Below are 57,671 nucleotides of genomic sequence, written 5' to 3'. Positions count from 1 at the left end.
TCTTTTGGAAGGCAATTGTGTTATTATCCTGTTGATCTCATCCTGGAAACCCATATCCAGCATCCGGTCTGCTTCATCCAGCACCAAAAACTCTAAGCCTTTTATGGATACATAACCCATATTAAGGTGGGCTATGAAGCGTCCCGGGGTACAAACAATAATGTCGGCGCCCATCTGCAGCGCTTTTTTCTCACCAACAAAATTCTGTGCATCGCTGCCGCCGTATACAGCCAGGGAACTGATAGAGGTAAAATAAGCAAGTCCTTCTAAGTGCTGTGAAATTTGTATAGCCAGCTCCCGGGTTGGCACAATTACCAGTGCACGTACCTGGCCGTTGGTATCTTCCTCCAGCAGGCGATGGATAATGGGTAACAAAAATGCGGCTGTTTTGCCGGTGCCGGTTTGTGCTGAAGCTATAATATCTTTTCCCGCCAGTATGGGAGGGATAACCTGTTGTTGCACCGGGGTAGCTGTTTCATAGTTGGAAGCTTCAATTCCTTCAAGCAGAGCAGGGTGAAAATTAAATTCTGTAAAACGCAAATGATATAAGTATTTTATGTTATTTCAATAAATTGGAGTTCCTTAGCGGGAACACGTAAAGATAATTGAAAATTACCAGTGCACCTTATGAGGGGTTATGTAAAACCTGCATTTTATTTTCAAAGGAGTATAAATAATTATTGTCTGCTTTTTGATTGGTAAGGTCCAAATACATCTTTTACCGGCATATCTTCCCTGCTGTCGTCAAGTATAATTACATAATATTCTTTGCCGCCCGGTAAAACCCTCACTACTATATGCCCCTGCAAACTTTTGTAGGAGTGATCAATCAGTGTACCTATTACGTATTTATTCGCATCGAGCATATTAGTAGTAAACAGGTCCCTGGGGCCTTCGTATAAATAAGGCGTGGTTAAGCGACGCAACACTTCCTCGCCGGGATGATCGGAAGACCAGGATTGCTGGATCCATACCCTGGGTTTAAAAGTTTTAATTTGAAATTCATTTACCGCATCGCGGTTACCGTGATGGTCTAATGTGGCAATATCTACTTCTCCCACTGCTTTAGCAACAGGTGTCTCCACATCTTTCCACCATTCATCGCCATAAGATACGATGCCGCCACAATCGCCACCGGTATAATAGGTAAATGGTCCGTAATGCAATGTCAATACCAGGCTCAGCCCGTTCTCACTGGGCCAGCTACGTGGGTTAGTGATATCAATGGCCGGGAAAAATGGAACTGCAGTACTATCCTTTCCTGTCCATATCAGCCCGTTTGCTTTTACATTCTGTACATAAAAAGTTGGATATTGCCGGGCATGATATTTCATATGTACCTGGTTGCGGCTACCGGCCTTAAACTGTGCTGCCTTCATTCCTTTTTGTTGTTGTGCAGCAATAAAATCAAAGTAATTCTGCATTGTTTTACCAAAATTAATTTCGCCGCTAAACTTATCCATATTTCTTTTTATGTTATAGGGATAATCATAATCAGGATAACCCCTGTCTAACAAACAACGTATAGGAATAAGTTCGCCAACGCCTGTTATGCCGCTCAGGCTGTATTTTCCGGTTGCCGACAGTTTCGCGCCAGGATACCAGCTACCAAAATGATCATCATGAAAGTGAGAGATAGCGGCATAGTCAATTACCACTTTATCTTTTAACGGCGATACTTTTTTGATATATTCCGCAATCCATTCATACGCTCTTTTGCTGTAATTAGGGCGCATGGCTGCATTGCGGGGCGTAAAAGCGCGGCTGCCGGTTGGGTTCATTTCTCCGGCGTCAAATAGCAGGGTTGTGCCATCGGGGAAAATATAAAATGCGGCATCACCCCAACCCGTATTAATATGATGCAGATCGAGATAGCCTTCTTTCCAGGCAGGCAGGGGCTGGCCAGGGATGGCAATTTGTGCAGATACAGGAAGCTGCGTACTGTTTAATATAACCAGGAGTGCGGTAAGCCGAAGCATTTTATGTACAGGCATAGGTTGAATTTGTATAATATCGAAAATACAATTATGATATGCTATTTGCAAAAGTTAAAAGAAGAATTAAAAATGATATGACTGCTTTGTCGTTTAAACTGGTTGATGCAAATCTCAGAATCACTATGATTTATGTAATATTGTCCTGTTAAACCAGTTAATTTGCTGATGCCTGCTACCAGAACTTTATTAGTCGCACTTTGTATGCTGATATCTTCTATGCTGCCGGCACAACAAAGATATGCTGTTGTTTCCGGCAAGGTGGTAGATGCAGATGAAAGGCCATTAACCAAAGTAACCATCACCATTTTGGGCAAACAAAGTGGAACAGCAACTTCCGATTCCGGTACATTCGCCATAAAAGTACCAGCCGAAAAAGCCACAGCGCTTGTATTTTCTTTCACCGGCTTCCATACCGTTCAGCGTAATTTTTATCTCAGTGAAAATGAACAGGAGAAAGTGGTCATTCGTATGGAAAGCAGTTCAAAAGTATTGGAGGAAGTTATCGTAAAAGATGAAAGGGAGCGAACAGAAACCGGGCTTATACCCATTAATCCCAAACATGCGCTCACCATTCCATCCGCTACCGGCGGTGTAGAAAGCCTGATAAAGATATTTGTTGGCAGCAATAATGAGCTCACATCACAATATACAGTACGTGGTGGCAATTACGATGAGAACCTTGTTTATATCAACGACTTTGAAATCTTTCGCCCTTACCTGGTGCGCAGCGGGCAGCAGGAAGGTTTGAGTTTTATTAATCCCGAGCTTACAGGCGGTATTAGCTTTTACAATGGGGGTTTCCAGGCAAAGTATGGCGACAAAATGAGCAGTGTCCTCGATGTTCAGTATAAAAAACCCAAAGCCTTTGCAGGTTCGGCATATATTGGTTTGTTAGAACAGGGTTTTCATGTGGAAGGGGCTACCAAAAATGAAAAGTTCAGCTACTTAATCGGGATACGCAACAGATCTAATAGAAATCTCCTGAGTAGCCAGGAAACAAAGGGCAATTATATTCCTTCCTCGTCCGATATCCAGGCTTTGTTTACTTACCGCTTAAACAGCAAATGGCAATTAGAGCTGCTGGGTAATTTGTCCCGAACAAAATTCACGCTTATCCCCGAAGAAGCAAAACTTACGTCATCCGTTCTTTCGCCTTTATTCAGCGCTAACCTGGGGCTTGATATTTATTTTGAAGGAAGCGAGCAGGACCGGTATTTGACGAATATGATTGGTGTAAGTGCATTGCAGCAGGTAAATAAAAAATTGAAATTAAAATGGATGCTGAGCAGGTTCGAAAACAATGAGCAGGAAGCATATGATATTACAGGCGCTTATTTATTTGGAGAAAGGAGCTTTGACAAATCGCAGCCCGATTTTGGATCAATAGTTAATCCATTAGGCGCAGGAATATTTATAAATCATGCCAGGAATAAATTAAATATCGAAAACTGGAATATATCTCATAAAGGCGGATGGGATAATGAAAAACATTTCATTCAATGGGGTATAAGCGCGGAGAAAACAATAATCTCTGACCGGTTAAGCGAATGGGAAGCACAGGATTCCGCAGGCTATAATCTTCCATATCAACCCGGCCAACTGCAGTTGTATAAAGTAAGGAAGTCGGCAACTGATCTTGATATCAATAAACTGTCTGGCTATGTGCAGGACAATATATTATTCGGCAGTGCATCTCATATTACTGTGCAGGGAGGAATACGGTTTAACTATAATTCTTTAAATAATGAATTATTACTGTCGCCGCGTGCCCAAATGTCGTGGATGCCTGATGCCGATAAAGACTGGGTTTTGAAACTTGCTGCAGGTGCTTATGATCAGCCTCCCTTTTACCGGGAACTGAGAAGATACGATGGCTCAGTTAATACAGCGGTAAAAGCACAGCGAAGCTGGCAGGTGGTAGCAGGCGCCGATCATAATTTCAAACTGTGGGAGCGGCCTTCCCGGATAACTTTAGAAGCATATTATAAGCATTTGCGAAATGTTGATCCTTATGATATAGATAATGTGCGCATCCGCTATTTTGGCGATAACAGTGCCAAAGCGTATGCAATGGGTATGGAGATGCGCCTGTTTAGCGAACTGGTAAAGGATGCCGAAAGCTGGGTTAGTATAGGATTAATGCGGACTATGGAAAAGATAAACGATTTCCATTATTACCGTTACAAAAACGCAAACGGTGAATTTATTACCGCTCAAACAGAAGACCAGGTTATTGCCGACAGCGTTCGTTTTGATAAAGGGTGGATGCGCCGCCCTACCGACAGGCTGCTTACATTTGGTATGTTCTTCCAGGATTATTTAAGTACCAACAAAAATTTTAAAGTGCATTTGAATATGATTTACGGAACCAATATGCCCTATAATATTCCCGGTAGCATACGTTACCGGAACGGTGTAATCATTGATCCGTATATGCGTGTTGATATAGGTTTTAGCGCTTTGTTACTGAGCAGCGATAAAAGCAATCGCAGAAGCCATAATCCTTTTCGAAAATTCGACAATATATGGGCAAGCCTCGAAGTATTTAACCTCCTCGACCGCGACAATACAATTTCTTACATGCTTATCAAAGATTTTTCTAATACTGTATATACTGTTCCCAACCGGTTAACTCCCCGCTTATTAAATTTTAAGATACTGGCAAGATTTTAGATAAGTATTCACATTTGTGTATAAGTAATTTTGTATTTAATAGACGGCGAATCCTTACATTTGATTTCAATGGATAAGGTAGTCTGAATGACTATTTGTGAACAATAAACCGAATTGAATTGACAGAAACAATCATTAACCTGGAAACCGTTAACCCTATCGAATTTTTTGGTGTTAACAATGGCAAACTTGATCTTCTTAAAAAGAAATTTCCGCTTTTAAAAATCCTCAGCCGTGGTACTCAAATTAAGCTGAGCGGCGCTCCTGAGCAAATTGAATCAGCAAAGGAAAAGATCGTATTGCTTATTCAATACCTGGAACGCAACGGACACGTAAGTGAAAATTATTTTGAGCAGATATTGGGTGGCGATGATGCAGAGACCGTAGATAATTTTGTGGAGCGCAACAGCAATGATATATTGGTGTTTGGTCCTAATGGTAAAAGTGTGAGGGCCAGGACGCCCAATCAAAAACGCATGGTAACGGCAGTCGAAAAAAATGACATTGTGTTTGCTATCGGCCCGGCAGGAACTGGTAAAACATATACCGCTGTTGCATTGGCGGTACGGGCGTTAAAAAATAAATCGGTAAAGAAGATCATTCTTACCCGGCCGGCTGTTGAAGCAGGAGAGAGCCTTGGTTTTTTACCCGGCGATCTGAAGGAAAAAATAGATCCTTATCTCCGTCCCTTATATGATGCGCTGGATGATATGATACCTGCTGATAAACTGGGTTATTATATGAGCACCCGTGTAATTGAAATAGCACCGCTGGCCTATATGCGCGGACGTACATTGGATAATGCTTTTATAATACTGGATGAAGCGCAGAATGCCACTGATCTGCAGATCAAAATGTTTTTAACACGTATAGGGGCCAATGCCAAAGCTATCATAAACGGCGATATTACCCAGGTTGATCTTCCCAAACATCAACGGAGCGGACTGGAAAAAGCCACCCGCATATTAAAGAATATTGACGGTATTACGCATATTGAGCTGGATGAAGATGATGTGGTACGTCATCGTTTGGTTAAGGCCATTATCAAAGCATACGACCGGGATCATGAACGATTACAAAATTTGAATAAGGAAGGAAACGGGTAAGATTATAATCCGGTCCTGTGCGACCATTAATCGTCCCGCACATTCTATCCTTATTCTACAAAATCAATCGTGCTGTCCGGAAGCAACGGAAACTGCTGATCAAAATATTTATTCAGCACCACCCTGAAAGTATTTACATTGCTTATGCTGTCGTATAAATGATCATAGTTTTTATCCGGGAAATAAAGGGACGAATAATTACTAAAGCGGTAGGCTTTCGGAGACCCATCATAAAGTGCCAATGCCGCTCCGTGGTCGCTCTGCAAAATAATTACGGGTTGATTGCTGTTTTGCAATAATCGCTTAACGAGTGAAACCATGACTTTCCGGCCATATGCCGTATACTCACTGAATCTTTTTTTATCATGAAATATTTCAGAGCTGTATACACTGTCTTTGTAAGGCACTCCGGCAGAATTGTAAATATATGGGAAGTGTGGAATGTAAACATGCCCGTATATAAACCTGGGTTTTTTACCGGCTACAGCGGAAAGCTTATTTAATGAATCAATAATTATATCATTAAAGCTTAAGGCACGCTTCTTAAGCGAACTTTTCTGGCTTCCCGGAGAAACAACAGTTGAGTCATTGGTTTGTGCAGTATAAAAGTTCCATCTTATATCTCTTTTATAACTTTCCCACAGGGTGTTATAGAGAATAACGGTTTTGCTCCCGGAATTGTTGAAGTAACATTTTTGTATTGAAGGATGATCTGTAAAATCAAATATAGACAAGTTGTAAAAATCATATCCTGCGGCTTTCACATATTGAATAACAGGGGAGATTTCAACACTGCTTGCCGCTTTATAATAAATAGCTGACAACGCCGCGGCAGTGTCTTTCAACCATGTGAGATATTGCATACTGAATGTGGCAGCCATAGAAAAAGCCGTTTCATTGTAATTGCTTTTTGAATGTTTCGCCAAAAAAAATCCTTTTTTTTCAAGCAATGTATCCAATTCAGCATTATCACTTTTTAAAACATCCCTGATATAGGCCGAGGATGGATAGCCGTCAAAAACAATGTACCAGATATCAGGAGATGGATGTTGGGTTCCCTTACCAGTTGAATCGCTTTTGTGTATATCAAATTTTTGTATAATGTTCCTTCTCTCAAGCGCTGTTTCTGTCCACAGCTTTGCTATTCCCCACAGTGTTATTAAAAGATAAAGAGAAAAAAGCGTATTCAGATATAATGTGACTTTGGACAGTTGCCGGGCTTTTGATAATTTATACAACAAATAAGACAGAACAATTGCCAAAAAAGGAACATAAAACCGGTAATGTGTAAGTGCTTCGAGTACAGGTATACCGGAAAAGGATTGCTGGATGTTTTTGAAATAAAGATAGGTAACCGATAATACTGTAGTAATTGCGGCCGCTTTTAACGCATTTTTTAAAAAATAAAACAGGATAAAAAAAAAGGCAACAATGATCAGCATTAGTATAAGAAAGATGATCAGCGCGGTATCCATATCAATTAATCCGCTGTAATTAAGGTAAACCCCCAGAATAAACAATACAGGAAGCAGAAAGCTATGAAAAGGTATAGTTTTTAACAAGCTGATAATAGTCCGAACAATTTTAAAACGCACGTAAAATGTTTTAAAGTATTTATTTTAGTTTTTCTTTTTCATTAAAAACAGAAGCCTCTCCGTATCACCAACCCTCACTTTGTGAAGGACTTCAAAAAAGAAACTAAACGTATCTTCAAATGCTTTTACCGTATAATATGGAAAAATATCTTTCCTGTGCAGAATCATTCGCTTTACTTTCTCATCTTCCTTAGGCACAAATTCAATAATGAGGTATTCAGTTAAGCTACTTAATGTTTCCGCAACCTGCTGCAATGGTACATTTTTCCCTATCACAAGGTGATGGATTATTGCCAGGGCCAATACCATACCTACCCCGCACCGGCTTAAAAAAGAAATTCTTTCTTCATTGCGCCAGCCTGTTGATGGCGTTGGCTGGCAGATGTCGATCAGCAGGGGTAATATGTTGGTATTGCCTGTTTGTTTGCAATGCTTATATAAGCTGTCAATGCAATCCGTATCCGAATCTATAGCTATAACTGTTTCGGCATGTGTTGCGGCAGCTTTCGCAAACAGTCCGGTGTTTGTTCCGGTATCCAGTAAGGTTTTTACAGGAATTTCTTTTAGCCAGGCCGTTACAATGGATAGTTTGTCATTTACATATTTTTCATCCAATACCGTTTCATCATAATAATGATTCCAGGTTGTTTTTACCTTTTTTAGTTGCATGCCTGAAACAAAGGATGACAGGTTATTGACAATATTTAACAATTTTGTACGCGAAAATGCAGGTTGGGTTGCTGAAGTACGATTTGATTTTTGAGCTATCCTGTTTTGCAAAAAAATATGCAGGAAAACATTAAAATTAAACCGGCTGCGCAAAGGAAGCCATTTTGATGCAAGCGACAGGGGAATGCCATCCGGATAAACCTGTAATAACTTCAGCATTTCCGGCGAACGATAAACACACAATAACAAAGGAACTATAAAAGATTCGGTAAACTGGCGATAGGCTATCCAGGGCTGGGCAACATCATACTTTTCAAAAGACAGGGTGTCAATAAAGACAGGTCTGCCATTTTTAAATTGAATATTAAAAGGCGTGGCGTCTTTTAATATCATACCATGTTGTATCGCTTCCTTTAAAATGTTTAAGGTAAGTAATGCGGCATCCTTTAACTGGCCAAAACACCACTCGTACGGCCAGGAAGGGAAGCGTATTTGTTCGGGCAGTAACGTGCAATGCCATTCAGGAGACTGGTTTAAATCTTCATCCAGTTCAATATGGGGAATAAGTTTTTTTTCTTTAACCAACCGGTCATACAGGCCTGATTCCTTTAAAAGTATATAGTCATGCTTAAAGCACTGGTTCACCTGCCTGTAATATTTTCCTTCATACAAAAAAACAAACCCCGAAGGATCCCTGTAGGAGGCCGGGTGCTTTTGTATCTTATCCATTCTTTTCTTCGTCTTTGGATGGTGTTTCTTTCTTACCCCCGAAGAAGGATTTAAAGGTAGCCCAGATCGTTTTAAAATAAAAGGCAATGCCCAGTATACCGGCAATGATCATCTGCACTAAGTAACTTCCGCTACCAGGGTCAATATATGCTGTTATATTCATTGCTCCAGATTTTGCATTTTAAAAGTAGCTCAACTTTGTTTTAGGCGTTAACGTAAGCAATGTTTCATACATTAGCCTAATGGTGTTTTCGATATCTTCTTTGTGCAACATTTCCACTGTAGTATGCATATACCGCAATGGTATGGAAATAAGTACCGAGGGGCAGCCATCATTGGCATAGGCAAATGATTCAGTATCCGTGCCTGTGCTCCTGCTTACTGTGCGTAACTGTACAGGTATTTTTTTATCCTCCGCTACTTTTTGCACCACATCTAATAATTTGTTGTGAACAGCGGGGCCAAAAGCCAGGGATGGGCCTTTTCCGCAAGCTATATCGCCTTCAATCATTTTATTGATCATAGGCGTAGTGGTGTCGTGAGTTACATCCGTAATAATGGCCACATCGGGCTTTATTCTGCGGGCTATCATTTCGGCTCCTCTTAATCCTATTTCTTCCTGTACGGCGTTTACAATATATAAACCGAAAGGTACCTTTTTTTTATTTTCTTTCAGCAGGCGGGCCACTTCGGCAATCATAAAACCACCGATGCGGTTATCCATAGCCCTGCCAATATAATAATCATAGGCCAGTTCATCAAAACCCTCTTCATAGGTGGCTACAGAACCAATGTGAACGCCTAAAGCATCCACTTCTTTTTTGCTTCTCGCTCCGCAATCCAAAAAGAGATTATCCACTTTGGGTTGTGTTTCTTTCTCACCTCCACCCATACGGGTATGTATAGCCGGCCAGCCAAACACCGCTTTTACAGGGCCTTTTTTGCCATGAATGATAACTCTTTTGCCAGGGGCAATCTGGTGATCCACACCGCCATTGCGTTTCAGGTAGATCAGTCCGTCACCGGTAATATAATTTACAAACCAACTGATTTCATCTGCATGGGCTTCTATCACTACTTTAAATTTCTCATCCGGGTTTATTACACCCACTGCCGTTCCATAAGGGTCAACAAAATGATTATCAATATAAGGTTTGATGTAGTTGAGCCATAATTTCTGCCCGCTGCTTTCAAAGCCGGTTGGCGAGGCATTATTAAGGTAATTTTTAAGAAAAAGAAGGGAACTGCTGTTTACTATAGATTTTTGCTTTGCCTTTGTATTTTTTGCCATTTTAAATTGAATTGGCGCAAAAATAGTTAAATCCTGAACAACAGGGTTAAAAGCGAAGAAAACATCATTAATCCATCCAGTATAAAATAGTACAGGTAATCGTTAAAATGTTTCCGGGCATAATTATATAAGCCCAGCACAATGCCTCCGGGTATTAATAATAGGGTAATGGTAAAAATAGAAAATGATTGTTGATATAATGCAATTGTGCTGATTACAAACAATGCCAGTGCCGCCAGGAATATCAGTAATATATTTTTTTCGCTCATCCAGGTGATCATGCTTTTAACACCCTGCGCCCGGTCTGCCTCTCTGTCGCGGTAGTCGAATAAAATGCAGATAGCATATATCAGAGAGAAACGGCTGATACAAAAAAGAGTCTGTGCCGTTGTCCAGGGCGTATCGGCTATTAATATTGGTAATGCCGTTGTAACATACATCCACACAAAGGTGAGAAAGAGCGTTTTGCCAACTGCTATTTTGGAAAGGAGCGAAAAATATTTATGTGGAATTTTAGGGGCGCTATATAAAAAAGTGGCCAAAACGCCAATGCTTAGTGGCAGCCAGTGTTCAATTAATTGCAGGGCAAGAATTGCAGAAGCGATGAGCATAACAATATAAATGCTCAATAACAAACGGCGGTGGGTATCATTCCAGGCGATGCGTGGAGAAGCAGAAGCCACAAAAGGGGTGAGATACCAGTGAAAGTTATAACTGCATAAGGTGGCGCAAAATACAAACAGGTAAAATGTGCGGGTATTATATTGAAGTTCAAAAAAATGATTCGTTTGTGTGACCATGAGTACAGCACAAAGCGATATATATACGTTCGTATTGATGAAAAGATCAAATACTGAAACCCCTATTCCTTTTTTTGAACTCAAAACGATTTTTCAATAGTGATGGGAGGTGCAGTTATGGTATCGCTCACATTGCCGGCTTTATCTTTAAACCAAAATTTGTAGATAGCCTGTTCAGTGGTATCGGCAGGACTACAGGCAATACGTGCAAGATACTGATCCTGTATAGTTATTATAATTTCTCCTTTTTGGTTGTTTGTCGGTGGTACATCAGCCGGTATGGTAAAACTAAGACTGTCTAAATAGCTGGGTACCCTGTTGCCATCAGCACAGGGAGAGGAGGAGGATATTTTTTCTAAAAACAATGGCACACCGGCTATATCACCTTCTGCATCAGTATACTCAATGGTAAACTGAACTGCATAATCACCCAAAGGAATATAATTACCACTCACTTCCTTTAGCGTAAGGCTCGGTTTCTCGCTAAACTTATCTTTGCTGCACGAAGCAGTAATAAATATTAAAAAGAGTATTGTAAGCCTTATTTTCATATTAATGAATTCATTAAAACAAATGTAAATATTCCCTTTGAATAAACGCTCAACATATAACGACATAGCCACACGAATATTTGATTTTAACATTTCTGGCTTTAACAGTCTGGCTATTGAAATATTTCGGTTCCAGCATGAAAACAACAGCATTTACCGGCAATTTGCTGATGCATTAAGGGTGGACGCAGAACACGTAAAAACACTGGAACAAATTCCTTTTTTGCCGGTAAATTTCTTTAAAACCCATCATATTCAATCCACCTCATTTGAGCCCCAGGTGATTTTTGAAAGCAGCGGAACTACCCAAACCGTCAATAGCAAGCATTATGTAAAAGATGTTTCTTTATACACACAAAGTTTTTTAAAAGGGTTTGAGCAGTTTTATGGTGATCCGGAAAGTTATTGTATTATTGGTTTATTGCCTTCCTACCTGGAGCGCCGTCATTCATCGCTGGTTATGATGGTGGATGAACTGATCAGGCAAAGCAAACATAATAAAAGTGGCTTTTATTTAAATGAATATGATCAGTTAGCAGGTATTTTACAAGAGCTTGAAAGAGATGAGCAAAAGACCCTGCTGGTCGGTGTAACATTTGCCCTGCTCGATTTTGCGGAAGAATATCCCATTCCTTTGAAGCATACTATTGTAATGGAAACCGGTGGTATGAAAGGCCGCAAAACAGAAATGACCCGGCAGGAAGTGCATGCTTTTTTAAAAGAAGCTTTTCAGTTGCCGTATATCCATTCGGAGTATGGAATGACCGAACTATTGTCGCAGGCCTATTCAAAAAAAGACGGCATATTTCATTGCCCCAAATGGATGAAAATACTGCTTCGGAATGAAGATGATCCTTTAGAAATAATAAGCCCGCTTAATAATAGTAAAAGCGGCGTAGTAAATATTATTGACCTTGCCAATATTTATTCATGCTCTTTTATTGCTACTGAAGATGCAGGCAGGCTTTATCCGGACGGCAGCTTTGAAATATTGGGCCGAGTAGATAACAGTGATATAAGAGGATGCAGTTTGATGGCGGTATGAGTAATTTGAAAATTTGAAAATGTGGAAATGCCTGCCCGACTGAATAGACCGGTGGAAATGTGGCGGTCGGTACGCAACGAAGGAGCGTCAGACCGCGCAGTAGGCTGGTGTGGAAATGGATGAAGTGTCAGTGTTGACTATTAAAAAATGGCAACAACGAATCATAGGATGAATACTCCTTGTCCATAGCTCAAAACTGACAGCTCACAGCCTCTTTTGGATTTTCCGTTTTTATTAAAAAAAGAGGATTACAATGCGGTAAACTATCCGTATTCACTTCGAATTTCGAAATTGAATATTCGTGCTTTATTTGTGATTTGGCATTTGTATTTTGGTTCTTTTTTCAATATTCTACATCCATCAGCCCGGTACAGTTAATTGTCCTTTTTTCCTGATTGCTCTGTATGGCCAGTTCAATAATGCGGATGATATTATATCCATGTTCCGGTTTTTCTTTCACCGGGCGTCCGTTCACTATACTTTCATATAGTTCATGATAATAATCCGCATAGCTACCTTTGTGCGAGGGATATTTTTCTTTAATTATTTTGCCCTCTTTTTCGGTATGAATGAGGCCAAATATTTCTTCAGGTTCCATTCCCCAATCTTCACCAACAGGCGATTCACCTGCTCTGAGTCTGGCTTCCTGCGGATCTTCTCCGTATTTAATAAATGATCCGAGCGTACCTTGTATCATATATCGCGGCCCGGGTTCCCTTACCAGCATGCCTGCATGAAGGATTACTTTTGTAAAGTCATAATCCAGCCATAAGTTAAAATAATCATCCACTTTTGCATGGGGCCGTTGCATTCTTATGTCTGCTGTAATAGAAGCGGGCATACCAAAGAAATATAAAGCCTGGTCTATTATATGTGCTCCCAGGTCATATAAAATACCACTGCCGGGCATTGGCGCTTCCCTCCATGCTGTTGGACGCGCTTCCATACGGTAGCGATCGTAATGCGCTTCAAATTCATGTATTTCCCCCAGTAGTTTTTTATCTAAAATTTCCTTCATGGTGCGAAAGTCACTCACATATCTGCGGTTTTGATATACGCTCAGCACTTTTCCTGAATGTGCAGCTATATTTACCAGTTGCCCTGCTTCTTCGGTAGTATTGGTAAATGGTTTTTCCAGCACTACATGCTTACCTGCTTCCAAAGCTTTTTTAGCATAAGGGAAATGGGTATCGTTAGGTGTAGTAACTACAATCAAATCAATTTCAGGATCAGCCACCAGCTCGTCTATATCTCTTGCTATTTTAACGGAAGGATATTTTTCCCGGGCTTCATTGCCTTTTCTTTGAAGTATGCTTACCAACTCATATTTGTCGGTTAGGGCATTAATAAAGGGAAGGTGAAATACTTTGGCGGAAATGCCGAATCCAACTAACCCGGCACGTATTCTTTTTGAGGGCATGAGGTATTGGTTTATAATTTTTGCTTTACAAGGTCAAGCGCTATCTGTAATTGTTGTTCAGGGGTGATATTGGAATTATCGAGTACCACTGCGTCTTCAGCTTTTTTTAAGGGACTTACCTCCCGGTGAGAATCAATATAATCCCGCATCTCCAGGTTGTTTTTTACTTCTTCTATAGTAATGTTGGGATTCTTGCTATACAGTTCCCGGAACCTTCGCTCTACTCTTACTGCATTGTCTGCGGTCATAAAGATCTTCAATTCTGCTTTTGGAAAAACAACAGTACCGATATCTCTTCCATCCATCACTATTCCTTTTTTCTCCCCCATTTTTCTTTGCTGTATTACTGCAAATGTTCTTACCGCTTTTATGGTTGCTACATCACTCACTTTTTCTGCTATGATCAAATCACGAATAACGTATTCCACATTTTCGCCGTTAAGATAAATTTCAGTTTCCATGCTTTTTTCATTTGGCCGGAAATCCAGCTCGATGTTTTTCAGTGCTTCATGAACCTGCTTTTCTTTTGTCCAGTCTACCATATTCCGCAGAAAGTATAAGGTAATGGCCCGATACATGGCGCCGCTGTCTATATATACATACTGCAGTGCCATTGCCAGTTGTTTGGCTAAAGTGCTTTTGCCGCAGGAAGACCAGCCATCTATGGTAATAATAATTTTTTTCATGCCCAATGCAGTGCAAATTATATATACTGTACGAAAAAGAAGAACAGAAGAAGAAATTTTTCATTGAGGCAAAAAAAATGCCAGCCTGTAAAAGGCCGGCATTGTGCTTATTATCAATGATGTATTAAGCTTCTGATTTTTCCTTTTTGCTTTCTTCCTTTAAGGTAAATTTCAGTAACGATTTTTCCTTATCAAGATCAGCGATCAGTATATCACCAGCTTTTACATGCGTGTTCAGTATTTCTTCCGCCAAAGGATCTTCAAGGTACTTTTGGATGGCCCTATGCAATGGACGGGCGCCAAATTGCTGATCATATCCTTTTTCCGCGATGAAATTTTTGGCATCCAAGGTAAGTTCCAGTGAAAATCCAAGCGTGCTCAAACGTTTCATAACGCCCTTCATTAATATGTCAATGATCTGGAAGATATGTTCCTGGGTGAGCGAATTAAAGATCATTACGTCGTCTATCCTGTTCAAAAACTCAGGACTGAAAGTACGCTTCAGCGCTTTTTCAATAACGGCTTTATTATTCTCATCTGAGGTTAGTTGCCGTGCTGCTGTTGCAAAACCCACTCCTTCGCCGAAATCCTTCAACTGGCGTACACCAATATTGGAAGTCATGATGATCAATGAGTTTTTAAAGTCTACTTTTCTGCCTAAGCCGTCTGTTAACTGCCCATCGTCCAGTACCTGCAATAAAATATTATAAATGTCAGGATGCGCTTTTTCAATTTCATCCAGTAATACTACTGAATAAGGCTTGCGGCGCACTTTTTCCGTTAGCTGTCCGCCTTCTTCATACCCTACGTATCCGGGAGGCGCTCCTATCAAACGGCTTACTGTAAATTTCTCCATGTATTCACTCATATCAATACGAATCAACGCATCGTCCGAATCGAACATGTATCTCGCCAATGCCCGGGCAAGCTCTGTTTTACCAACACCCGTGGGGCCAAGAAAAATAAAAGTGCCTATAGGTTTCTTGGGGTCTTTTAAGCCCACGCGGTTACGCTGTATGGCTTTTACTATTTTTTGAATAGCCTCTTCCTGTCCCACAACTGCACCTGCCAGGTCTTCTGCCATGCGCCGCAGTTTATCTGTTTCGGCCTGCACCATTCTTTTTACAGGAATACCTGTCATCATGCTCACCACTTCGGCTATGGCTTCTTCATCTATCGGGTAACGTTTATGCTTGCTTTCTTCTTCCCAATGCGCTTTTGCCTTTTCAAGATCTTCCTGCAGCCTTTTTTCATTGTCGCGCAGTGATGCCGCCTCTTCAAAACGCTGGCTTTTTACTACTTTGTTTTTTTCCTGTTTAATGTCTTCTATCTTCTTTTCCAATTCCACAATTTCGTTAGGCACATTAATATTCTTCAGGTGTACCCTTGCACCTACTTCATCCATCACGTCAATGGCCTTGTCGGGCAGTAACCTGTCGGTAACATAACGGTCGCTTAGTTTTACACATGCGTCAATGGCGTCATCCGCATAAGTTACATTATGAAAATCTTCGTATTTAGATTTAATGTTCTGCAATATCTGTATGGTTTCTTCTACGCTTGGCGGATCTACCAGTACTTTCTGAAACCGGCGGTCCAAAGCACCGTCTTTTTCAATATACATGCGGTATTCATCCAGCGTTGAGGCGCCAATACACTGCAGCTCGCCACGGGCAAGCGCCGGTTTAAATATGTTGGAAGCATCTAAGGAACCACTGGCTCCGCCCGCTCCAACGATCGTATGAATTTCATCAATGAAAAGAATAACATCCCTGTTCTTCTCCAGTTCATTCATAATGGCTTTCATCCTTTCTTCAAACTGGCCACGGTATTTGGTGCCTGCTACCAACGCAGCAAGATCAAGCGATACCACCCGTTTATCAAACAATACCCTGGAAACTTTTCTTTGCACAATGCGCAAAGCCAGTCCTTCCACGATAGCTGTTTTACCAACACCGGGCTCGCCAATGAGAATAGGATTATTTTTTTTGCGGCGCGATAGTATCTGCGATACTCTCTCAATTTCTTCTTCACGGCCAACAATGGGATCTAAAGTGCCCATTTCGGCAAGCCGCGTAATATCACGTCCGAAATTATCCAAAACAGGCGTTTTACTTTTGGTATTTGCTGCCTGAGCCTTCGACTTTTGCTGATAACTTTTCTTTTCATCATCAAAATCGTCATCAGCATCATCGGTATATTCGCTGCGCACATCATTGCTTTTGACCATGCCCAGCTCATTTCTGAAAAGGTCGTAGTCCACGTCAAACTGATTTAAAATTTGTGTAGCAATATTTTCTTTGTTTTTCAAAATAGAAAGCATCAGGTGTTCCGTTTCTACGGTAGGGCTTTTAAGCGCTTTTGCTTCCAGTACGGTAACCCGTATTACTTTCTCGGCTTGTTTGGTGAGGGGTAAACTGTTGATATTGGCAATGTTTTTTCCCGTTTTATCTTTTACTGCCAACTCCACTTCTTTACGCAGTTCATAGAGGTCAACGTTAAGATTCTTCAGTATCTTCACCGCCATATTTTCCCCTTCCCTGATCAGTCCCAGCAACAGATGCTCTGTTCCAATGAAATCATTTCCCAACCTCAGTGCTTCTTCCCTGCTGAATGAGATAATTTCTTTTACCTGGGTAGAAAAATTATTATCCATGTAAATAGAATTTAAATAGTGATCGATACAATAATAACTAATAATTTTGACTTCTTATGATTAATAGAACATTGCAGGTGTGTGTATTATTGTGTTAGTGAGCGTTACAGCATATTTATTGTCTTCCATTACTGGAATTATGCAAAAGATAAAACACACTTTTACTTATTCAGATAAAGCAATGAAAAGCGGTAAACTTTACCTGTAAAAATCAATCTATCAAAAGAACTCAAGAATGAACTTCAAAATAGATACCAAGGAAAAATTTCATGTCATATCGCTTAATGAATCTCAATTCTCTGCTAATATGACAGATAAACTACGTGAATTGTTTACTGAAGTTACACAAAATGATGTTAAACATATCATTCTGAATTTGAAAACTGTTCAGAGCCTTGAGCAAACGGTTGCGCAATTTCTTGTAGAAGAGCAACAGAAAGCCTACGCGGCCAACCGTTCATTTGTATTATGTGAAATCCAGCCATCCGTAAAAGATACGCTCAAAAAGCTTGATCTGCTTGATCTGCTTAATGTTACCCCCACCGAAAGTGAAGCATGGGATATTGTGCAAATGGAAGAGGTGGAAAGAGAATTGCTTGGGGGAGAAGAAAGCTGATGGCGTTTTCCGGGACGCAATATGCCAGCTTGATATGTAAAAAATAAATATCCAAATATTGTTGCAGATTATTCCACATTCATCCCTTTCGCTCCTACGTATCGTCTCCATTTTTCTATAACCGATTGCATATCGGCAGGGATTTCACTTTCAAAAAGCATCTGTTTACCCGAGGTTGGATGAATAAATCCTAATGTTTTAGCATGAAGCGCATGGCGTGGGCAAAGCGCAAAACAATTTTCAACAAACTGTTTGTATTTGGTGAAAACCGTTCCCTTAACAATTTTATCACCACCGTAAGTTTCATCGTTAAATAGGGGGTGACCGATATATTTCATGTGTACCCGTATTTGATGGGTTCGCCCGGTTTCCAGGCGACATTCAATCAAACTTACATAACCCAATCTTTCCAATACCCTGTAATGAGTAATGGCCTCTTTTCCATATTCGCCTTCAGGAAAGGTATCCATAATCTTACGGTGTCGTTGATGGCGCCCTACATGAGCTACAATTGTACCACTGTCATCCGTAAAGTCGCCCCATACAAGAGCGATATATCTTCTTTGCACGGTATGTTCTGCAAACTGGCTGGCCAGGCGCACTGAAGCGATTTCATTTTTAGCCAGCACAAGCAACCCTGTAGTATTTTTATCTATACGGTGCACCAATCCAAAACGAGGGAGTTCGGACTCCGATAAATGAGGCTGCTGTTGTTTTAAGTACCAGGATATACCATTTACCACTGTTCCGGTATAATTGCCCGAGCCGGGATGCACTACCATACCAGCGGGCTTATAAAGTATGATAATATCATCATCCTCATACCTGATATCGAGTGGAAGCTGTTCGGGAATTACTTCTGTTAATTCAGGTGCAGTGTCTGAATACATGATGATATGATCTCCGGGGCGTATTTTATAATTGGATTTTACCACCTGGTTGTTTACCAAAACAAACCCCTTTTCAATGCCCTGCTGCAATTTATTCCTGGTGCCGCCTTCCATACGGTTGATGAGGAATTTATCAATACGAATGGATTCCTGTCCTTTATCTACGGTAAAGGCCATCCGCTCATAGCGTGATTCGCTGCTATCGTCATCTTCCGGTTCATTCTCCCATTCCTTTTCACTGAGCATAACCTGCTTGTTTTTTGCAAAGATAACAGGAATAAGCCTGCCGGCATGGTTTAACATGATATGAACCAGGGTATCTGCCTGCCTGGAAATTTCTTATTGTTTGCGCATCAGGTCAAGGAACCTCCTGTCTAATTTATGCCCATACCAGTCTTCATAATCCACATCTGTTCTCCGGGAGTCGAGCACCCCAAAATCTCCTATAAAATTCCATACTGCAAAACCAATATTGCCGGCTTTAAGAATGCTGAGCACATCGGTAAACCATGCCATGAATACATTATGCGGGGTTTTGTTCCAGCAGCCACACTCCCCGCAGTGTACCCCAACGCCCTGCTGTATTAAATCGGTCCATGGCTTATAATAGGTTTCCAGCATGGCTTTACTAAAATGTTTTCCGCCTACTTCTCCGGGCCATTTGGGTTCAGGCAGGTTATTAATGTCTTTATTGGCCCAGGGTGCTTTATAGTGAGAGATAGCGCCGGGATAATATCCCCTGCAACTTTGCCCGATATTCAGGTCTTTAATTTCCGGGATGGGTGTATTGCCCACATTATTTCCATCGGCAATTACCAGATGTTCCGGGTTCTCTTTGCGAATGGCTTCAGCGGCTCCTTTGGCAACCTTGCGGTATACATCCCCGGGTACCGGTCCCGATCTGGAATGCTGGTCATTCATATCTTCCCGCATACTGGGCTCATTTACCAGGTCGAAACTTATTTTTTGAGGTGACAGGTTTTGATATTTTTTTGCCCACATATTCCAGTGGAAATAAAAAGCCTCCTGAGCCGCTTCATCTTTCCATAAATTATAGGGTTCATGAAATCCGGCGTTGATACAATAGCCCGGTGCACGATGCAGGTTAAGGCTTACATGGATTCCATATTTATGTGCCGTGGTTACCAAAGCATCTATCCTGTCAATCGCCTCATTGCTGATCTTATATACATCGTCAGGTGTAATGTCTTTCGAACGGTCTATATCCAGGTAATGCGGGTACGCTATGGGCACACGAACGAAATTAAATCCCCAGTCGCGCATCCATTTGTAATGTTCCTCAGTGGTTGGGTTACGCGATGGATGGGGAGCGGGTGAAAAGAAATCGAGCAAATTAAATCCCTTCCACCGGGGCAATTTATTGGGTGCGGGTAACTGCCAGGATGAGGCAAGCGACCTGATTTCCGACAAGCTTAATCCGGCCGTAATGAGCCCGGTATTTTTTATAAAATTTTTACGGTTCATATAGCGATGCAATATTCGTTGTGGGCAATATACCAGATCAGGTCTTCTAAGATAAGTAATAAGATCGGTTAAGCGTCCAGGGAGGGAAACGTTTTCCATTGCTTTAAATGAAATAACTTTGCAGGCATGCAGGAAGTTTTTTTTAAAGACATGGGCGCTGTAGCCTATAAAGATGCATGGGATTTCCAGGAACAATTGCTGCTGAAGAATGTGCAGGCAAAAGCATTAGCCAAAGCCGGTTTATCCTATTCATCCAACGGCGCCCGGCAGGAAACCGATTTTGAGCCAGCCGCCGCTGATACGCGCCACCATTTGCTGTTGTGTGAACACCCCCCCGTATATACTTTAGGCAAAAGCGGGCATGCAGAAAATGTGCTGATCAGCGAAGCAGCCCTTCATCAAAAAGGAATTGAATATTATCAGACCAACAGGGGCGGAGATATTACCTTTCACGGGCCGGGACAAATTGTAGGCTATCCCATTCTTGATCTTGAGAAATATTATACCGATATCGGGAAATATCTGCGTAATCTTGAAGAAGTGGTTATCCTTACTTTACAACAGTATGGTATAAAAGGTGAGCGCTCGCCCGGCGAAACAGGCGTATGGATAGAGCCCTCCGTAAAAGGAAGGGAAAGAAAGATATGCGCCATGGGTGTACGCTGCAGCCGGTGGGTAACCATGCACGGGTTTGCATTGAATGTAAACACCAGCCTGGATTATTTTAATTACATCATTCCCTGCGGTATTGCCAATAAGCAGGTAACTTCAATAGAAAAAGAATTGAATTTTAACCCCGGAACAGAGACAGTAAAAGCAACCCTGAAAAATTGTTTTGAACGGGTATTCGATTGTACGCTTGTTGATGAAAGCTAATATATTATGGTACCCTTACTTTGTTTTTTTCTTTGAGTGTGCCATTTTCAAATAATTCAAACCTGAACCAGCCTGCATGCATGAAATTTGATTTATCCAGCGTAAAAATATGTTCTTTAATATCATTGATCTGGAACAGGATATTGCCATTTTCTTCGTAGAACCTGATTTTAAAATTATTCAGTCTTCCCGGAGGCAATACAATAGTAATATCTCCATCAGGATTTGTAAAAACAAAACTTGAAGGTTTATATGTTTCAGGTCTTACCAAATTCATTGTATCCGCTATTAAACCATCGCTTCTTTTTTTACCGGACGTTCGGGCGGCAGACTGTAGCTGATATGACGTTGATGTTTTATCTGTAGCTGCGGCACTTGTTTTAGCAGCGCCTTTGTTATCCTGTGCGTTTGGTTGAGCAGTTGCACTATTATTGATTGCACTTTTTTCTTTTTTTGCTACGGGCGGCAGATCTTTCTGTGGTTTTTGCGATGTGCTAAACATGTAATTTCCATTGTCGAGCAAAATATACAATTTGTAGAAAGACGAAACATCAGGAGCATTATTATCAAGAAACCCATTGGTAACTGATGATGGATCAGGCAGCGTTAAAATGGTTTTAAAACCTTTCAAACTATCTGAGGAACGCTGAATACTCAACTGTTTTATTACGGGGAAATCGTTTACCCAGCTCAATATAACTTTACCATTTCTGTTTACAACTGTAAAATCGGGCAAGGTGTCCTGCGACTGGATGGCATAGCTGTATGAAATAAGCGTAATGAAAGCAATAACCCGGGAAACAATTTTCATGGTAATAATTATATCAAAAGCATTAACGCTGAACGCAACAAAGATAATGCTACACTTATATATTAAAATACTAAAACTCCGGGTGCAAGAGAGCGGTTGCCCTGTAAACCCCCGCTATGGATAGCTAAGATGCGGGATCGCGGCCGGAAAAAATCTTTCTCCATCAGATCAAATATACCATACATCATTTTTGCGGTATAAACAAAATCCAGCGGAATAGTTGATGCATGATAAAACCGGTTCATCCACCCGGTTAGTGCAGGGGTGTATTTTGCATATCCTCCAAAATGATAATCATGTATAAGGCGAAACCTGCCAGGCAGGGATGTATTTAATAAAGATTGTATTTCATCGTTCAAACCCAGATTGTTCTTCATAACGCTTATGCCTGTAACCTGCTGGTGAGGTTCTGTGGCTTGTATGATGCCAGCTATGGTTGTTCCTGTTCCCACAGCCGAAACAATATGTGTGTAATTGCTGGTATCTGTACTATGCAACATATCCGCTGCGCCCTGCACGCCCGGCAGGCCATAACCACCTTCGGGAATAATGTATGCCTTACCAAATTGCGCTTCAAATTTTGTGGTATGCACATTTTTTTTTATTGCATCGTATTCATTCCTTGGTAAAAAAACAAGCTGCATTTGGCAGGCATGTGCTTCCTGCAGGGTATGCGACCATTGTTTGGGAGCTTCTCCCCTTATAACGCCAACAGCATTAAGCCCCAGCGTTTTTGCTGCATATGCGGTAGCTGCAATATGATTGGAATAGGAACCGCCGAATGTGAGTAATGTAGTATATCCTTTGTTTACAGCGTCACCTGTATAATATTGAAGTTTGAACCATTTATTTCCTGAAACTACGGGATGTATTTTATCGAGCCGGAGCACATCAAGCCGTACTTTTTTTTGATCAGTGAGGGAATTTTCAATGGTATCCGTTGTAACAGCCTCTGCATGTATGATTTCATTACCATTCATTTAGCTATTTATCAATAGTGCTTGCAGCGGAAAGGTATTCTTTATTTAACCTTGCAATATTATCTACAGAAATTTCTTTGGGGCAAACGGCTTCACAAGCTTCCGTCATGGTGCATGAACCAAAACCCTCCTTATCCATTTGCTCTATCATGTTGAGTACCCGGCTCTTTTTCTCCGGTGCACCCTGTGGCAATAAAGCGAGGTGGGCAACTTTAGCAGATACAAAAAGCATAGCCGAACTATTTTTACAGGCTGCCACGCAGGCGCCGCATCCTATACAGGCGGCAGCGGCAAAAGACTGGTCTGCTTTTTCTTTTTCAACAGGAATGGAATTTCCGTCTACCGCATTACCTGTGTTTACCGAAATATAGCCGCCCGCCTGTATGATCCTGTCGAAAGCGTGACGATCTACAATAAGATCTTTAATTACGGGAAAAGCATTGGCGCGCCAGGGCTCAACTACAATGGTATCGCCATCTTTAAACGCCCTCATATGCAACTGGCAGGTAGTAGTGCCATGCCATGGCCCGTGCGGTCGGCCATTGATATACATTGAGCACATGCCGCAAATCCCTTCGCGGCAATCATGGTCAAAGGCTATGGGCTCCCTGTTTTCCTCAATTAATTTTTCATTCAGTACATCGAACATTTCGAGGAACGACATTTCAGAAGAAATATCCTTTACCTGGTAGGTTTCAAAATGTCCTCTTTCGCTTTTGTTTTTTTGTTTCCACACCTTTAAGGTGAGGTTCATTGTATAATGGTCCATAATTAATCCCCTAATTTGAAAATTTGAAAATTTGAAAATGCATAAAGAAATATCCAAATAAACCCTGGAATTTTTCCCTTTGCCGAAGAAATTATTTTAGATAATATCTTTATAATCTCACCCAAATTATCAATCAGCATATTGTTAAACCTATAATTTTTACTTCTTTCACAGAGTGTCAGCCAATATAGAGTTTCACTTGCTTCTTTAGCTGCTATTTTCATCTTGTGAATGAAATCAGCTTTACTCTCCGCATTTTGCGTTTCAAAAACATTTGCTCCTATAGATGTTGAAGAACGCAATAACTGCCTGGCTATCACAAATTTTTTATCTCTCACAGTATTCAATGACAGATAGTGCAAAATTTATTGTCTTTTCCACTATTACATTGGGTTTGTCATTTCTCATTGTTGAAAATTTAAAAGTTAGCAATTTGAATTTGATCAAATTAACATATTTTCAAATTGCCTCATTTTCAAATTTTCAAATTATTTATAGTTCCGCTGCGTTGGTTTGGCCAGTTCAAATTCAAGTTCTTCTTTATTCAGTTTCCAGTTGTGCTCTCCATTGTATTCCCAGGCTGCCACATACAGGAACTGATCATCATGGCGGAGGGCTTCTCCTTCTTCCGTCTGGCTTTCTTCCCGGAAATGGCCGCCACAGCTTTCCGCCCTTTCAAGAGCGTCTATACATATCAGTTCGCCCAGCTCAATAAAATCTGCCACGCGGTTGGCTTTATCTAATTCAGGATTCATTTCATTGATATCGCCGGGGATCCTTACATCGCTCCAGAATTCTTTTTTCAGAGACCTTATTTCTTCTATTGCTTCATTCAGATTTTTTGCATTGCGCGACATGCCACATTTATCCCACATGATCTTTCCCAGGCGTTTATGAAAACTTTCTACCGACTGTTTGCCTTTGATATTCATCAGGCTGCTGATGCGGTCTCTCACTGCATTTTCGGCTGCTTCAAAAGCTTCATGCGTAGTGGGAATGGGCTTTACAGAAATTTCATTGGCCAGGTAATTGCCAATGGTGTAGGGGATAACGAAATAACCATCTGCCAATCCCTGCATCAAGGCGGAAGCACCGAGGCGGTTGGCGCCATGATCACTAAAGTTTGCTTCTCCTAATGCGTATAAGCCGGTAATAGAAGTCATGAGTTCATAATCTACCCATAGTCCGCCCATCGTATAATGTACTGCGGGGTAGATGCGCATGGGTACTTCATATGGATTTTCACCCGTAATCTTTTCATACATGTCAAAGAGATTACCGTATTCTTCCTTTACTACTTCTTTGCCCAATCTTATGAGTGTATCCATGTCGGGATTTTCTATTCCCTGCTTGCTGGCTTCGGCTCTTCCATATTTATTGATAAGATTATACCGGAAATCGAGATAAACCGCCTGCTTGGTAGTGCCTACGCCGTAACCGGCATCGCATCTTTCTTTAGCCGCACGTGAAGCCACATCGCGGGGCACCAGGTTACCATAGGCCGGATATTTCCTTTCTAAATAATAATCCCGTTCTTCTTCCGGTATATCATTGGCTTTACGGGTATCGTTCTGTTTTTTGGGAACCCATATGCGGCCATCGTTACGCAGAGATTCCGACATCAGTGTTAATTTGCTCTGGTGATCGCCGGTAACGGGTATGCAGGTAGGGTGAATTTGCGTAAAGCAGGGATTGGCAAAAAAAGCGCCTTTTTTATGGGCTTTCCAGGCTGCGGTAACATTACAGCCCATGGCGTTGGTAGACAAATAAAATACATTTCCATAACCGCCGGTACATAACAATACCGAATGACCGAAATGTCTTTCGAGTTCGCCCGTAACAAGGTTTCGGCAAACAATACCTCTGGCTTTGTCATCAATTACCACCACATCCAGCATTTCATGACGCGTGTACATGGTTACATTACCCAGTGCTACCTGCCGCTCGAGCGCCTGGTAAGCACCTATCAGTAATTGCTGGCCAGTTTGACCGGCAGCATAAAATGTTCTTTTTACCTGTACACCCCCAAATGACCGGTTATTCAGCAATCCGCTGTATTCTCTTGCAAAGGGTACGCCCTGGGCCACACACTGATCAATAATATTAACGCTTACTTCTGACAAACGATGTACATTGGCTTCCCGCGAACGGTAGTCTCCTCCTTTTATCGTATCGTAAAAAAGACGGAAAACAGAATCGCCGTCATTTTGATAATTTTTAGCAGCGTTTATGCCGCCCTGTGCTGCAATAGAATGCGCCCTGCGGGGAGAGTCCTGGAAACAAAAGGCTTTTACGCGGTATCCTAATTCACCCAGTGAAGCGGCTGCAGAAGCTCCGGCCAATCCCGTTCCTACAACAATGATCTCCAGTTTACGTTTATTGGCAGGGTTTACCAGCTTTACATGGCCTTTGTAGTCGCTCCATTTATTCTCTAATGGTCCTGCAGGTATTTTTGAATCCAGCATAATTGTAAATACGTTGATGATTTTACCAGATTGATTTCAGGTTATTAATAAAAGTAAGAGATCATCCCTAACGAATTATTCGCTTCCCTCCACTTCTCTCCAATACTTACCACTTACCACTATTTCACCCACCCCAGATATACAGATACCGGCATCATGGCAAAAGCTAATGGTACTATTATTGAAAATGCCGTGCCTGCTGCATGAACAATACGCACATAGCGTTGATTGTGCAGGCCAAGCGTTCTGAATGCGCTGTTAAACCCATGCATTAAATGATAAGCTAAGGAAATGCAGGCCAGCACATATAAAGTAACTACTGCCAGCGATTGAAATACGATCAGCATTTCGCCATACAGATTATGATATTCTTTTCCATCGTAGGAAGTAATGCCCAGTTCATGAATATTGCCAATTCCGCCGAGCCGGCTGGGCGTCCAGAAATGATAAATATGCATGATCAGGAAAAGCAGGATTAAAGTACCCAGTAATCCCATACTGCGGCTGTACCATTTGCTTCCGCGGTTGCCCAAAGGAACCTGGTAGCCTATGCTTCGTCTGCTCCTGTTCTGCACTTCCAGGATCAATCCCTGTACAATGTGTAAAATAATGCCGATAAATAATCCCACTTCCAGAATGCGGATTACTACTGTTGCTCCCATAAAATGAGCGGCCTTATTGAACATGGCGCCGTCATCGTTTGCCCAAATGCAGGCATTAATCCCAACATGCACCACAAGAAATGCGATGAGGGAAACACCCGTAAGCGCCATTACAAATTTTTTTCCAACGGAAGAAGTGAAGAGTTGTTTCCAGGTCATAATAAGAAGAAGTGGTTAGAAAAAGTAGTGCAAAAATAGCACACAAATGCTCATAAAAATCAGGTTATGATATTTTTTATAAATCTATCCGTTTTGAAAGACGATCAGCAATAAGCTGAAAGAGGTGCTGGGGCTGAACTATACGCCAATCAAAAATGTCCAGTAATTCAACATACCGGTTCAGTTTCGCTTTTTTAAAATCATATTGCGACTGTTCGGGCAAATTTAATATAACGATCCATCCTTCTTCCTCATTGGTTTCCTGGAACCAATCCTCATAATAACTGTCATCGCTGCTGTGAAAATTCAATACATTTTCTGCTATTAAAATAAATTTTGTAATCCTTTCGTAAAAGAGCACATCTGTAACTTCTCTTCGTAAAGTTTGTATGTCGTTTTCTATGGCATCATTCCATTCGCCTATTAATTCTATAATGGCGAATCCATTTTCGTAGTCCGCATAAAGGATCTTCATATATAAAGTACGCGATCCAAATTCGTCCCATTGAGGATGGATATAATAATTGTATACGGCTTGCGAAAATACAAATTCACTGTACTCCCTTCCCAAAAAAGGAGATCTTGGGTCTTCTTCCGAAGCATACAAATGCCGCCAGTTATAAAACGGTTCTATATCATGCATAATTCAACGCCTCTGTACCACAAATATCGAAAGAATACCCGTAACAAAAGCAGGGTTTCACATGGTTTTTACAACGGGTTAATATTGTAATAAATTTTTTTTAAGCGATGGATAGTCTGCCTCAATAACTGTGCTGTGCTTAGGGCGTTGCAGTATACTTTCTATTGAAGGGGGTATAGCTATTTTTTCGCCGGTTACAGGTTCAACCACATCATAGAATTTTACTGGATGAGCAGTTTCGAGAAAGATCCCTTTTTGATGCGGATGCTGCTCAAGATAACGTTCCAGGCTAAGGTAAGCTACTGCTCCATGCGGATCGGGCAAATAACCGGTGTCCTGTTTTACCCTTTTTATGGTGGCTTTCGTTTCTGTATCGGTAATCGTATACCCGGAAAGTTTTTCCTGAAGGCTGACATAATGATGACCAAACAATTGAAGTACACGCACAAAATTGCTGGGATCGCCCACATCCATGGCATTGGAAATGGTGGGCACTGCAGGTTTAACCTGGTATTCGCCGCTGTGCAGGTAACGTGGCACAACATCATTTGTATTACAGGCCGCGATAAAATGCGCTGCCGGAAGTCCGGTGATATGTGCAAGCATACCCGCGCAAATATTACCAAAGTTTCCACTGGGTACGCAAAACACCGGCGGATTTTCTTTTTCACCCCATTGCTTATAAGCAAAGAAATAATAAAATTGCTGCGGCAACCAGCGGGCCACATTAATGGAATTGGCTGAAGTGAGTAATCTTTTTTGAGTGAGCGTTTCATCTGCAAAAGCCTGCTTTACCATTCGCTGGCAATCGTCAAATGAACCCTTTACTTCAAGCGCATGAATATTTTTGCCCAGGGTGGTCAATTGCTTTTCCTGCACTGAGCTCACTTTTCCTGATGGATAAAGAATAACTACATCTACTCCATCTACTTCATAAAATCCATTGGCTACGGCGCCGCCGGTATCGCCGGAAGTGGCTACCAGCACGGTTATTTTTTCGCTTCTTTCTTTTGCAAAATAGCCCAGGCACCTGCTCATAAACCTGGCGCCAATATCTTTAAAAGCGAGGGTTGGACCATGGAAGAGTTCAAGAGAGAAAATGTTGTCGTTTATTTTCACCAAAGGGATCGGAAAATTAATGGTTTCCCCAACAATGCGGCGCAACTGATCTTCGGGTATATCGCTGCCAACATAAGGTTGTATTACATCAAAAGCAATGGTTTCATTATTCTTATTCCCGATATCGTCAACCCAGCTTTTTTCAAGCCGGGGAAGCGTTTCCGGAAAATACAATCCTTTGTCCGGCGCCTGTCCTTTTATAGTAGCTTCCTTAAAATGTACTTTAGGTGACTTTTGATTCAGACTATAATATTTCATTGTAGTTATTGCTGTTCTTTATAAACGGCTATGGTTATTAAAGGAGTTCAATAAAGTAATGTATCAATTCATCAGTTTAACTCCTTCCATATTTACGGTTGTAACATAAGTATGAAAAGCGATTCCGGTGTTCGTGTATGTTTCCTGCATTGTTTTTTCAACCTCCCTTGCAGTTGTTTCATCACGGCTGAGCATAAATATGGAGGGCCCTGAACCCGATATGCCACCACCTAACGCGCCAGCTTCCAAACTCCCGGATTTTACCTCAGCAAAAGCGGGAATAAGGATGCTTCTTATGGGTTCAATCAGCACATCTTCAAGAGAACGGCTGATAAGATCATAATCACTTTTCATTAATCCCGTAACCAGCCCCGCAATATTGCCCCATTGTTTAATGGCATCTTTCAATAATATCTGTTTTCTGAGTATCTGCCTGGCATCTTCCGTGCGTACTTCTATTTGCGGATGAACCAGCGTAACGTACAGGGGAGGAGATGGAACGCTGATCACATCCAGGGGATGAATGCTGCGAATAAGCGTAACCCCCCCATAGATACAGGGCGCTATATTATCGGCATGCTTAACACCCGATGCCAGTTTTTCACCCAGCATGGCCATCTGCACCAGGTCGGCATTGCTGAAAATATTATCCAGCAAATGATTGGCAGCCACCACTGCACCTGCTGAACTGGCTGCGCTTGAGCCGATGCCGCTGCCAGGCATTATTTTTTTTTCGATCGTAACATCAAATCCTATCTTACTGTCCAGCCTGTCAATCATTTCCAAAAGCGCAACACCTGCTACGTTCTTTTGAGGATCGGTGGGTAATCCATAATTGTCAACGTTATGAATGACCACCACAGGTTCTTCAATGAGTTTTACTGTCATTATATCATAAGGATCGTTCAAAGCCAGTCCAAGCACATCAAATCCGCATACGATATTAGCTACCGTGCCGGGAGCGTAAACGGTTATTGATTTATTCTTTGCTGACGCTGTCGCTTTTAGATGCATGGTAGAATTTGAGATTTGTGATTTCATATGCTGAATATTCAATTCAAATTGACGTATCTATGATGCCGTTGCTCTTATAATATCAGCAAATACGCCCGATGCAGTTACCTCTGCGCCTGCCCCGGCTCCTTTTACCACCAAAGGCTGGCTGGGGTAGCGCGCTGTGTAAAACAATACCACATTATCTTTTCCATATAAATGATACAGGTCATGCTGGGGCGGGATATGCTCCAATCCCACAACAGCTTTCCCTTTTTCAAATTTAGCTACAAATTTAAGTTTGCTGTTTGCTGCTGCTGCATCATCATACAATTTTTTGAAATGAGGTTCATACCTCTCCATTTCTTTATAAAAGGCCTTTACATCACCCTGCATACAGCTTTCCGGTAAAAAGCCATTGCAGGTTATGTCTTCCATTTCTAATTGCTCTCCCGATTCGCGCGCCAGTATCAGTATTTTGCGCATCACATCCGTACCGCTCAGATCCAAACGTGGATCAGGCTCCGTATAACCCTCTTCCTGTGCCTGTTTTACCACTTCGGCAAAGCTCACTTCACCATTATAGTGATTAAAAACAAAATTCAGCGTACCACTGAGCACTGCTTCAATGCGGTTGATTTTGTCGCCGCTGCGCATCAGATCATTCAGGGTTCCTATTACCGGCAATGCAGCGCCAACATTGGTTTCAAACAGGTAAAGGCAATTGTATGATCTTGCCAGGTCCTTTAATTGCCTGTAGTAAGCATACGATGATGAGGCCGCCACTTTGTTGCAGGCCACTATAGAAACGCTTTTTTGTAACAGCCTGTCGTACACTTTTGCCACTGCATCGCTTGCCGTCATATCTGCAAAAATGGCGTTGCGGAAGTTTTTTCCGATAATGATATTTACAAAGGCTTCTATATCGGCCACTTCGCCTCCCTGTAATTTTTCCTGCCACTGGTTAAAATCAATACCATTATCATCTATTATCATCTTCCGGCTGTTGGCCAGTCCTGTAACCCTAACGTTGAGGCGCAGGTGCTTTGCCAGCCACTCCTGCTGCTGCTGTAATTGCTGCAGCAATTTGCTGCCCACATTGCCTGTGCCGGCAATAAAGAGGTGAATTTGTTTATTTGTCGTTTCAAAAAACTCTTCATGCAGCACATTGATGGCCTTGCGCACATCTTTTGTAGCCACTACAGCGGATATATTCCGTTCAGAAGAGCCCTGTGCAATGGCCCGCACATTAACCCCGTTCCTTCCTAATGCGCCAAACATTTTACCGCTTATGCCCGGATGACTTTTCATATTTTCTCCAACCAAAGCCACGATAGACAATTCTGTTTCTACCAAAAGCGGCTGTACCTTTTCCACCGCAATTTCATGTTCAAATTCTGTGTCTACCACTGCTTTGGCTTTATGAATAGAGGCGGCTTCAACGCCAACACAAATTGAGTGTTCAGAAGAGCCCTGAGTAATGAGTATTACATTGATCTGCGCCTCCGATAGTGCCTCAAACAACCTTCTTGAAAACCCGGGCACACCCACCATTCCGCTTCCTTCGAGGCTGAACAGGGCAATATTACTGATGCTGGAAATACCGCGTATGGCATTGCCGTTTGTTGAAGCTTTTTGCTGAATGATGGTTCCTGCATCGCGGGGGGCAAAAGTATTTTTTATTACCACGGGGATAGCCTTACGCAAAACGGGTTGAATGGTTGGCGGGTAAAGTACCCTGGCACCAAAATGAGAGAGCTCCATAGCTTCCTGGTAAGATATGGAAGGAATAACCCGGGCGCTGCTTACCCAGCGGGGATCGGCAGTCATCATGCCCGATACATCCGTCCATATTTCAAGTGCGGTGGCATCTGTGGCCGCCGCCAGTATAGCGGCTGTATAATCGGAGCCTCCCCGCCCTAAAGTGGTCGTTTCATTATTGGCATCAGCGGCAATAAAACCCGGCACTACCACCAAAGACTCTTTGCAGGTGGCAATATAATCCGTGATTTGTTTGCGGGTAACCGGCACATTTACCGTGGCATTGCCAAAATTGGCATTGGTCTGTATCAATGTTCTCGCATCCTTCCATGCAGCAGTTATTCCTGCAGTATTAAAAGCTGCGGCAATAACCTGTGAGGAAATCAGCTCACCATAGCTTACCATCCGGTCGCGGGTCCTCGCAGAAAATTCACCCAATAAAAAAACACCATTACAGATATCTTCAATGTCGTTGCATAATTTTTTAACCATGCTCAATACACTGCTCTGCTGCTGTACGGGTATTAATAATTTTACCGTGTCTAAGTGTCTTTGTTCAATGTGCTGCAGTTCTTCTTTATATTGCTCATTACCGGCGGCTGCCATTAATCCCGAATTAAGTAATGCATCAGTGGTTCCCCCTAATGCAGACACTACTATAATCGTTTTATCTTTTTCTAATCTTTCTTTTACAATGGATATTACTCTTTTAATATTATCGGCGCTTCCTACCGAAGTACCGCCGAATTTCAACACCTGCATATGTTTGTATTTGATAATTATTATTATACCGGTCCCTGTATCTTTTCAGATGATCGTAGCCCTGAAGCCCAAAGGATTATATGCGTGCAATTTACCCTCAAATGAGGGTTGTCGTTGTTGTAATAATAATGGTACCTGCTGAAGTATATGCAGCAGCAACGGAAGGAAATGTATTTGATTTGTTCTGTACCATTACTGTTTTGAGTTGCCGAAGGTAAAACAGATTTGGACAATAGCAAATAAAATGGTGAAAATTATCCTTGCCTACCCTTTAATCAACATGGATTGCCCTCCAATGCACTATTATATGAAGCATCGGTACTCCCGCAATTTAGTTTCAATAACGAAATGTATTTATGAATAACAATTTGAGGGATTTGCTTTATAAGTTGCATAAAACACTGCGATTTTAGTTAAAAATATTTAATGTAATGATCAATTCCTCTTTTTTTGACTAATTTCATGGCTTTAAAGGACGATTGCCTGTCAATTAAAAACCTGTTGCGCTTGTTGCCTTACAACAGCGGAGCCTGGATTTTTTACAACTACCTGACGAATTAAATCATTAAGCACAGTAACTCATGCCAAGTTCATCTTCCGCAGCGTTAACGCAGTTTCAGAACCTTGTAGGCCGTAAGTTCCAGATATACAACAGCCTGTTTACATCCTTACCTTTTCATCGTATTGAAAAGACCGGCATCCTGCTCTCCCTGTTACTGAGCTATTGTGAAGAGGGATATGCCAATCAGCAAAGTCCACTGCAAATCATTGACGACTTCTTTAGTAAACATACGGGGTATGCAAAAGAAGAAGAGAAGTTAGACCTGTTGTTCCGGTTTGTGCAATACGTGGAGCGGCAGGTAGTATTATTCGATGCGCTTGAAGATGCTGCTTTTACCATTGTAAACGATATGAATGGCCCGGGTACGCTTAAAGGGCTCCAATCGGAAGTGGCGCAGTTTGACAATGAAAGTCAACTGAAGAAAAAGCTGGAAGATTTTAGCATCAGGCTTGTGCTTACGGCGCATCCCACGCAATTTTACCCGGGGGCTGTTTTGGGCATCATTCATGATCTTACAAGGGCTATTGCTGAAAACAATATCAACCAGATCAATATGTACCTGCAGCAATTAGGGAAAACCCCCTTTTTAAAGCAGCAAAAACCAACGCCCTATGATGAAGCGATCAGTTTAATGTGGTACTTAGAAAATATTTTTTACCAGGCTGCCGGGAGGATCATTTCAATTATGAAAACGAATTTGCCCGAAGTGGTATCTGCCGATAATCCCATTATCCGCATGGGATTTTGGCCCGGCGGAGACAGGGATGGCAATCCATATGTTAGAACGGATACCACCTTAAAGGTAGCAGGCGCATTGCGCGAAAGCATTATGAAATCATATTACCTTGATGTTCGCCGCCTCAAACGGAGACTCACGTTTAAAGGAGTTGATGTTCCGCTGCAGCAATTGGAGCTCAAGTTGTATAATAATCTTTTTGTACCGGGATATAAAAGCGATATAAATAAAGCAGAAATCCTGAATACTCTTCTGCAAATTAAAGAAACACTCATTTACAAGCACAACGGACTGTTTCTCGACCTGATTGAATCGCTGATCAATAAAGTGGAGGTGTTTGGATTGCATTTTGCGTCATTAGATGTGAGGCAGGATAGCTCCGTTCACACCAAAGTAATTGAAGCAATTGCGAACAGAACAAAAGCCCTTCCGTCTGGTTATTTATCATTAACGGATAAGGAAAAAATACAGGCGCTGGTAAAGGTTACAACTTTGGTTGATAGCGAAGTATTAACGGATGAAATTCATAAGGATACCCTGGAGGTAATGGCGGCGATTAAAGATATCCAGTCCAATAACGGGATGGAAGGGTGCGACCGTTATGTTATAAGCCATGCCGATAGCGCCCTGACTGTTATTGAGGTATATGGATTGCTGTTGATGAGCGGCTGGGAGGCAAGCTCGCTGCTGGTTGATATAGTGCCGCTTTTTGAAACTGTTGATGATCTTGATAACGCTGCGGCCATAATGAAAGAGCTGTATGAACTGCCGGCTTACCGGGAACATTTGCGCCTGCGCAGGAATAAGCAAACCATCATGCTCGGCTTTTCCGATGGTACCAAGGATGGCGGTTATCTTATGGCTAACTGGAGCATATATAAGGCAAAAGAAGAACTTACCAGGATATCAAGAGCGTATGATATTGATGTAATATTTTTTGACGGCAGGGGTGGTCCGCCCGCAAGAGGCGGCGGAAAAACGCATAAGTTTTATGCATCCCTTGGGAAAAATATTGCTAACGAAGAAATTCAGTTGACCATACAGGGGCAAACCGTAAGTTCTAATTTCGGTACCATTGAGTCGGCACAATTTAATATTGAGCAATTGATCAATGCAGGCATTTCCAATGACCTGTTTGCTTCGCAGAAAGTCATTCTCCGGGATACTGAAAAAGAACTGATACAGCAATTGGCCGAAAAAAGTCTTACTGCTTACCTGGAACTGAAGAACCATCCTAATTTCTTAGAATACCTCGGTCATGCAAGTCCGCTAAGGTTTTACGCAGCAACCAATATTGGCAGCCGTCCGGCAAAGAGAGGAGGTTCGGGTAAGCTGGTTTTGGAAGACCTGCGTGCCATTCCCTTTGTTGGCTCATGGAGCCAGTTAAAGCAAAATGTAACCGGGTATTATGGTGTTGGCACCGCGTTTAAAAAAATGGACGAAGAAGGCAGATGGGAAGAGGTGAAAAAGCTCTACGAGAAATCTACCTTCATTAAAACGCTCATTGCCAACTGTGAAATGTCTATGAAGAAAAGCTTTTTTCCTATGACCCGTTTTCTTTCCACCCATCCCGTTTACGGAGAAATATGGAATAAGGTATTTGATGAATACGAGCTTACCAAACAATATGTATTTCGCCTCACCGGCAAAAATGAGCTGATGGCTGATTACCCGGTAGAACAGCTTTCCGTTCAAATGAGGGAAAGGATCGTACTGCCGCTGGTAACCATACAGCAATATGCCATTACCAAAGTAAGGGAAATGGAAGAAAACGCATCTGAATCGCCACATAAGCAAACGCTTGAAAAATTAGTGATGCGTTGTTCTTTTGGGATTATCAATGCGGGAAGAAATTCGGCGTAATGGAGAGGTTCAGGTTTCAAGGTACAAGTTGCAAGAGGAGGGGAGTTTCAGGATAATGGTTAGAGGCTGCAAAATACATAGCATGTTGCCTGAAGTCTATGCGAAATCTATGTTGCCTGCTGGCTTTCGTCATTTTTTAGATTGTAACCACGTGATTGTTTGCTCTGGGTCTGCAATGCTCCAGGAATGCGGATGTTTCGTGTTATTGGGTTTTCTGTATCCTTTGTCAATTGTCGTTATTAAAATGACTTTGTCGTTACCTAATTTTTGCCACTCGTTGATCATTGCTGCTTGGTCTGTAATATTGATGTAAGAATAATCATAACCTCTTTGGCTCAACCACCATTGAATGTCGGGCTCGGAAATTATCATTACTGGTGTTTTGATTAGTGATTTTATTGCTCTTGTGTCGTGTCAGAATAAGAATAGGGTGAATTGTTATAAAAGTTTTCTAATGTTCCGCCCATTTCTTTTTTAATTCTGTCTATCATATAAGTAACCTCTCCCTTTACTCGACTTGAATTTGAAAGTCTTACTACAAAGCACCTGTTTTCAATAACAAAAGCCATCCATAGAAATGGACGGCTTTAACGATTGCTTGCCCTGTGAAAAATTTTAGACGTAGTCAGGTTTCAGGTTGCAGGTTACAAGGTGTGCCCCTGAAACCTGAGACCTATAACTTCATCCCCGCCCTAAAAGCTGAAAATAGCTGCCAGTACAAATGACCCAGTGCTTTTAACGCCTGACCCGTTATTTTTTGTAAATATGGGATCCTCGGCGCTGTCTAAACGGAATTCCGGGATGATCATGAAATTTTCATGCGGCTTGATATTAAAAGAAAGGGTGGTTTGGAAAATGCCCGATCCAAAAAGAGGGTAAACATCATTATATTCATCCATATAGGTTATTACACCCTTTTTATCATCGAAATATTCGCCCCGAAGCGTCAATCCGAATTTTTCTGTCGGATCAACGTTCACGTATAGTGCAGAACCCCACCAGGAACTTGAACTACCGCCTTTTGGTTTATAAAACTTTACCGTTCCATCGTATCCAAGGCTAAACTTATCCGACACCGTGGCAGTAGCAGTTAGTCCAAGCTGATTATTCGAGGCGTTATCAAAATCTTTTCCACCCACATAATTCAGAAAAGCGCTGAATTTATCAAAGCTGGCACTGAATTGTCCCAGAATAAATTTTTTGGAAAAACCGGCGCTGATATAATCGTTTGGATTGGCTATTCCCACCATTAATCCGAAATGATCGCCCAGCCCGAAGTCGGCTTTAACGCCGGTATGCGAAAATGGCCCATAGGAGAACATATAGCTCATACTATAGTTGCGGTTTACCTGTGGATCCAATACTTCATAACCTACATGTGTGCCCCATTTACCTACAGTGAATTTTACTTTATCGGAAGGGGAATAACTAATATAAGCCTGTTTGATAGCTGCCATGGCGCCTGTTTCGGCATAGGAAAATTCCTGTGCCCTGGTTCCAAAACCAAGGTCAATGGTTGCGGATACTTTTCCAACCGTATAATCCGCTTTAATGGAAGCCATACCCAGTTCAAAGGAATTTTGCGAATTGGTGAAACTGGTATAATTATTAGTTGCACCCTGGTCTTTGGCATTGGCAAAATTGTACCTGTAATAACCATCAACCGATCCCGAAAGAGTGAGCTCTCCTTTTTTGTCGGTAGAATCCTGTGAAAAAGCAGTTGAGAATGAGGCCATAAAAATGGCAGGTGTAAGAATTTTTCTTAACATTGCAGTTGATTTTAAGTGTTAAAATGAAAGGGTACTGTTTTAAACCTGGTCAGAGGTTTTATTAAAACCGTACCTTTTCTTTTTTAAATTTTCAGTCTTTGTATTTGAATTAATCTATTGCTTCTTCCTCGTGTATAGCTCCATTATTGGTTACCAGCAAAGTTCCCTGCAGGTATTTTTCATTGTGTTGCGTGGCATCCAGTCCAATTTCTTCTTCTTCAGCGGTTACACGAAGCGGTAATATGAAATTGATGAATTTAAAAATGGCATAAGACACAACAAAACTATACCCCGCAGAAATAGCCATTGCTTTTAACTGGGTAAAGAAGAACGCACTGTTACCATAGAACCATCCGTCATTACCGGCGGCATTAACAGCCTTGGTAGCAAATATGCCGGTCATAAGCATACCTACCATACCGCCTATACCATGACAGGGAAAAACATCAAGGGTGTCATCGAGCGATGATTTTTGTTTATAGTAGATGGCAATATTGGAGATGATAGCAGCAACAAGGCCAATGAAGATACTTTGTGGTATAGCCACAAAACCCGCAGCAGGCGTAATGGCTACCAAACCTACAACAGCTCCTATACAAAACCCAACAACAGAAGGTTTTTTACCCCTGAGCACATCAAAAAACATCCAGCCCAGTCCACCGGCAGCGGCGGCAGTATTGGTGGTGGCAAATGCAGAAACAGCCAGGGCATTGGCGCCTAAAGCAGAACCTGCGTTAAAACCAAACCAGCCGAACCACAGTAAGCCTGTGCCGATCAAAACATAAGGAATATTAGCGGGGGGGATTTCTCTGTGCTCTATATGTGCTTTTCTGCGTTTTAATACAAGGGCGCCTGCTAATGCCGCACAGCCTGCAGAAATATGTACCACAGTTCCGCCTGCAAAATCCAGGGCTCCCATTTTAAACAAAAAGCCTTCGGGGTGCCAGCTCCAGTGTGCCAGGGGAGCATATACCAATATACTGAACATGGCAATAAAAAGAATATAGGAGGTAAACCGGATCCTTTCAGCAACAGCGCCTACCACCAATCCTGGGGTAATAATGGCGAACATTAGCTGGAACACAGAAAATAATGTTTTTGGAATGGTAGGAGCGCCAACCCAGGGTTCACCGGAACTTACGTCTTTAAAAAACAGGTGGGTTGAAGGGTTACCGATAAAACCACCAATGTCTTCACCGAAGCAAAGGCTATATCCTACAAATACCCACAATACACTTACCACACCGGCTGCTACTACACTTTTCATCATAGTAGAGATCACATTTTTACGGTGTACCATTCCTCCGTAAAAAAAAGCAAGTCCGGGTGTCATCAAAAAAACAAGGGTAGCGGCTACAATAACCCAGGCAATATCTGCAGGACTGTAAGCACCAGTATCTGCAAAGTCGGACACAGGTTTAACGAAAATAGCAGCCAAAGCTATGGCTGCCAGTACCAGGAAGGGGGCAATTTGTTTTAGCGTTCTTTTAGCCATTGGGGCAAATTTTGAATTAAAAATAATAATCATTTATTAATATTCAACAAATATACTTAACAATTGAATATTATTCCAATAAATTATTCACATATTATAAATTCTAATTTAAATTAATAGTTTATTAAATCTTATCTAAGTGAATGTTTTACCTATGTGTATATTAAAGCGTGGGTTATAATGTTTATTTTCAGCATAATAAATCATATTAAGTCATTAATTTAAGAGAAAAAATAGTAAAAGTAATATATTATAAATAGTATGATATTATAATATATAATTAATTAAATTTAATATATGATGATTCGTAGAATGTGTTACAAATGAGAAAGCCAGGCGTTAAACCTGGCTTGAGTCCCGTGCACCAATCTAAGTTTTCAATGGGGATTATTCAATTGTCGCTATAAACTACTTGTTTTTTTAATTCAAGCATCTCGGTCTTTAGCTTTTCTATTTCTGCCTGCTGTTCTTTTATGGAAGCCACCAGTAGCGGTATCAGGCTGGTTTCATCAATTGTTTTAATGGTGGCATTCCGGTATACATTTTTCCCATACCTGTATGAAAATGATTTTTCATTTACAAGATCCGGAAAAACTGCCTGGATGTCTTCGGCTATAAAGCCGTATTGTTTTCCTTCTTTGAGCTTCAGGTGCTTAAATGTAGCGGTATTATATTCAAATTGCTTTGGTTGGAGCTGTGTAATTTTTTGGAGTGAGCTATCAATTAGGGTGATATTTTTTTTGATAGAACGATCTGGAATATCCTGGGCATAGATTACGATGGAAGTTAGAAGAAATGCAAATGCAAGGCATACTTTTCTAATCGTACTTATATAATACATGTTATAATATTTATGATTGGTTAATAACTATAATTCGGACAACATCCTGGCAAGGTGTTCCCAATAATGCAAGAACTGTAAGAATGGATTATGAAAAGTTGGGCGGGGGAGTGGCGACAGGAAAGAAAGTGTTTTGCCTGTAACCTGCCTGCATTGTTTTTGCTTGCTTTACAGCTATTCCGGGCAAGTCCGATAATACCTGAAAAGCGGTCCGGTGATCTGCTATAAACTCCTTTTCACCGTTTTTTTCATTGCGTTCCTTCCCTGTATTTTCTGTTTCAGCGTCTGTAATACATTCAACAGCCGGAATTTTAAAAAAAGAAAACGATAATACCGGCAATAAGGAACCAATTCCTTTAAAAAGGAATACGGTAATCAAAAAAGCCGTTATAATATGTTTTGAATAATAAAGCAATACGCGAAAATAAATCATCAAAGCATTCCGCAATGTTTGTAGTATTGTTAAAATTCATAGACGTACAACGCGTATTTTAAGCCGTTATCAGGCAGTCATTTAAATATCCTGTTTTTTGTTTTTCATGCTGTAAATTTATATACCTTCTAATTTTCTGCTTTTTTGAGAAACAAATCCTTCATACTGATTCTTCCCGTGCTGAGCCTGTCTTTATATGCAGAAGCACAAATTAAAGACAAGGGTGTACATGATTTTGGTGAAAAAACCGTCAACTGGTGGTTGTATGGAACCCTCCTGTTCGTTGCTGTTATAGTGGTGTATTGGGTTATTAACTCCCTGCAGCAAAGGTTAAAAGAAGAAAAAATTATCAGCGCTTTTGCTACTTCTTTATACGGTCAAAAAACGGTAGAAGATATTTTTTGGAATACTGCTAAAAACTGTGTTGAAAAAATAGGCTTTGTGGATTGTGTAATTTATCAATTGGATGAAACCGGGAATGTGTTATTGCAAAAAGCAGCGTTTGGTCCTAAAAATCCCTGGCGCCGCGAAATCATTAACCGTATTGAAATACCATTGGGCAAAGGAATTGTGGGCTCGGTTGCACAAACCGGCAATGCCGAGATCATTCACAATACAGCAGCCGACTCCCGGTATATAGTAGACGATGAAAGCAGGTTATCGGAAATTACGGTTCCGGTGTGGGTGGATGGAAAGGTTTTTGGGGTGATAGATTCGGAACATCCCCAAAGGGGCTTTTTTACAAGGTATCATTTGCGGATGCTCAGGAAAATTTCCGCTATTTGTTCGGAGCGCATTGTTAAATACCTGGCAGAAGACAGGCTGCGAAGCAAAATTGCCCGCGACCTCCACGATGAAATAGGATCTACGCTCACCAGTATCAATATACTCAGTAAAGTAGCGATGCAGCAAGGGCTTGAAGACGATAAAATAAGAGCCTATTTGCAAAAGATAAAGGATAATTCCGGTAATATTATGGAGCGGATGAGCGATATCGTATGGGCTATTAATCCTGTAAACGACAGTTTTGATAAGGTGATATTACGCATGAAAGAGTTTACAGCCGAGATGCTTGAACCTGCGGGTATCAACTATTATTTTAACGAAGAGGGATCGCTTGATAAAACGCAGCTTAATCTTGAACAGCGAAAAGATATTTACCTGGTTTTTAAAGAGGCGATCAATAATACTGTAAAATACAGCAAAGCAACTGAAGTGAATATTGTTTTGCAAAAGAAAAATGATAGTCTCAAAATGATTGTTATGGATAATGGCGAAGGTTTTAATGCAGCAGCCGAATACCCGGGTAATGGATTAAAAAATATGCAGAGCAGGGCAGCAAGCATGAAAGCATCGTTAAAAATTGACTCCATAAAAAACACGGGAACTACCATTACGCTTGAAGTAATCATCACATGATTAGGGTATGTGCCACTATAATAAAGATGAGTAAGTTGCAACCCAGCCAATTCATTTTTTGTAATAATGCTTTAAAGGATATTGTTTTTTGCGCATGCATGAATGATAACCAACAAACTCAAAACAAAGTATCACGAAATACATATGCCCGTAAGTATTGTTATATATGAAGATAATGCAACGCTTCGTGAAAGTTTAAGCAACCTGCTTGCGCTCACCGGCGAATACACCGTTTTGGCCAGCTACCCGGATTGTTCAAGAGTAACAGAGGATATAAAGGCCATGCACCCCGATGTAATATTAATGGACATTGATATGCCGGGCATCAATGGTATTGAAGCTGTTAAAAAAATAAGGGCAATCAATGCCTCCGTGCAGATTATAATGCTCACTGTTTTTGATGACAATACCCATGTATTTGATGCCATGTATGCAGGGGCCAATGGCTACCTCCTGAAGAAATATGTATCCGATAAGCTTATCCATTCTATACGGGAGGTGCTTGAAGGCGGAGCGCCTATGAGCCCGTCTATTGCGAGAATGATCATATCCAGCATGCAGGAAAGCATAAAAACGCCCGCCAAGGAATACCTTCTTACCAACAGGGAAAAAGAAATTTTACAGTTGCTTTCTAAAGGGAACAGCTTTAAGCTGATTGCCGCCGAGTTATTCATTAGTCTCGACACCGTTCGTACACATATCAAACACATTTACGACAAATTGCATGTTCGCTCCCAGGGTGAGGCCATCAGCAAGGCCATTAATGAAAGGCTGGTATAAAAGGGTTACAGGTTACAGGTTGCAGGTTACAGGTGTCTTGTGTCAGGTTGCAGGGTGTGCATGCTCCTTCAAACTTTTAGGTCATAAACTTTTTTCTGAGGGTATTGCATTGCTTCAAATTTCAACATTCCGGCCATTATTATTATCATTGTGCTATCTTTAATTTAACCTGGCTCTAACAATTTGCCATATTAAATTGCAGTACAAAACAGTGCTATTGCGCTTCTAACAAAAATACTCATGTTGTTTTATAAAAATCTTACCCGTACATTGTTGCTTTGTCTTTTGTTGTTGCCCTCAGCCGGTTACCTGTTTGCCCAAAATAAAGCCGAACAGGCCCTGCAAACACTTTCAGAAAAATATCCACAGGAAAAGGTTTACATCCTCTATAATAAAGAAAATTATGTGGCCGGAGAAAATATGTGGTTTAATGCATTCGTGTTTGAAGGGTACAATCGTTCTGTTATTTCCACCAGTCTTACCCTGGAGTTGTATAATAGCAAAAAGACATTGATCACCAGAAAAAGCATCCCGCTTTTTGACGGGGAAGGGCAGGGCAGCTTTGCACTCCCGGATTCCCTGCCCGAAGGGCTGTATTACGTTAGGGGCTACACGCAGTGGATGCTCAACTTCGATGAAGCTTTTCAATATATGCATTCCTTTGCCTTATATAATACCGCTTCACCACAAAAACTGGTTGCCGATTCACTGGCAGTATGGAATGCCGCAGCTTTCCCGGAAGGGGGTACTTTTATTGAAGGGCTTAACAATAAGGTTGCAGTAAGGCTTTCTTCACCGGGTATATTACCCGAAAACTGGAGCGGCTATGTTATTGATGCTGCCAAACCATCGGGAAAAATTACCAGTTTTGCAGCTCTTGACAGGAATGTGGCCATTTTTAGCCTGGTGCCGGAAAAGAACAAAAAGTACCAGGTGATTGTGCAGGACAAAAAAGGAAAGAAGCAAACCATTAGCTTACCGGCAGCCGAAGCTTCAGGTGTAAGCATAAAGGTGAACAGCACCAATACTGCTATATTCTATTCCCTGCAATTTAAAGATCTGCCCGCAGACGCCAAAGGATATAAGATCATTGGCACCATGAACAATATTTTAGTGTACAAAGCCAATATTAATAAAATTACACCCGAAATAGCGAGCTCTATTCCGGCAGATAAACTGATCAACGGCGTATTGCGCTTAACGGTATTTGACGGATCGGAAAACGTAGTGGCAGAAAGATTGTGTTTTGTTCAGCCGCAGCAGCTTCATGTAGGCCGGCCCTCTTTTCCACCCCTCTACCTGAGCAATACTCCCCGTGGTGTTAATGGTTTCGATTTAATGGCCGATTCAAACTACCTTAAATATACAGTGCTTGTAATGGATGGTGGTGTAAATGATTATTTGAGCAACAATAATATTTTAACCAGTTTGTGGCTTACATCCGATTTTACCAGTCGCATTGACGCACCGGGCCGCTACTTTGATGCAGATGCCGACCCCATGGCTTTGGATGCACTGCTGATTTCCGAAAAATGGAAGCGATTTGACTGGGCCGCTGTAATTGACGGAAAATTTCCTGAGATACGTTATGCACCCGAACCCTTTATTTCATATAAGGGCACAGTATATGGCGGTGGCGGAGTAGTGGCCAATGAAACGGTAAACCTTATTTTCTATTTCGCTGACTCTACTAACCAGCTTAGCCAGGTAACCACTGATGCCAAAGGAATGTTTGAATTGAAAAATCTGATTTTTGAAGAACCATTGAAGGTTTATTACCAGGTCAATAATAAAAAGATCGCTCCCAGGGATGTTACCATAACATTTGAGCCACTGAATAAAGTTGTTCCTTATAAAGACCCGCTGCCGCCCGGAGGGTATACACTTGTTAAAAGACCTGCTAACGATAAGATCCCGGCAGATGTGGCGAGAAGTATGGCAAATCTTAAGAATCAAAAAGTAGCTGATGAAAAATTCAAAACCCTGGAAGAAGTAAAAGTAGTAGCACAGAGCAAGAGTAATAAAGAAAAGTTGAATGAGCAGTTAAGTTCCGGTATGTTCAGGAGCATGAATGAAAATGTGTTTGATTTTGTGAATGAGAACCAGGATGCGATGTCGTATACCAACATTCTTCAGTGGTTGCAGGGACGAGTGGCAGGATTACAGATACAAATGCAGGGAGGAGATTATATTCCCATGATCAGGGGCAGCAGGGTAGATCTGTATCTTGATGAAATGCGGGTTGATCCCGGTGCGATAAGTAGTTTGCCTGTGAGTAATATAGCCATGGTAAAGGTGATAAAGGGAGGTTTTGTGGGTGGAATAGGCGGTGGCGGTGGAGGTGCGGTGGCCATTTATACCCGGCGGGGAGATACGCAGGCTGCGAATGCCCAAAAACCACCTTCTTTAAACAATAGCGTTTTAGCGGGCTATGATAAAGTGTTGCCTTTTTATAAGCCAGATTATAATGACGCAACGTATAAGCGTATAGAAAAAGACAGCCGTGATGCGCTGTACTGGAACCCCGCAGTATTGCCTGAAGGCAATAAGCCCGTACAGATTCGGTTTTTTAATAATGATGATGCCAAAAGCATAAGAGTGGTGATCATTGGGTTTTCTAAAGATGAAGACTTGCCTTTATTTTATAACGATATATTTAAATTATAGGATCAGGCGAATAAGTAGAAAACATAAATGTAGCTTTTGTACTACTTCGGGTTATTTACCCTGTCTTCACTCTTGGATCAACAATGCTGTACAGCACATCCGAAAGGATATTGATAATAACAAATAGTGTTGCAGTTACCAGCACACTGCCCATTACTACCGGGAAATCAAGCTTATCCAATGCATCCACCGTTATTTTACCTATTCCTTTCCACCCAAAAATGTACTCAACAAAAAAAGCGCCTGCCAGCAATTCTGCAAACCAGCCTGTAACTGCGGTAAGCACCGGGTTCAATGCATTGCGCAAGGCGTGTTTAAATATTACTTTACGCCTGCTCAATCCTTTGGCGTAGGCGGTACGTATATAATCCTGATTCAGAACATCCAGCATGGCGCTGCGGGTGAGCTGCGTAATAATGGCCAGCGGGCGGATACCCAAAGTAAGTGCCGGCAAAATAAGGTTTATAATTACAATATACTTTTCGCCGGTATAATCATCATATTCAAAATAACTGCCGGTAAGGTTAAGTCCTGTATATGGCCCCAATACAATGGCAAAAAAATAAGCGATAAGTATACCCGTAAAAAAAGAAGGAGCCGAAATACCCAGCACACTCGTAAAAACGGCCGAAGTATCCATCCATGTATTTTGTTTAACAGCGGCCAATACGCCCAGCGCAATACCTGCAATGGTGGCAAACAGCATGGCTGCCATGGCCAGCAGCAAAGTGCCCGGCAAAGCTTCCATCAGTATGTTCAATACATCTCTTTTTGTTTGATAGGAGTGTCGGAGGTAGGGAAGCTTTATGGCAAGATTGATCTTTTCGTTCCCGATAAACAATCCTTTCAGCTTCTTTTGTTCAATCTCCTGCGCGGAGTGGATGCTTACGGGCGAAATATCTTTTACATAATATACAAACTGCTTCCATTTGGGCTGGTCGAGATACAGTTCTTTGCGTATGTTTTCAATGGTAGCGCTGTCGCCGGTTTGTCCCAATACCAGTCGCGCCGGATCGCCAAAGCCCTGGAACAGGAAAAATACAATGCATACCACACCTGCCAGTACAAGCAGTGCATAAAAGATTTTCCTGGTGAGGTATTGTATCAATGGATGATATTTAATTCACTAAAGCCTGTATTTCTTCCTCCGCATCATCCCAGTCGGCATAACTCCATTTGTTAATGATCGTTCCGTTCTTCAGCAGGTATAATGTGGGGTTAGTGCGGGCTGCTGTTTTAATGGGTACCACATCACACTTTAAAAAGGTTACCCGGGGTGCAGCATTAAAATAAGTGCTTGTTTGCGCTGCGTTATTGGTAACAACAAACAGGTTTATTTTTTGTTGCTGCAATATGGGATACAATGATTCCAGGTTTTGCACCCATTCACCATTTCCCGGATCATCTTTAATAAAGAGGAATGCATTGTAACCCGGGTCACTCAACACCTGAATGGTAGTATCATTGTCGTGTAAAGTGGTGAGCACAAAATCCTTAATAGCGGGTTCAGCGTTTCCTTTACGGATCAGCTTATCATATCGTTTTACAAAATGATAAATGGAATCATCAAAATCATCAGGGAAATTATCGGAAGTAAATTCAACTGTTGCGCCATCCTTTTCATACACAAAGCTAATTACCGTGCTGTCGGGCACAGCGCCGGGCGGTATCTTCATCTTTTCAGGAATATTATTCCCTTTTTTAAACGGCAGACAATCAGCCACCGGTAAATGCTTTAACACGTGCCATTGTAACCATATACTAAAAACCACCGACAGCAGGATAATGCATATGCTTCCGAATGACGGCAGTGCAGGTTTTATTTTATTGCGCCATGTAAAAATGAGAAGGATCAGCAGCAGCAGTACAATATCTTTTATAAACGATGTTTTTGGCGTAATCGGAATGCAATCGCCAAAGCAACCGCAGCTTCTGAATTTGCCCGACAGGTAGGCGTAACCCGTTAAGAAAGTAAAGAAAATGATCAGTAACAATAAAAGCCAGCTAAACAAACGCATCTTCCAGCCCACCAATACCGCCACACCGGCCACTATTTCAAACGCGATCATAATAACGGAGAAGGTCAGTGCATAGTCGCTCATGGCATGCATAAGCCCGGGCACCCAGCCCGACTGCGCCCATACTTCAAAGAATTCCTGCATTTTATAGGCCAGTCCTAAGGGATCATTGGCCTTTACAAGCCCCGAAAAAATAAAAAGAATGCCAGCGATGTACCTGGAGAAAGTGATGATTGATTTCATGCGTAATATGGCTAAGGATTTGGATAGTTACCATTGTGAAAGGGCTAAACTACACAATAATTTCAAAACTTGTTCATCCAAGCCCGTTGAAATGGTTGTTATGCGTCACAACTGAACAGCGGCAGTGGCAAGGGTGCTGAGCACTACAATAAAACCAACCCAACAACCTGCTGCCTGTCACCCTGACGCAGCTTGCCTACTAAAGGGAGGCAGGGAAAGGTCTGGCTCCACTGCGCTGCATGCGTCATTCCAACCGTGTACTTTTGCTTGTCATGCTTGACGCAGGAAGTATCTATTTTCGCTTCAATCTTCCCTGACATTAGAACTATCTCCGACTTTATATTACAATTCAGCCACTCACTACCGCTAGCTGTGAAATGGCAATGCAGAAGCCTGAGTATATGCATTTCAACCCATTGAGGAGCATTGGAACTTGTGTGATGATCCGGTATTGTATTGTTTTTCATCTGCATATTATTATGAAAGATGAAGATGAGTTTGGGTTTCTAACACATTTTGCGGAGGGTTGGTATGAAGAAAAACTATAAACTCAAGTGAATGGATACATGAGCGAAAAACGCCAATAACCCACCCTATATCTTTAACAGCACGTCAGCCGGCACTTTCGTACTTTTGCAGCTATGCAAAGTAAATCGTATTCCCTGCCAGACATGCTTTCCCGCTTAAACATTGATGCGCTCAATGAAATGCAAACAGCAGCCATTGCGGCCAATGAACAGCATAATAATGTGGTATTGCTTTCGGCAACGGGGTCAGGAAAAACACTGGCCTTTTTATTGCCCATACTGGATTTGCTTGATCCGGAAAATAAAAAAACACAGGCGCTTATTATAGTACCGTCACGCGAACTGGCCATGCAGATTGAAAAAGTATTTAAATCGCTCGGAACCTGGTATAAGGTTACCTGCTGCTATGGCGGTCACCTGCGCGAAACGGAGGAAAATAATTTGCAGCAGCCACCGGCACTGCTCATTGGCACGCCCGGAAGATTAGCGGATCATATCCGGCGGGGAAATATTACTGCAGATACGATTGAAACCCTGGTGCTGGATGAATTTGATAAATCGCTGGAATCGGGATTCCATGAAGAAGTGGCTTTTGTCATCAATTCCCTGCCTGCTTTGAAAAAAAGAATCCTCACCTCCGCTACTGAGGCTGTTGAAATTCCTGATTTTATTGGATTAAAAGACCCGGTAAAATTGAATTTCTTGTCAGGTACGGAGGAAGTGCCTGAAGGACTGGCAATAAAAATAGTGCAGAGCGATGAAAAAGATAAATTAGAAACGCTTTTTAAGCTGATCTGTTATTTGGGCAACCGTTCTACTGTTGTGTTCTGTAATCATCGAGAATCGGTGGAGCGCACCAGTGAATACTTAACGCAGCAAACCATTACCAATGTGTTTTATCACGGCGCTATGGAGCAGCAGGAAAGAGATAGCGCTTTATGCAAATTCAGGAATGGCACGTCTAATATATTGGTAACAACCGATTTGGCCTCGCGGGGGCTGGATATTCCCAATATCCGGTATATCATTCATTTCCACCTGCCGCAAACGGAGGAGATTTTTATTCACCGCAATGGGAGAACCGCCAGGATGGATGCCAGCGGCACCGCTATACTTATTTTGTCGCCCGAAGAAAAACGCCCTCCCTATATTGCACGGGACGCCGAAAAAATTGCTTTGCCGGAAATCAATATACTGCCCGAGAAACCCAAATGGTCAACTTTGTTTATAGCTGCCGGTAAAAAGGATAAGGTGAATAAAATTGATATTGTTGGTTTTTTAGGTAATAAGGCAAACCTGAAAAAGGAAGATATAGGATTGATTGAAGTAAAAGATTTCTTTTCTTTTGCAGCAGTGCGAAAAGTGAAAATGGGTGAGGCATTGCGGTTGATCAAGGATCAGAAGATAAAAAATAAAAAAGTGAAGATTGATATTGCGAAGTAAGAGGGTGGGTAGTTTATTCGTTGGGTGATTAGTTGATTGGTGAATGGTTGATTGAGTAGTTATGCAATATGGCTGCCGGGTGAAGACATGTCTGCATGATTGGGATGCCATACACTGCTGAATTCCCCCAGAATGGAAATACCATTTTGAAAATAGAGCTTGTGCAGTTTCAGCAGGTCAATATCTTCCAGCTTTACTTTACGGTGCATAGGATGCATGGTTCCGCCCTGGCTGCTGTTGCCAGCCGCTGCATGAGGGTTGTATTGAAATTGAGGGTCCACCAAAGTGCCCCTTGGATACATGATGCCCGGCACGCCTTTACCGCGCAGGTCGAGCCCGGTAGGATGCCCCAATCCAATGGTATGACCATATTCGTGCGCGGCGGTGGTTGATCCTTTGTATAAGTTCTCCAATTTAAAATAGCCGCTGTTGCACCCCAGTCCGTCCACAAATGAAATATTGCCCATGGCCAATGGCTCAATGCGGAAATAATTGTTTTGCGGGTTGGTATTTTCAAAAATTTCTTCCGGGGTGATCTGTGGCTTACAGGTAGCCGAAATGTGGAATACAACATGAAGTGCTTGTCTTTTTAAAATAACAGTAGCCTGCGGTTCATTCCACATGGTTTCTATTTCATCGCGTATATTTTCTGTAACAGCAGGATCGGCTGCGGTTCCATATGTTATAATGTTGGACTGAATGATCAGTTGCCCGTTTTGTATTTCCGCTGTTCCCATAGATTTCAAAGTAGAAAATATTTTAGAGAATCTGAACGTTTTAAACGATCGGTGAGCCGTAGCCCTGAACAAAAACACTTTACCGCGGGGGTCGCATGGCTACGTAAATACAGAGGAATGCAAAGCACCCAAAAAACAAATAATAAGAAACAAATAAAATTCAAATGACAAACAGAGAAGAAACAATGCAGATGGTTCGTGCCTACTATGACAATACAAGAGCGTCAGATGGTTCGTACCTCACCATGACAAGACAAGAGCGTACAATGGTTCCTGTAAGCATAGTAAATGGCACTATACCTTAGGCTCCCATCCCGGCTCATACTCCCTGCTCCACAATTGCAAAGCATCTTTGTCGTTCAGGATGCGTCCGTTCTTTGGATCCGTTTGTAATGTGCGCCCTGTACGCTGGGCAATATTGCCTAACTGTACCAGTAAAGTGCTCTGGTGCCCGCCAATAATATCCGAACGCAGGGGAGCGCCATTGCGGATAGCATCGAAGAAATTACGGATATGAAGGGCATCCAGCGCCTGTGCCGGGCTCGATAAATTGCGGGGGTCAATAAGATCATCCTGCTTTACTTCTTTTATGATCTTACCCTTCAGGTCAAATATTTTATAGGCGTTGCCTCCTTCAATCAGCAGGGAACCTGTTTCCCCATAAAACAATACACCAACGGAACTGCCTTCTACCGGCTGGCCATTGCAACTGCGTCCTTCCCAGGAGATCATGCTGTTGTTATCAAATTCAAGGGTAATGACCTGGGTGTCGGGTGTCTGCCAGTCGTCGGTATAACGGTAACGGCCACCAGCAGAGCTTACTTTCACCGGATAATCCACTTTCAGTCCCCACCTTGCAAGGTCAACCATATGCGTGCCATTATTGAGCGCCTCGCCGGTGCCCCAGTTCCAGAACCAGTGCCAGTTGTAATGAATGAGGTTGTCCTTATACGGTTGCCGTGGTGCGGGACCCTGCCATAGCTCGTAATTGAGCCATGAGGGTACAGGCACTTCTTTTCCCTTTCCGATAGAGGCGCGGTTATTGGAATACCAGGTTTTGGCAAAGTAGGGGCGGCCGATTATACCGTTGTGCAGTTCGGCGATCGCTTCCATTACCTTAGGCCAGGAGCGGCGCTGATTACCCATTTGCAAAACCCTGTTGTATTTCTTTTGGGCGGCTACCAGTAATTCGCCCTCATTGGGATTATGACTGCATGGTTTTTCGAGGTACACATGTTTGCCGGCCTTGCACGCCAGCAGGGCAGCAGGTGCATGCCAGTGGTCGGGCGCTGTAACGATCAATGCATCCATGTTTTTATCTTCCAGCGCCTTTCTGAAATCCGGAGCAGGCGCAGGACGTTTGTGCTGTAGTTTTTCAATTGCTCCTATGCATTTATCCGCTGCACGGGTATCCACATCCGAAACATATACCACTTCGCAGCCTTCCTGCACGGCAAAATTGCTGCTCACGGCCAAGCCACGGCTGTTAACACCCATAACGCCCACGCGTATGCGTTCATTGGCGCCTATGATGCCGGCATAACTTTTAGCGCTGAAACCGGGTAATATTGCGCCTATTGAAACAGCGGCCGTTCCTGCTACTGTCTTTTTAATAAAATTTCTCCGTGAATTTTTCATGATCATATTCTTATTTTAGGAAGGACGTATTTTGTAATATTTCAAGCCCTTGACTTTTTTGCAAATCCATCCCAGGGATTAGAAACAATTTAAAATCCGAAGGGATATTCCCAACTATAAACCACAAACTGCCAAACCATAAACTGTATTATCCCCCCGCTCTTCTCATCATCTCCTCCAGACTAACCGGAACGCCTCCTTTGTTTTTACTTTCATCGGCTGCTTCCATAAAAGCGCACATTTCCAGTGTTTCCCTGCTGGTTACCGGCGGTATCCCTGTTTCAAAAAATGCAATGATCTGTACCAGCAATGCGTCATAGCCGTCAAAGGGCCCTAATACAGTAGTTGCATTTTCCCCGAACACGGTTCCGCCATAGCCGCTTTTACCTGAACGGGTTCCGCGGAATGTGCCAATGCGGCCATCTTCCCAGGTACCTGCTACTACATCTGTATCGTTTGTATGCACCCGCACTACCTGCTTACAACCTGTACCCATTACCGTATACAGCGTTTCCACTCCGTGAATGCCATACCAGAACAGGTCGGGATGTGTTTTTTCCAAATGCGCGGGGCTATAGCAATCGGCGCCCAGCACTTTACCCACCTTACCCATGGCCACTTCCTGTGCACTTTGCATGAACCGCAGCGAAGAAGAGGAGAAAACAGGTACTTTGTTTCGCTCTGCTGCTTTAAAGATTGTCAGTGCATCTTTTAAGGAAGCCGCAACAGGTTTATCAATAAACACAGGCTTACCCGCTTTAATCACTTCTAAGGCCTGTTGCAAATGCAGGCGCCCATCGTTGGTTTCAAGCAATATAAAATCTGTTTTTTTCAGCAAATCTTTTATTGAGCTTACTATTTCTACACCCAGCTTTTTTACTTCTTCTGTATATCCCGGAATTCTTTTTACGGATGATTCAATATCGTTACTCCCTTTTGGATAAGCCGCCACCACTTTGTAACCTTTTAATTCAGGAGCGGACTCAGCGGCATTAAGCGCCTTTGTAAAAGCAATGCTGTGGGAAGTATCTAGCCCTATGATGCCAATTCTTTTTTGCAACGCTCCTCCCTGTGCATATAAAGAAGAAAAACTGTTGGATAAGCCTAATCCTATGCCACCGGCAATAGCCGTATTAATGAAATTGCGGCGCCCGTATTTTTTTTTCATGAATGATTACTGTATTTTTTAAGAAAGATCAATATTTACTTACTACTCACTTTTTATCTTAAGCGGTCAGCTATCAGCTTTCAGCAGTCAGCTAAAGCATACTAATGACAAGATGATAATTCCTTCTTCACCATTCACCCACTGACTATTCACTTTTTTTATTTTGCTCCGCAAACTCCAGGTATTGCTGCCAGTCGTACAGGGTAACATCATGCTTACCGGTTCTGATATGGTATCTTATCGTTGCTCCCACAGGAGTATTTACCGCAGGCATTTCATTTACTGTTACACCCTGTAGTTTGTAAAGCGCATAGACAGGCGCTGCATTTTTCGCCGAAAGAAACTCGCCTTTGGGATCGGCCCATTTGTCGTCTTCGGCACTGGCAACATATAAAGGCCGGGGAGCAATAAGCGATAGCAACATATGCTGATCAACGGGGAGCATTTCAGGATGGTCGTTATAACTTTTGTATCGTGCAATAAACCAATGCGGGAAGCTGGTATTGAGGTTGCGGATGGTTTCTCCAAATACCCTGCGGGAAAGTGCTGCGCCGCCTTCGCCCGAATTATTGGAGATGACAATGGAAAAGCGCTGGTCGTTGGCTCCGGCCCACAAAGCGGTTTTACCCAGCCGCGAATGGCCGATCAGTATGGTTCTTTTGGCATCCGCTGCCGCATCCGATTCAAGGTAATCCTGTATCCTGCTTAGCCCCCAGGACCATGCACCAATGGCGCTCCATGCATCCGTTGCTATATGTAAAGCGTCTTTCATGGTAGTACGAATGCCCTGTTTCCATCCATCTTTATCGTCAGGCTCCAGGTCGTAATAATGCGCGGTGGCAACGCCGTATCCTTTATTGATTATTTCTTCCAATGGCCAACGCGAAGCAGAAGACCCTCTTGAGCTTTCAATGGCTTCACTGTCGGTTATTTGCTGGTCTTTCTTTTTGAGATGCCTGGCGGGTTTAATCGCTTTATCTGCAGCAATGGTATGATTGCCGGTGAAATTCAACCCCACAAATACTGCTGCCGGTTTATTTGTTCTGGGTAAATACAATAGCAGGTCCATCGAAGGAGCATCATCTCCTGCGGCAAAATAAATAGTGACCTGTTTCCTTATTGCTTTTCCATTTAATGCAGCGGAGTCTGTTTCTGTAACCTTAAAATGCATGCCTGCAGGTTTGGCGGGTATTTTCCCATACACATTTTCTGTAAATAGTTTTAAAATATATGGTCTTTGTTTGCGTTCCCAATCCTTAACGGTTGTGATCGCTTTCCCATTCGGGGAAATCAGCGGGTCGGGCAGGGTATAGGGAGGAATTCTTGATTCATCAGTATTAGTGTCCGGAGGTTGTGCGCAGGATAAGCCATAGCTGAAAACAACGAGAACGACAGAGATGAATACTGATTTCATATTGACAATATTATGAGTTACTTGTGATATACCACGGAGACACTGGGCACCGTGATGCACAGCGTTATACAGAGATTTTTCAATTATCACAGAGCGTTTAAACCCTGTTCCTTTGTGCCACCCTGTCGCTGTGGTTCAAAACGATTTTTTGAACCACATCATGCATGAATGTAAAATAAAAATGAATGCCTGCCAAACAGGTTTCACAAAAGATGCGTCCCGCAACCGATAAACCCTTTTTTATGATTATCTTTATACCCGCCTGGTTTCATACCTGAAAATAATATTTTGTTGCAGAAAGTTTTTGCTTGTTTTAAATATGAAAAAAAAAGTTCCTGGTAAAATTGCCCTGCTCATTGGTTTACTGGTTATTGGCGGGTTTTTCTTTATCAACACAAGCGCTGTTGACAAACCAGCTTCCATAACAAAGTTCGATAAATCGCTGCCTGCGCATATTGATTATAACCTGCATGTTAAACCCATTCTTTCCGATAAATGTTTTTTATGCCATGGCCCGGATAAAAACCAGGGGCAAAAGGCGGGCTTAAACCTTTCCACCAGGGAAGGTGCTTTAGCGGTATTAACAAGCGGAAAACATGCTATTGTTCCCGGCAAGCTGGCTAAAAGCGAATTGTATTACCGGATCACTACACCCGATGAAGAAATGATGATGCCCAAAAAAGGATCTAACCGGGTACTGACAGATTATGAAAAAGCAGTATTGATCAAATGGATTGAGCAAGGGGCGGAATACAAACCGCACTGGGCATTTATTGCACCCAAAAAAACTGCTGTTCCGGAAGTGAAAAATAAGCAATGGGTTAAAAATGATATAGATGCTTTTGTATTGCAGAAGCTCGAAGAAAACAACTTACAACCTTCGCCGGAGGCAGATAAGGAAACTTTATTGCGGCGGGTAACATTAGACCTTACCGGTTTACCACCCACTGTAGAGGAAACAAATGCTTTTATTGCAGATCAGTCGCCCGATGCATATAAAAAAGTAGTGGAACGTTTATTACAGTCTCCCCACTACGGCGAAAAAATGGCAATAGACTGGCTTGATGTTTCCCGGTATGCCGATACGCATGGGTATACTGTTGACCGCTACCGGCCGATGTGGCCATGGCGCGACTGGGTGATTAAATCGTTTAATGAAAACATGCCTTTCGATCGCTTTGTTACCTGGCAACTGGCAGGCGATTTGCTGCCCAACGCTACCCGCGAACAAAAGATCGCTACTGCATTTAACCGGAACCACGCTCAAAACATGGAAGGCGGTATTGTAGATGAAGAATTCAGAAATGAATACGTGGTAGACCGTACCAGCACCGTGGGTACCGCTTTAATGGGATTGACCATAGGCTGCGCCCGCTGCCACGATCATAAATTCGATCCCATATCTCAAAAAGAATTTTATAGCCTGTATAGTTTCTTTAATAATGTAGATGAAGCAGGGCAAATATCATGGGACAATGCCATGCCTGTTCCTACGTTGCTGTTGACCGATGCAAAACAGGATTCCATCATTGCTTATCTCAGCAAAAAAGAAGACAGTTTAACCGCGGAACTGAATGCTATCGCTGAAAATGAAAAAGCAAATTTTGATCAGTGGAAATTAAACACAACGAATACCATTCCCTTTAATTTTAAAAAAGGATTGCAGGCGCATTTTTCATTTGATAAGCTTGCGAACGGCGCTTTTATAAATGAAGTATCTGCAAAAGATAAAGGCATAACGGCTGAACCGGTGCTTGTTCCCGGCCGCATAGGCAATGCATTTAAATCGAATGGCGATGATGTGCTGAAGCTGGGCGAGGTGGGTATTTTCAATCGCTTTCAGCCTTTTACTATTGGCGTGTGGGTTAATATTCCAAAGGATTTAAGTAAAGGTGTGATCTTTCATAAAGGCAGTGGCGATATCACCTATAATTTCCGCGGTTATTTTTTAAATATAAAAAACGACAAGGCTGAAATTTTAATGGCGCATACCTGGCCATACAATAATATTCTAAAGGTGAGCGAAGCATCGCTGCCGAAAGAAAAATGGATACAGCTAACGGTTACCTATGATGGCTCCGGCAAAGCGAAAGGGCTAAAATTATTTATGGACGGGAGTGAAGTAGCCATGGTAACGGAAAAGGACAACCTGTATAAGGATATTATGTTTACCAACGGGGAGCAGCCGGGGCTGCAGGTAGGCGCCGACTGGAGAGGCACGGGTTTTAAGGATGGGCTGGTAGATGAACTGGTGGTTTATGACCGTAGCCTTACTCCCGCTGAAGTAAATGTGCTGGTTCAGATGCAAACGGGTAACAGCACCCCAAAAAATATGGTTTCCGATGAAGACCTGTCGCAATATTATTTTTTAAATATTTCAAGGGCATGGCAACAAAAAGCTGGTGAGCTGCATCAAACAAGATTGGAAAGAAATGCGCTTACGGAAAACATACCTGAAATAATGGTGATGGAGGAAATGAAGCAAAAAAGAAAATCGTATATATTAGAAAGAGGTGTATATGATAATTATGGAGCGGAGGTGCAACCGGATGTGCCGGCAGCTATATTACCTTTTGGAAAAGATCTGCCAAAGAACAGGCTGGGTTTGGCAAAATGGCTTATGGATCCTCAAAATCCCTTAACCGCAAGAGTGATTGTAAACCGTTACTGGCAAACTTATTTTGGTACGGGTCTTCAAAAAAACGCCGACAATTTTGGCAACCAGGGTGGCATGCCTTCTCATCCTGCATTATTAGACTGGCTTGCTGTTCGTTTCAGGGAATCGGGCTGGGATGTAAGGGCAATGCAAAAGCTTATCGTGTTATCTGCTACTTACAGGCAGTCTTCCAATACTTCGCCTGAATTATTGAAGAAGGATCCGGAAAATGTATTATTGGCCCGTGGGCCGGCATTCAGGCTAACAGCCGAAATGGTACGTGATGCAGCTTTAACAGCAAGCGGGCTGCTTTCTCCCGCAATTGGCGGCGCCAGCGTAAAGCCTTACCAGCCCGAGGGGGTATGGGCGGTAAACAGTGAAGTATATCATCAGGATACGGGATCTGCTTTGTACCGGAGGAGTTTGTATACCTTCTGGAGACGCACCAATCCACCTCCGTCTATGAGCACGTTTGACGCACCGATGCGGAGTAGTTGTACGGTGCAAAGACAAAAAACAAGCACCCCGTTGCAGGCATTGGTTTTATTGAACGATCCGCAGTTTGTTGAGGCCGCAAAAGTGCTGGCCGAAAATGCGCTGGCAAATGACAATACCGTTGGCGGCAGGATACTGTATTGTTACCGTGCTTTAACTGCGCGAACGCCTTCAGCAAAAGAAAAGGATATTCTCGAAAATTTATATGCAGCGCAATACGAAAAATTTAAAAATCAGCCGGATAAAATGAGCGGGTGGCTAACGGCAGGCGATTATAAAATTAAAGTGAAGAAAGATCTG

The 57,671-nt window shown here is 42.1% G+C and carries 46 protein-coding genes (2 of these 46 only partly in view); 12 read left to right on the top strand and 34 right to left on the bottom strand.

The window, feature by feature from the left end; genetic code table 11:
* Together FRX45_RS03075 and FRX45_RS03070 are read right to left on the bottom strand one after the other, a co-directional pair.
* A protein-coding gene (locus tag FRX45_RS03075; protein WP_152266906.1) for a DEAD/DEAH box helicase crosses the window boundary here: on the bottom strand, window positions 1-540 show its start. The gene continues 675 nt to the left of window position 1, outside the view; only the first 540 of its 1,215 coding nucleotides appear in the window; it begins with the start codon at window positions 538-540; the stop codon falls past the left edge of the window.
* Window positions 541-677: 137 nt separating this feature from the next.
* Window positions 678-1,994: a ComEC/Rec2 family competence protein gene (locus FRX45_RS03070; protein WP_152266905.1), complete on the bottom strand. Its 1,317-nt coding sequence runs from the start codon at window positions 1,992-1,994 to the stop codon at window positions 678-680.
* Between the two features lie 168 nt (window positions 1,995-2,162).
* Between FRX45_RS03070 and FRX45_RS03065 the strand changes: the two genes are divergently transcribed.
* The gene (locus tag FRX45_RS03065; RefSeq protein ID WP_152266904.1) at window positions 2,163-4,670 is read left to right on the top strand and encodes a TonB-dependent receptor; all 2,508 of its coding nucleotides are present in this window, start codon (window positions 2,163-2,165) and stop codon (window positions 4,668-4,670) included.
* A gap of 119 nt (window positions 4,671-4,789) precedes the next feature.
* A complete protein-coding gene (locus tag FRX45_RS03060) occupies window positions 4,790-5,776 on the top strand; it encodes a PhoH family protein (protein ID WP_152266903.1) in 987 nt (328 codons plus the stop codon).
* 50 nt (window positions 5,777-5,826) lie between these two features.
* Here FRX45_RS03060 and FRX45_RS03055 read toward each other — a convergent pair whose 3' ends face one another.
* Genes FRX45_RS03055 through FRX45_RS03035 form a run of 6 tightly spaced genes read right to left on the bottom strand, consistent with a single transcriptional unit; the run spans window position 5,827 to window position 11,411 of the window.
* On the bottom strand, window positions 5,827-7,371 hold the full coding sequence (locus FRX45_RS03055; protein ID WP_152266902.1) for a hypothetical protein: 1,545 nt from the start codon (window positions 7,369-7,371) through the stop codon (window positions 5,827-5,829).
* 24 nt (window positions 7,372-7,395) lie between these two features.
* Complete coding sequence (locus tag FRX45_RS03050; protein ID WP_152266901.1) at window positions 7,396-8,769, bottom strand: SAM-dependent methyltransferase; 1,374 nt, start codon at window positions 8,767-8,769, stop codon at window positions 7,396-7,398.
* Entirely contained in the window at window positions 8,762-8,932 is a 171-nt protein-coding gene (locus FRX45_RS23130; protein WP_193311561.1) for a hypothetical protein, read from the bottom strand. The genes FRX45_RS03050 and FRX45_RS23130 overlap by 8 nt, the downstream gene beginning before the upstream one ends.
* Window positions 8,933-8,950: 18 nt before the next feature.
* Window positions 8,951-10,060, bottom strand: coding sequence for a M42 family metallopeptidase (locus tag FRX45_RS03045; RefSeq protein WP_152266900.1), 1,110 nt, complete (start codon window positions 10,058-10,060; stop codon window positions 8,951-8,953).
* Window positions 10,061-10,086: 26 nt separating this feature from the next.
* On the bottom strand, window positions 10,087-10,944 hold the full coding sequence (locus FRX45_RS03040) for a UbiA family prenyltransferase (protein ID WP_152266899.1): 858 nt from the start codon (window positions 10,942-10,944) through the stop codon (window positions 10,087-10,089).
* On the bottom strand, window positions 10,941-11,411 hold the full coding sequence (locus FRX45_RS03035) for a hypothetical protein (protein ID WP_152266898.1): 471 nt from the start codon (window positions 11,409-11,411) through the stop codon (window positions 10,941-10,943). Before FRX45_RS03035 ends, FRX45_RS03040 begins: the two co-directional genes overlap by 4 nt.
* A gap of 37 nt (window positions 11,412-11,448) precedes the next feature.
* Here FRX45_RS03035 and FRX45_RS03030 point away from each other — a divergent pair, with 37 nt between their 5' ends.
* Window positions 11,449-12,456: an acyl transferase gene (locus tag FRX45_RS03030; RefSeq protein ID WP_226804905.1), complete on the top strand. Its 1,008-nt coding sequence runs from the start codon at window positions 11,449-11,451 to the stop codon at window positions 12,454-12,456.
* A 343-nt stretch (window positions 12,457-12,799) separates the two neighbouring features.
* Here the strand turns inward: FRX45_RS03030 and FRX45_RS03025 are convergent, their stop codons facing one another.
* The 3 genes from FRX45_RS03025 to FRX45_RS03015 all read right to left on the bottom strand — a co-directional run bounded on the left by FRX45_RS03025 (window position 12,800) and on the right by FRX45_RS03015 (window position 17,218).
* Window positions 12,800-13,876, bottom strand: coding sequence for an oxidoreductase (locus FRX45_RS03025; protein ID WP_152266897.1), 1,077 nt, complete (start codon window positions 13,874-13,876; stop codon window positions 12,800-12,802).
* A gap of 11 nt (window positions 13,877-13,887) precedes the next feature.
* On the bottom strand, window positions 13,888-14,562 hold the full coding sequence (gene cmk, locus FRX45_RS03020) for a (d)CMP kinase (RefSeq protein ID WP_152266896.1): 675 nt from the start codon (window positions 14,560-14,562) through the stop codon (window positions 13,888-13,890).
* Window positions 14,563-14,686: 124 nt separating this feature from the next.
* Window positions 14,687-17,218, bottom strand: a complete 2,532-nt coding sequence (locus FRX45_RS03015; protein WP_152266895.1) for an ATP-dependent Clp protease ATP-binding subunit — start codon at window positions 17,216-17,218, stop codon at window positions 14,687-14,689.
* 235 nt (window positions 17,219-17,453) lie between these two features.
* On the opposite strand from FRX45_RS03015, the gene FRX45_RS03010 reads away from it, so the two are divergent.
* On the top strand, window positions 17,454-17,834 hold the full coding sequence (locus FRX45_RS03010; RefSeq protein WP_152266894.1) for an STAS domain-containing protein: 381 nt from the start codon (window positions 17,454-17,456) through the stop codon (window positions 17,832-17,834).
* A 68-nt stretch (window positions 17,835-17,902) separates the two neighbouring features.
* On the opposite strand, the gene FRX45_RS03005 is transcribed toward FRX45_RS03010, so the two are convergent.
* Both FRX45_RS03005 and FRX45_RS03000 read right to left on the bottom strand, forming a co-directional pair.
* On the bottom strand, window positions 17,903-18,970 hold the full coding sequence (locus tag FRX45_RS03005; RefSeq protein ID WP_152266893.1) for an RluA family pseudouridine synthase: 1,068 nt from the start codon (window positions 18,968-18,970) through the stop codon (window positions 17,903-17,905).
* Window positions 18,971-19,063: 93 nt separating this feature from the next.
* Window positions 19,064-20,209 carry a glycoside hydrolase family 5 protein gene (locus FRX45_RS03000; RefSeq protein WP_152266892.1) on the bottom strand — a complete coding sequence of 382 codons (1,146 nt, stop codon included), beginning with the start codon at window positions 20,207-20,209 and terminating at the stop codon, window positions 19,064-19,066.
* 126 nt (window positions 20,210-20,335) lie between these two features.
* On the opposite strand from FRX45_RS03000, the gene lipB reads away from it, so the two are divergent.
* The gene (lipB, locus tag FRX45_RS02995; protein WP_152266891.1) at window positions 20,336-21,085 is read left to right on the top strand and encodes a lipoyl(octanoyl) transferase LipB; all 750 of its coding nucleotides are present in this window, start codon (window positions 20,336-20,338) and stop codon (window positions 21,083-21,085) included.
* A gap of 4 nt (window positions 21,086-21,089) precedes the next feature.
* Here lipB and FRX45_RS02990 read toward each other — a convergent pair whose 3' ends face one another.
* From FRX45_RS02990 to thrA, 10 genes are all read right to left on the bottom strand, one after another.
* Window positions 21,090-21,896 (bottom strand): hypothetical protein, encoded by an 807-nt coding sequence (locus FRX45_RS02990; protein ID WP_152266890.1) that lies wholly within the window; start codon window positions 21,894-21,896, stop codon window positions 21,090-21,092.
* A 62-nt stretch (window positions 21,897-21,958) separates the two neighbouring features.
* Window positions 21,959-22,876 (bottom strand): 1-aminocyclopropane-1-carboxylate deaminase/D-cysteine desulfhydrase, encoded by a 918-nt coding sequence (locus FRX45_RS02985; protein WP_152266889.1) that lies wholly within the window; start codon window positions 22,874-22,876, stop codon window positions 21,959-21,961.
* A 4-nt stretch (window positions 22,877-22,880) separates the two neighbouring features.
* Window positions 22,881-23,645, bottom strand: a complete 765-nt coding sequence (locus tag FRX45_RS02980; RefSeq protein WP_152266888.1) for a succinate dehydrogenase/fumarate reductase iron-sulfur subunit — start codon at window positions 23,643-23,645, stop codon at window positions 22,881-22,883.
* A 2-nt stretch (window positions 23,646-23,647) separates the two neighbouring features.
* Window positions 23,648-23,983: a four helix bundle protein gene (locus FRX45_RS02975; RefSeq protein WP_226804901.1), complete on the bottom strand. Its 336-nt coding sequence runs from the start codon at window positions 23,981-23,983 to the stop codon at window positions 23,648-23,650.
* Between the two features lie 150 nt (window positions 23,984-24,133).
* A complete protein-coding gene (locus FRX45_RS02970; protein WP_152266887.1) occupies window positions 24,134-26,110 on the bottom strand; it encodes a fumarate reductase/succinate dehydrogenase flavoprotein subunit in 1,977 nt (658 codons plus the stop codon).
* Between the two features lie 119 nt (window positions 26,111-26,229).
* Window positions 26,230-26,931, bottom strand: coding sequence for a succinate dehydrogenase cytochrome b subunit (locus tag FRX45_RS02965; protein ID WP_152266886.1), 702 nt, complete (start codon window positions 26,929-26,931; stop codon window positions 26,230-26,232).
* Window positions 26,932-27,007: 76 nt separating this feature from the next.
* Window positions 27,008-27,574: a hypothetical protein gene (locus FRX45_RS02960; RefSeq protein WP_152266885.1), complete on the bottom strand. Its 567-nt coding sequence runs from the start codon at window positions 27,572-27,574 to the stop codon at window positions 27,008-27,010.
* Between the two features lie 78 nt (window positions 27,575-27,652).
* Window positions 27,653-28,951, bottom strand: coding sequence for a threonine synthase (gene thrC, locus FRX45_RS02955; protein ID WP_152266884.1), 1,299 nt, complete (start codon window positions 28,949-28,951; stop codon window positions 27,653-27,655).
* A gap of 63 nt (window positions 28,952-29,014) precedes the next feature.
* The gene (locus FRX45_RS02950) at window positions 29,015-29,992 is read right to left on the bottom strand and encodes a homoserine kinase (RefSeq protein ID WP_226804899.1); all 978 of its coding nucleotides are present in this window, start codon (window positions 29,990-29,992) and stop codon (window positions 29,015-29,017) included.
* 30 nt (window positions 29,993-30,022) lie between these two features.
* Window positions 30,023-32,467, bottom strand: coding sequence for a bifunctional aspartate kinase/homoserine dehydrogenase I (gene thrA, locus FRX45_RS02945; RefSeq protein WP_152266883.1), 2,445 nt, complete (start codon window positions 32,465-32,467; stop codon window positions 30,023-30,025).
* 581 nt (window positions 32,468-33,048) lie between these two features.
* Here thrA and FRX45_RS02940 point away from each other — a divergent pair.
* Complete coding sequence (locus FRX45_RS02940; RefSeq protein WP_152266882.1) at window positions 33,049-35,628, top strand: phosphoenolpyruvate carboxylase; 2,580 nt, start codon at window positions 33,049-33,051, stop codon at window positions 35,626-35,628.
* Between the two features lie 129 nt (window positions 35,629-35,757).
* Here the strand turns inward: FRX45_RS02940 and FRX45_RS02935 are convergent, their stop codons facing one another.
* The 5 genes from FRX45_RS02935 to FRX45_RS02915 form a co-directional block, all read right to left on the bottom strand.
* Window positions 35,758-36,000 (bottom strand): hypothetical protein, encoded by a 243-nt coding sequence (locus FRX45_RS02935; protein WP_152266881.1) that lies wholly within the window; start codon window positions 35,998-36,000, stop codon window positions 35,758-35,760.
* A gap of 320 nt (window positions 36,001-36,320) precedes the next feature.
* Window positions 36,321-37,397, bottom strand: a complete 1,077-nt coding sequence (locus tag FRX45_RS02930) for a porin (protein WP_152266880.1) — start codon at window positions 37,395-37,397, stop codon at window positions 36,321-36,323.
* A gap of 109 nt (window positions 37,398-37,506) precedes the next feature.
* Window positions 37,507-38,892, bottom strand: coding sequence for an ammonium transporter (locus FRX45_RS02925; RefSeq protein ID WP_152266879.1), 1,386 nt, complete (start codon window positions 38,890-38,892; stop codon window positions 37,507-37,509).
* A 391-nt stretch (window positions 38,893-39,283) separates the two neighbouring features.
* A complete protein-coding gene (locus tag FRX45_RS02920; protein ID WP_152266878.1) occupies window positions 39,284-39,733 on the bottom strand; it encodes a tail fiber domain-containing protein in 450 nt (149 codons plus the stop codon).
* 88 nt (window positions 39,734-39,821) lie between these two features.
* Window positions 39,822-40,112 carry a hypothetical protein gene (locus FRX45_RS02915; protein ID WP_152266877.1) on the bottom strand — a complete coding sequence of 97 codons (291 nt, stop codon included), beginning with the start codon at window positions 40,110-40,112 and terminating at the stop codon, window positions 39,822-39,824.
* 198 nt (window positions 40,113-40,310) lie between these two features.
* On the opposite strand from FRX45_RS02915, the gene FRX45_RS02910 reads away from it, so the two are divergent.
* From FRX45_RS02910 to FRX45_RS02900, 3 genes are all read left to right on the top strand, one after another.
* Window positions 40,311-41,585, top strand: a complete 1,275-nt coding sequence (locus FRX45_RS02910) for a GAF domain-containing protein (protein ID WP_152266876.1) — start codon at window positions 40,311-40,313, stop codon at window positions 41,583-41,585.
* A 144-nt stretch (window positions 41,586-41,729) separates the two neighbouring features.
* Entirely contained in the window at window positions 41,730-42,365 is a 636-nt protein-coding gene (locus FRX45_RS02905) for a response regulator (RefSeq protein ID WP_152266875.1), read from the top strand.
* Window positions 42,366-42,605: 240 nt separating this feature from the next.
* Complete coding sequence (locus FRX45_RS02900; RefSeq protein ID WP_226804897.1) at window positions 42,606-45,032, top strand: hypothetical protein; 2,427 nt, start codon at window positions 42,606-42,608, stop codon at window positions 45,030-45,032.
* A gap of 55 nt (window positions 45,033-45,087) precedes the next feature.
* Here the strand turns inward: FRX45_RS02900 and FRX45_RS02895 are convergent, their stop codons facing one another.
* Entirely contained in the window at window positions 45,088-46,140 is a 1,053-nt protein-coding gene (locus FRX45_RS02895; protein ID WP_152266874.1) for an ABC transporter permease, read from the bottom strand.
* A 10-nt stretch (window positions 46,141-46,150) separates the two neighbouring features.
* Window positions 46,151-47,293, bottom strand: coding sequence for a BT_3928 family protein (locus FRX45_RS02890; protein WP_152266873.1), 1,143 nt, complete (start codon window positions 47,291-47,293; stop codon window positions 46,151-46,153).
* A gap of 641 nt (window positions 47,294-47,934) precedes the next feature.
* Here FRX45_RS02890 and FRX45_RS02885 point away from each other — a divergent pair.
* Window positions 47,935-49,263 carry a DEAD/DEAH box helicase gene (locus FRX45_RS02885; RefSeq protein WP_152266872.1) on the top strand — a complete coding sequence of 443 codons (1,329 nt, stop codon included), beginning with the start codon at window positions 47,935-47,937 and terminating at the stop codon, window positions 49,261-49,263.
* A 59-nt stretch (window positions 49,264-49,322) separates the two neighbouring features.
* On the opposite strand, the gene FRX45_RS02880 is transcribed toward FRX45_RS02885, so the two are convergent.
* On the bottom strand, window positions 49,323-50,000 hold the full coding sequence (locus tag FRX45_RS02880) for a zinc metalloprotease (RefSeq protein ID WP_152266966.1): 678 nt from the start codon (window positions 49,998-50,000) through the stop codon (window positions 49,323-49,325).
* Between the two features lie 164 nt (window positions 50,001-50,164).
* On the opposite strand from FRX45_RS02880, the gene FRX45_RS23125 reads away from it, so the two are divergent.
* Window positions 50,165-50,305, top strand: a complete 141-nt coding sequence (locus tag FRX45_RS23125) for a hypothetical protein (protein ID WP_193311560.1) — start codon at window positions 50,165-50,167, stop codon at window positions 50,303-50,305.
* On the opposite strand, the gene FRX45_RS02875 is transcribed toward FRX45_RS23125, so the two are convergent.
* The 3 genes from FRX45_RS02875 to FRX45_RS02865 all read right to left on the bottom strand — a co-directional run bounded on the left by FRX45_RS02875 (window position 50,295) and on the right by FRX45_RS02865 (window position 54,220).
* Window positions 50,295-51,638, bottom strand: coding sequence for a Gfo/Idh/MocA family protein (locus FRX45_RS02875; RefSeq protein WP_152266871.1), 1,344 nt, complete (start codon window positions 51,636-51,638; stop codon window positions 50,295-50,297). The genes FRX45_RS23125 and FRX45_RS02875 overlap by 11 nt on opposite strands.
* A gap of 148 nt (window positions 51,639-51,786) precedes the next feature.
* The gene (locus FRX45_RS02870; RefSeq protein WP_152266870.1) at window positions 51,787-52,806 is read right to left on the bottom strand and encodes a Gfo/Idh/MocA family protein; all 1,020 of its coding nucleotides are present in this window, start codon (window positions 52,804-52,806) and stop codon (window positions 51,787-51,789) included.
* 145 nt (window positions 52,807-52,951) lie between these two features.
* Window positions 52,952-54,220, bottom strand: a complete 1,269-nt coding sequence (locus FRX45_RS02865) for a glucuronyl esterase domain-containing protein (protein ID WP_152266869.1) — start codon at window positions 54,218-54,220, stop codon at window positions 52,952-52,954.
* Window positions 54,221-54,539: 319 nt separating this feature from the next.
* On the opposite strand from FRX45_RS02865, the gene FRX45_RS02860 reads away from it, so the two are divergent.
* Window positions 54,540-57,671: the 5' portion of a DUF1553 domain-containing protein gene (locus FRX45_RS02860; protein ID WP_152266868.1), read on the top strand. 72 nt of this gene lie beyond the right edge of the window; 3,132 of the gene's 3,204 nt are visible here — the first part of the coding sequence; it begins with the start codon at window positions 54,540-54,542; its stop codon lies off the right edge, out of view.

Source organism: Agriterribacter humi (assembly GCF_009192765.1).
Classification (GTDB): Bacteria; Bacteroidota; Bacteroidia; order Chitinophagales; family Chitinophagaceae; genus Agriterribacter; species Agriterribacter humi.
The sequence above is the reverse complement of the archived record's forward strand: the minus strand, read 5'-3'. Positions and strand labels throughout refer to the sequence as shown.

Excerpts from the sequence above, each read along its gene's own strand:
- FRX45_RS03070 (WP_152266905.1), bottom strand. The coding sequence starts at position 1,994 with ATGCCTGTACATAAAATGCTTCGGCTTACCGCACTCCTGGTTATATTA.
- FRX45_RS03065 (WP_152266904.1), top strand. The coding sequence starts at position 2,163 with ATGCCTGCTACCAGAACTTTATTAGTCGCACTTTGTATGCTGATATCT.
- FRX45_RS03050 (WP_152266901.1), bottom strand. The coding sequence starts at position 8,769 with ATGGATAAGATACAAAAGCACCCGGCCTCCTACAGGGATCCTTCGGGG.
- FRX45_RS23130 (WP_193311561.1), bottom strand. The coding sequence starts at position 8,932 with ATGAATATAACAGCATATATTGACCCTGGTAGCGGAAGTTACTTAGTG.
- FRX45_RS03045 (WP_152266900.1), bottom strand. The coding sequence starts at position 10,060 with ATGGCAAAAAATACAAAGGCAAAGCAAAAATCTATAGTAAACAGCAGT.
- FRX45_RS03035 (WP_152266898.1), bottom strand. The coding sequence starts at position 11,411 with ATGAAAATAAGGCTTACAATACTCTTTTTAATATTTATTACTGCTTCG.
- FRX45_RS03025 (WP_152266897.1), bottom strand. The coding sequence starts at position 13,876 with ATGCCCTCAAAAAGAATACGTGCCGGGTTAGTTGGATTCGGCATTTCC.
- cmk (WP_152266896.1), bottom strand. The coding sequence starts at position 14,562 with ATGAAAAAAATTATTATTACCATAGATGGCTGGTCTTCCTGCGGCAAA.
- FRX45_RS03015 (WP_152266895.1), bottom strand. The coding sequence starts at position 17,218 with ATGGATAATAATTTTTCTACCCAGGTAAAAGAAATTATCTCATTCAGC.
- FRX45_RS03010 (WP_152266894.1), top strand. The coding sequence starts at position 17,454 with ATGAACTTCAAAATAGATACCAAGGAAAAATTTCATGTCATATCGCTT.
- FRX45_RS03005 (WP_152266893.1), bottom strand. The coding sequence starts at position 18,970 with ATGCTCAGTGAAAAGGAATGGGAGAATGAACCGGAAGATGACGATAGC.
- FRX45_RS03000 (WP_152266892.1), bottom strand. The coding sequence starts at position 20,209 with ATGAACCGTAAAAATTTTATAAAAAATACCGGGCTCATTACGGCCGGA.
- lipB (WP_152266891.1), top strand. The coding sequence starts at position 20,336 with ATGCAGGAAGTTTTTTTTAAAGACATGGGCGCTGTAGCCTATAAAGAT.
- FRX45_RS02990 (WP_152266890.1), bottom strand. The coding sequence starts at position 21,896 with ATGAAAATTGTTTCCCGGGTTATTGCTTTCATTACGCTTATTTCATAC.
- FRX45_RS02985 (WP_152266889.1), bottom strand. The coding sequence starts at position 22,876 with ATGAATGGTAATGAAATCATACATGCAGAGGCTGTTACAACGGATACC.
- FRX45_RS02980 (WP_152266888.1), bottom strand. The coding sequence starts at position 23,645 with ATGGACCATTATACAATGAACCTCACCTTAAAGGTGTGGAAACAAAAA.
- FRX45_RS02970 (WP_152266887.1), bottom strand. The coding sequence starts at position 26,110 with ATGCTGGATTCAAAAATACCTGCAGGACCATTAGAGAATAAATGGAGC.
- FRX45_RS02965 (WP_152266886.1), bottom strand. The coding sequence starts at position 26,931 with ATGACCTGGAAACAACTCTTCACTTCTTCCGTTGGAAAAAAATTTGTA.
- FRX45_RS02960 (WP_152266885.1), bottom strand. The coding sequence starts at position 27,574 with ATGCATGATATAGAACCGTTTTATAACTGGCGGCATTTGTATGCTTCG.
- thrC (WP_152266884.1), bottom strand. The coding sequence starts at position 28,951 with ATGAAATATTATAGTCTGAATCAAAAGTCACCTAAAGTACATTTTAAG.
- FRX45_RS02950 (WP_226804899.1), bottom strand. The coding sequence starts at position 29,992 with ATGAAATCACAAATCTCAAATTCTACCATGCATCTAAAAGCGACAGCG.
- thrA (WP_152266883.1), bottom strand. The coding sequence starts at position 32,467 with ATGCAGGTGTTGAAATTCGGCGGTACTTCGGTAGGAAGCGCCGATAAT.
- FRX45_RS02940 (WP_152266882.1), top strand. The coding sequence starts at position 33,049 with ATGCCAAGTTCATCTTCCGCAGCGTTAACGCAGTTTCAGAACCTTGTA.
- FRX45_RS02935 (WP_152266881.1), bottom strand. The coding sequence starts at position 36,000 with ATGATAATTTCCGAGCCCGACATTCAATGGTGGTTGAGCCAAAGAGGT.
- FRX45_RS02930 (WP_152266880.1), bottom strand. The coding sequence starts at position 37,397 with ATGTTAAGAAAAATTCTTACACCTGCCATTTTTATGGCCTCATTCTCA.
- FRX45_RS02925 (WP_152266879.1), bottom strand. The coding sequence starts at position 38,892 with ATGGCTAAAAGAACGCTAAAACAAATTGCCCCCTTCCTGGTACTGGCA.
- FRX45_RS02920 (WP_152266878.1), bottom strand. The coding sequence starts at position 39,733 with ATGTATTATATAAGTACGATTAGAAAAGTATGCCTTGCATTTGCATTT.
- FRX45_RS02905 (WP_152266875.1), top strand. The coding sequence starts at position 41,730 with ATGCCCGTAAGTATTGTTATATATGAAGATAATGCAACGCTTCGTGAA.
- FRX45_RS02900 (WP_226804897.1), top strand. The coding sequence starts at position 42,606 with ATGTTGTTTTATAAAAATCTTACCCGTACATTGTTGCTTTGTCTTTTG.
- FRX45_RS02890 (WP_152266873.1), bottom strand. The coding sequence starts at position 47,293 with ATGAAATCAATCATCACTTTCTCCAGGTACATCGCTGGCATTCTTTTT.
- FRX45_RS02885 (WP_152266872.1), top strand. The coding sequence starts at position 47,935 with ATGCAAAGTAAATCGTATTCCCTGCCAGACATGCTTTCCCGCTTAAAC.
- FRX45_RS02880 (WP_152266966.1), bottom strand. The coding sequence starts at position 50,000 with ATGGGAACAGCGGAAATACAAAACGGGCAACTGATCATTCAGTCCAAC.
- FRX45_RS23125 (WP_193311560.1), top strand. The coding sequence starts at position 50,165 with ATGACAAACAGAGAAGAAACAATGCAGATGGTTCGTGCCTACTATGAC.
- FRX45_RS02875 (WP_152266871.1), bottom strand. The coding sequence starts at position 51,638 with ATGAAAAATTCACGGAGAAATTTTATTAAAAAGACAGTAGCAGGAACG.
- FRX45_RS02870 (WP_152266870.1), bottom strand. The coding sequence starts at position 52,806 with ATGAAAAAAAAATACGGGCGCCGCAATTTCATTAATACGGCTATTGCC.
- FRX45_RS02865 (WP_152266869.1), bottom strand. The coding sequence starts at position 54,220 with ATGAAATCAGTATTCATCTCTGTCGTTCTCGTTGTTTTCAGCTATGGC.